Here is a 57,221-nt window from a genome sequence, read left to right as displayed (position 1 = left end):
ATCTGCCCCACCAGCCACAATCCGCCATAGATCTGCAGGAGTGTCATCGCGGCCTGCGCGAGCACCGCCGCCGGCCACCACGCGGGCCGCGGCGGCTTGGTGCCGGGCGGCGCAGCGGCCGGCCCCAGCGTCAGCGCGACCTCGTCCAGCATCTCGGGAAGCTGCTCCCCGCCCCGCACCGCGGTCTCGCGCACCGCCTGCGCCCACGGGTCGGGCAGCCCGGTCGCCGCGGCGTCGGCGACCGCCCGGACCGCCTGCTCCACCCGCTGCCGGGCCGTCACCTCCGCCTCGGCCGGCGACTGCGGCTCCGCGGCCTGGGCGGCGCCCCGCCCGCCGATGGCCGCCAGCGCCGCCAGCCCGGACAGGGTGCGCGGGGAGCGCCGGTTCTCGTACCAGCGCCACAGCCGCAGCCAGGGCGTCCCGCACGCCTTCCCGGCGTTGCGCCGCCAGGCCCGTTCGGCGGCGAGGCCGGCCGCGCTCGCCCCGACCGCCTCCGCGAGCCGGTCCTCGAACTCGGCGCGCGCCTGCTCCGAGATCTCCGCCCCCGGGTGGCCTGCGGCGACGTACAGGGGCCGCATCCGGCCGGCGGCGCGGTCGACGTCGGCCGAGATGCGCCGGGTGGCCGCGCCCCGCTCCTGCGTGAACTGGCCGAGCAGCTCCCGCAGCTCACCGACACCCTCCCCGGTGAGGGCGGACAGTCCGAGGACGGTGGCGCCGGGCTCGTCGTGCTCGCCGAGGGCGATGCCGTCCTCGTCGAGCAGCCGGCGCAGGTCGTCGAGGACGAGGTCGGCAGCCTCGCCGGGCAGCCGGTCGACCTGGTTGAGCACGACGAACGTCACCTCGGCGTGCCCGGCGAGCGGCCGCAGGTACCGCTCGTGGAGGACCGCGTCCGCGTACTTCTCCGGGTCGACGACCCACACGACGGCGTCGACGAGGGCGAGGACGCGGTCGACGTGGTCGCGGTGGACGCCCAGCGCCGAGTCCAGGTCGGGCAGGTCCACCAGCACCAGGCCGCGCAGAGCCTCCGCCTCGGGCGTCTCGCGCGGGCGGCGGCGCAGCCGCCCGGGGATCTCCAGCCGGTCCAGCAGCCCCGCCGCGCCGTCGGACCAACTGCACGCGATGGGCGCGGCGGTGGTCGGCCGGCGCAGCCCGGTCTCGGAGATCTGCACTCCGGCGAGGGCGTTGAAGAGGGTGGACTTTCCGCTTCCGGTGGCTCCGGCGATCGCGACGACGGTGTGCTGCGCGGACAGCCCCCGGCGGGCCGCCGCCTCGTCCAGGACGCGCCCGGCCTCGGCGAGCGTCTGGCCGTCGAGGCGGGTCCGGGAGAGCGCGACGAGCTGGCGCAGCGCCTCCAGGCGGGAGCGCAGGGCCTGCGCCTCGGGGCTGAGCGGGGGCGGCGGGGTGCGGCCGCCGTCGCTGCCGGCGCCGGACAGCGCGCGGACGAGCGCGTCGTCGCCCTCGTCGCCGTCCTCGCCGTCCGGTTCGTCGGGGACGGGGCGCGAGCGGGCGATCAGGCCGTCGTCCCAGCGGTCGTCGGTGCGGTCGGCCAGGGCGCTCACCGCGTCACCTCTCCTTCTGCAGTACGGACAGCGCCGCGATGAGTTCGGCCTGCGGCTCGGGCGTCACGTGGAGGGCCTCCAGGGGGGCGAGCCGCCGGTCGCGTTCGGTGCGCAGCACCTGTTCGAGGTGTTCGGCGACGAGTTCGCCGCCGCGGTCGCGCAGGCGTACGGCGGCCTGGACGCCGATCCGCTCGGCGAGTTTCTCCCCGGCGGGCCGGGCCCGCCTGCCGCCGAGGAGGGCGGCGGCGAGGAGGGCGGTGACGGCGTCGGGGTCCGGCGGCGGCTGCCGGTCGGCGGCGGCTGCCTCTTCCTCGGCGAGCTCTTCGAGGACGCGCCGCCAGCGGCGGACGGCCAGGCCGATACGTTCCGCCGCCTCCCGGTCGGCGGCGGGCGCCGGGAGGGCTCCCGCGGCGGGTTCGCGCCGCCATGCCTCGGCGATCCGCTCCTCGGCGGCGGCGACGGCGCACTGGAGCAGGGCGGCGAGGGATTCGGCCAGCGAGTCGAGGAGTTCGTCGGCGGTGGTGTCGAGGGGGTAGCCGCGCCAGCGGGTGAGTGCGTCCCCGGCGAGTACGGCGCCCTGGTCGAGCCGGGCCCGCACCCGCTTGCCCTCCCTGCGGTACGCGTCCTCGACGGCCGTGGTGAGCCGTACGGCGGCGGCGTACTGGGCGGCGACGGCCGACGCCAGCTCTGGCATGCGGCGCCGCAGGGAGTCCAGCGCGCCGAGCGCGGTGCGGCCGACGGCGTACTGGCGGGCGGCGGGGTCCTGGGCGTGGTGGGCGAGCCAGGCGCCGAGCGGTGCGACGGCGCTGGCGGGCAGCAGTCCTCCGCCGCCGGCGGATTCGGGCAGCTCGGGCACGGTGAAGCGCGGCACGTCGCCCAGTCCGGCGCGGGTGAGGAGGGCCCCGTACTGGCGGGAGACCTCGGCGAGGACCTGGTGGGGGACGCGGTCGAGGACGGTGACGAGGGTGGCCTTGTACTGCTTGGCGGTGCGCAGCATGTGCCAGGGCACGGCGTCGGCGTAGCGGGAGGCGGTGGTGACCATCACCCAGACGTCGGCGGCGCAGATGAGTTCGGCGGCGAGTGTCCGGTTCTCGACGACGAGGGAGTCGATGTCGGGGGCGTCGAGGAGGGCGAGGCCGCGCGGCAGGCCGGTGACGGTCTCGATGCGCAGCTCGCGGGTGGCGGTGGACGCGGAGCGGCCCCGCCCGCCGGGGGTGCCGCGTCCGGCGTGTCCGGCGGTGCCGCGTCCGCGGGCGGGGTACGGGTCGTCCTCGTCGGGCGGCGCCCAGACGCGGAGCAGGTCGGGCAGGATCCGCATGCCGGCGAACCAGTGGTGGTCGTCGGGGTGGCAGACGAGGACGGGGACCCGGGTGGTGGGCCGCAGTACGCCGGCTTCGCTGACCTGGCGGCCGACGAGGGAGTTGACGAGGGTGGACTTGCCGGCCCCCGTGGACCCGCCGACGACGGCGAGGAGCGGCGCCTCGGGGGACTTCAGGCGGGGTACGAGGTAGTCGTCGAGCTGCGCGAGCAGCTCGGCTCTGGTCTGGCGGGCGCGCGGGGCGCCGGGAAGGGGCAGCGGCAGACGCACGGACGCGACCCGGTCGCGCAGGGCGGACAGGGCATCGAGCAGCTGAGGCCGAACATCCAAGGTCACCACATGTGAAGAATGCCCAATTTAGGACCCTTTTTGAAGCTTATACGTCCTCTGCGCGCCGACCGCGACTCCAGAGGGACCTTCCGGTCAGAGCAGGCGAGTGGGGCTCAGGCATAACGAGTGCACAACACCCGGCCCGACGCGGCGCAAAAGCGGTGCGAGAATCGCACCTGCCTGCGATTATCGGGACCGCTTCACCGAACCTCCACATCGTGGCACGCGGGTGAAGCAACCGGGACAAGGCGACCGGAGCCCTATCCTTGACCCGGCACGGACGACAGTCCCACCCCCACCCCGGGGCTCCAGGCCGCCACGGCCGCCTTCCGGCCCCCGTAGCTCAGTGGATAGAGCAGGTGCCTTCTAAGCACTTGGCCGCAGGTTCGAGTCCTGCCGGGGGCACTCTCCTTATCTGACCAGCGGAAACGCTGGTCAGATTCTTTTCCCGGCCTTTACACCGCGGCGTGCGGGGCCACGTGCCTCGCCGGAGTGGATGCGGGCGCTCCGTTCCCGAACTCGTCCGGATCCGGCCCGTGGGCAGGCAGCGCCATTCGCGTCCCGAACGCGAAATGCGGCCGAATTCGTTCCCGTCCCGCCCGACCGCCCGTGCCCGGCGTCGCCGGCCGGTGTCCCCTCCCGGACCTTCAGCGCCGGGCCGACGCCTCTTCGCGGAGGAGGCGCTTGTCCGGTTTGCCGAGGGGAGTGAGCGGAATGTCCTCGCGCCAGAACACCGCCGTCGGGCGGTAGGCCGGGGCGAGGGTGCGTTCCACCAGGTCGCAGGCCTCCGCCGCGGCCGACGCGTCGGGGGTGCGGCCCGCGGCCGGGACGAGGAAGGCGCACACCTCCTCCCCCGCCGCCCCGCCCGGCCGGCCCACCACGGCCGCGCGGGCGACCGCCGGGTGCCGGGCGAGAGCAGCCTCCACGGGCAGGCAGTACACGTTGTCCCCGTCGACCATGACCGCGTCCGCGAGCCGGTCGTCGAGGTGGAGGTAGCCGTCGGCGTCGGTGTGGCCGAGGTCGCCCGTGCGCAGCCAGCCGTCGCGGAGCACGGCCGCGGTCAGGTCGGGGCGGCCCCAGTAGCCGGACATCACCGCCGCCGACCTGGTCCACACCTCGCCGGTCCGCCCGGCGGGCAGCGGCAGGCCCTGCGGGTCGCGGACCTCGACCTCCACGCCGGCCGCGGGCCGCCCGACCGACGTCAACAGGTCCGGCCGGCCGGTGACCGCGGCATCGTGGTCGGCGGGGGTCAGCCGGCAGATCACCGCGGATTCGTTCATTCCGTACCCCTGCTGCCAGCGGCCGCCCCAGCGGGTGACCGCCTCCCGCAGCCGCTCGGGCAGGACGGGCGCCGCGCCGTACGAGATGACGCCGAGCCCGGGGATCCCGTCGGCCGTCGCCGGGTCGTCCAGGAGCCGGTAGAGCATGCCGGGCATCAGGTACGAGGCCGCGGGCGCCAGCCGCCGGCAGGCGGCCGCGAACTCCCGCGGGTCGAAGGCCGCCAGCACCTCCGTACGGCCGCCCGCGCGCAGCTGCTCCAGGCAGCGGCCGCCCGCACGCTGGGCGAGGGAGGTGACGGACACGTAGGCGGGGGGCTCGCCTCGGTCGCGGGTGGCGCGCCCGTCGGTACGGGCCGCGAGCGCCCGGAACGTGGTCGCCACGCCCTTGGGGACGCCGGTCGTGCCGCCGGTGTACGCCACGCGGGCCACGTCGTCCTCCCTGGCGGCCACTGGGACGGGGACCGGATCGCGGGCGTCGGCGGCCCGCAGCAGCGTGTCGAGGGCGAGCAGGCGGGCCCCGGCGGCCGGGGCGGGCACGGGCGTGTCGTGGACGACGAGCGCGGGCCGGCAGTCGCGGAGGACGAAGTCCAGCCCGGAGGTGTACGGGTCGGCGACGACCTGGGTGAGGCGGGCGCCCAGCACATGCGCCGCGAGCCGCAGCTGGACGACCTCGGTCCGGTTGCGGCCGAAGACGCAGGCGAGACCTGTGCCGCGCCCGACGCCGCGGTCCGCGAGCTCGCCGGCCAGCCGGTGGACGCGCACCAGCAGCCCGGTGAAGTCCAGCACCTCGCCGCCGGAGCCGAGGGCGGGCCGGTCCCCGTACCGCTCCATCGCTCCGACCAGGCCGGCCACGTACCGTGCCCGTGCTGCCGCCATGCCTTCTCCTCTCCTCTTCCCGGGTTGAGCGGAGGCGACCGTACGGGCCGGGGCCGGGCGCCCGGCCCGCGTGTCCGCCTCCCCCTGTTGACGCGGCCCAGTGCATGCCGCCGACCATGGCGGCATGACGGACGCATCCCGTGCACGCTCGTTCGGTCCGGCCGCCGCCCGCTACGCCGACCACCGCCCCTCCTACCCGCCCGAGCTCTTCGACGCACTGGAGCAGCTCGCCGGGTTTCCACTGGCCGGGGCGCGCACCGCCGACGTCGGCGCCGGGACCGGCATCGCGACGGCCCTGCTGCGGGAGCGCGGCGCCCGGGTGGTGGCGGTGGAGCCCGCGGAGGGCATGGCCGCCGAACTGCGCCGCCGGAACCCGCGGATTCCGCTCGTTCGGGGGGACGGGGACCGGCTGCCGTTCGCCGGGGGTTCGCTCGATCTGCTGACGTACGCGCAGTCCTGGCACTGGACGGACGCCTCGCGGTCGGTACCGGAGGCGGTGCGGGTGCTGCGGCCCGGCGGGGCGCTGGCCGTGTTCTCCAACGACCCGGACCCGGAGTACGGGTGGATCGCCGAGCAGGGGCGGCGGTTGGAGGCGGCGTTCGGGCCGGGCTGGTACGTGAACGAGCGTCCGGGGCGCTCGGAGGGCGGCCTGGACTTCGCGGTGCGGGCGGTGCGCTGGTCGCGCCGGATCAGCGTCGACGCGCACCTGGCGAAGCTGTCGACGCACTCGCTGTTCCTGATCGGGCGGCCCGGCGCACAGGACTTCCTCGCCGCCGAGCGGGAGCGGCTGCTCGGGCTGTTCCCGGACGGGGTGCTGGAGGAGGCGTACGTGGCGGACCTGAGGGTCGCCGTACGGCCGTAGTAGGCCGCAGGCGGTCGCGCGGGCTGTCGGCGGGGGCGGCCGCTGGAGCGGGAGCAGGAGCGGCGGCGACGACCCTTGAGCGGGGCGGGACGCCGCCGATCCCCACGCCCCCTCCGACGGCGCGGCGCAGCCGAGGTGTCGGAGGGGGCGGGACCCGGCAGCCGTCAGGCGCCCGCCGTCAACTTCAAGCGCCATACCTCAGGCCCGTCACCCGGGGTGTGCAGTCCTCAGGTACCGGTCGCCATCAGACCTCAGACAGACTTCGCGTTCGTCCTGGGGAGGGACGCGGGACGACGGCCCCCCGACCGAGACTGAGGGCATGAACCGCCGTCCCTTCGTCATCGCCGCCGCCGTGGCCGCAGTGGTTGCCACCGCCGCGTTCGCGCTGCCCAACCTCCCGCCCAACCCCCTGACCGACCCGATCACCGACCAGGTGTTCCAGGAGAAGAGCAAGCGGTACCCGACCGCCGCCGACGCGCCGCGGCGCGGACCGGAGGCGTTCACGCTGCCGTCGTGGGTGCCCGGGGACGCCAGGGACATACGGATACACGCGCGCACCACCGGGGGCCAGGCCCGCCTGATCCGCTTCACGCTGGGCCCGACCCCGCTCGACGGGCCGCAGTGCCGTACCGGTGCGCCGAAGCGGCCGCGGGGGCGGGAATTGGACGCCAAGTGGTGGCCCCGAGGCATACGCCTGCAGGAGCGGCCGGAATGCCGGGACGCCCACCAGTACCAGGTGGCGGTGCGCGGCAAGCACGTCTACGCCTGGACGGACGGAACGCCCTCCCCCGGCCGCGCGCCCGGCCGCTCCATACCCGCCGGGGCACGCTGACCGCCACTGCCGCGGGCCGCGCCGCGGGTCCGGGACGGGCGGGGCGGCGACGGCCGGCGCCGCCGGGCCCATCTCCCGGCACTGTGAGGGAACTTCACCCTCTCCGATTGCTCGACCGGCGTGCGGTGTGCCTCATCTACCCTCGTCAGGTGATGACGTACGTGAACCGGCTCGGCGAGGACGTGCCGCGCACCGGCGAGCCGCCGCAGGGTGACGCCGTCGCGGCGTGGCCGCTCGACACCACCCTCGACGTGGTCGGCGGCCACCGCGTCGCGGAGGCGCTCCCGCTGCTCGACGCGGCGGAACGGGACCGGGCGGAGCGGTTCGTGCGGCCTGGCGACCGGCACCGCTACGTCGCCTCCCACCTCGGGCTGCGCCTGCTGCTCGGCGGCTACCTGGGGCTGGCTCCGGAGAAGGTGACGCTGATCCGGGAGCCCTGTCCGTGCTGCTCCGCGCCGCACGGCCGGCCCGCGGTGGCCGGCGGAGGGGTGCAGTTCTCGCTCTCGCACAGCGACGACATGGCGTACCTGGCGTTCGCGGGGGCGGCAGTCGGGGTGGATGTGGAGAAGGTGCCCGGCGACGACGTGGTGGCGGACGTCATCGACCTGCTGCACCCGTCCGAGACGGCGGAGCTGGCCGCGCTGCCGGCGTCCGGGCGGCAGATACCGATGGCCCGGATGTGGGCCCGCAAGGAGGCGTATCTGAAGGCCACCGGCACGGGCCTGGCGGACGGCCTGGCCGAGCCGTACGTCGGCACGGGCCCGGACCCGGCACCGCTCGCCGGCTGGTACCTCGCAGACCTCCCGGCACCGCCCGCCTACGCGGCGGCACTGGCCCTCAGGACCTGACCGCCGCCCACCCCGGGGTACCAGGCCGGAGGCCCCTGCGCAGGGCCGCAGCGGGGCGCCACGCCGGGGTGGCGGGGGCGGGGTGTTCGCGGCGGGGGCCGTTATGGTGGCCGCCATGGACATCCTCCGGGCCACCACCGTTGCCGAACTGCAGGCCGCGGAAGGGCTCTTCGACGGTCCCGCGCCCTTGGACCGGTGCGAGCGGTTCCTGTCGGCGCCCGGGCACGTGATGCTGATCGCGTACGTGGACGGGGTGCCCGCCGGGATGGTCAGCGGCGTCGAGATGAGCCACCCCGACAAGGGCACCGAGATGTGCCTGTACGAGCTCTCCGTCGACGAGGGCTACCGCCGCCGCGGCATCGGCCGGGCGCTGACGGAGGCGCTCGCCGCGGAGGCCCGCGACCGCGGCTGCTACGGCATGTGGGTGGGCGTCGACACAGGCAACGAGGCCGCGCTGGCGACGTACGCCTCGGCGGGCGCCCGCGACGAGGGTGTCTTCGCCATGCGCGGCTGGCCGCTGGCCGGCTGACCCTCCCGCCGGCGTGCCCGTCCGGCGTGCGTGGGCCTCCGCGCCTTTGGTGGCTCCGGTGGCTCCGGCGGGGGCGCAGCGGGCGGAACCTGCGGTGGGGGCCGGTTCGTGGGGCTGGAGCCATGGGGGCTGGAGCCGTGGGGCTGGAGCCGTGGGGTCCGGCGCATGGGGCCAGTTGGCGTAGCCTGCGCGCGGGCCGGGCCGGGGTGTTCGAGCATCGGGCGCATGACCGTGTTCACCGCGTTGCTTCCCGTCGCCGCTCTGGTCGTGGCGTCGGCTGTGCTGCCGGGGCAGCCCGCCGCCGCTCTTTCCGTGCACCGCGCCACCGCCGACTACGTCGTCGTCCTCAAGGACGGGTCGTCCCGGAGTCCGGTGCGTGCCGTGGCCGCCGAGGTGGAGAAGGAGGGCGGGCAGGTGCGGGCGGTTTTCGACACCGCCCTCAGGGGGTTCGCGGTGCGGACCACGCCGGCGCGGGCGGCGGCGCTGGCGGCCGATCCGCGCGTGGCGTCCGTCGAGCCGGACTCGGAGTTCCGGATCAGCGGGACGCAGGACCCGGCGCCTTGGTCGCTGGACCGGCTCGACCAGCGGGCGCTCCCGCTGGACGGGGCCTACACGTACGGGTCGACGGGTCGCGGGGTGACCGCGTACGTGATCGACACCGGGATCAACACGGCGCACCGGGAGTTCGGGGGCCGCGCGCGGGCGGGGTACAACGGTGTGCTGCTGGAGCGGGCCGCCGACTGCAACGGGCACGGCACGCATGTGGCGGGTGTGCTGGGCGGGGCAGTGCACGGGGTGGCCAAGGAGGCGTCGCTGGTCGCGGTGAAGGTGGCGAACTGCCGCGGGTCGGGGAAACTGTCGTCGGTCCTGCGCGGGATCGAGTGGATGGTGCGGGACGCCGCCAGGGCCAAGGGCACGCCCGCCGTCGCCAACATGAGCATGGGCGGCAAGCGCAGCCGCGCCCTGGACACGGCGGTGACGCGGGCCGTCGCGGCGGGGATCACGTTCACCGTCGCCGCCGGCAACGCCGGCCGGAACGCCTGCTCCCACTCCCCCTCGCGGGTGCCCGCGGCGCTGACCGTCGGCGCGAGCGACGCCGCCGACCGGCGCGCCTCCTTCTCCAACCACGGCTCCTGCGTGGACCTGTCCGCGCCGGGCGTGTCGGTCACCTCTGCCTGGAAGGGTTCGGAGACCGCGCTCGCCCGCGCCTCGGGCACGTCCATGGCGGCCCCCCATGTCGCGGGCGCGGCCGCGCTGCTCCTCGCGCAGGGCCGTGCGGCCGGCAGGACGCCGACGCCGGCGCAGGTCGCCGCGGCCCTCGTCGGCTCCGCGGTGCCCGGCGGGGTCACCGGCGTACCGGCCGGCACGAGCGACCTGCTGCTCCACCTTCCGGCCCTCCCCGCGCCCTTGGCCTGAGGGCACATCAAGGGGGGTGCAGGTGGGGGTGCGGCGGCAGGCCGGCGCCCGCCTCTGCTTCCGGGTGCCGGGCCCGGTGGTGCCCGGCGCCGCCGCTCCGACGGTGTCAGTGGTTGCGGGGGAAGCCCAGGTCCACTCCCGTGTGGGCCTCCGACGGGTCCGGCCAGCGGGTCGTGACGACCTTGCCGCGGGTGTAGAAGTGGATGCCGTCGTTGCCGTAGATGTGGTGGTCGCCGAAGAGGGAGTCCTTCCAGCCGCCGAAGGAGTGGTAGCCGACCGGCACCGGGATCGGCACGTTGACGCCGACCATGCCCGCCTGGACCTCCAGCTGGAAGCGGCGGGCCGCGCCGCCGTCGCGGGTGAAGATCGCGGTGCCGTTGCCGAACGGGGAGGCGTTGATCAGCGCCACGGCGTCCTCGTAGGTCTCGGCGCGCAGCACGCACAGGACCGGCCCGAAGATCTCGTCGCGGTAGGCGTCGGAGTCGGTGCGGACGCGGTCGAGGAGGGACAGGCCGATCCAGTGGCCGTTCTCCAGGCCGTCGACGGTGTAGCCGGTGCCGTCGAGGACGACGTCGGCGCCCTGGGCGGCGGCTCCCTTGACGTACGAGGCGACCTTGTCGCGGTGTGCGGCGGTGATCAGCGGGCCCATCTCGGAGGCCGGGTCGCTGCCGGGGCCGATCTTGATCTTCTCGGCGCGTTCGCGGATCTTCTCGACGAGGTCGTCGCCGATGGAGCCGACGGCGACGACGGCGGAGATGGCCATGCAGCGCTCGCCTGCCGAGCCGTAGGCGGCGGAGACGGCGGCGTCGGCGGCGGCGTCGAGGTCGGCGTCGGGGAGGACCAGCATGTGGTTCTTGGCGCCGCCGAGGGCCTGGACGCGCTTGCCGTGGGCGGAGGCGGTGGTGTGGATGTGGCGGGCGATCGGGGTGGAGCCGACGAAGGAGACGGCCGCGATGTCCGGGTGGGAGAGCAGCGCGTCCACGGCCGCCTTGTCGCCGTGGACGACGTTCAGGACGCCGTCGGGCAGGCCGGCCTCCTTGGCGAGTTCGGCGAGCCGGTTCGCGGCCGAGGGGTCCTTCTCGCTCGGCTTGAGGACGAAGGTGTTGCCGCAGGCGATGGCCAGCGGGAACATCCACATCGGGACCATCGCCGGGAAGTTGAACGGGGTGATGCCTGCGACGACGCCGAGGGGCTGGCGGATCGCGGCGACATCGACGCGGTTCGACACCGACGTGGACAGCTCGCCCTTGAGCTGGGTGGTGATGCCGCACGCCAGCTCGACGATCTCCAGGCCGCGTGCGACCTCGCCGAGGGCGTCCGAGTGGACCTTGCCGTGCTCGGCCGTGATCAGCGCGGCGATCTCGTCGCGGTGGGCGTCGAGGAGGGCCCGGTAGGCGAAGAGCACCTTGGTGCGGGCGGCCAGCGAGGACTGCCCCCAGTCGAGGAACGCCTCCTTCGCGACGCGTACGGCGGAGTCGACCTCCGCAGCGGATGCCAGGGCGACCTGCGTGGTGACCTCGCCGGTGGCGGGGTCGGTGACCGGGCCGTAGTTGCCCGACGCGCCCTCGACGGTCTTGCCACCGATCCAGTGGTTGACGGTCTTCATTGCTGTTGCTCCTTCACAGATGGCGACGTCGCTGAGCGGCTTGCCGGTCGTACTCCTCGCGGGCCGCGACCGCGGCAGCGCGGGTCGCGGTCTCGGCCACGGGAACATCCCACCACGCCTGTGCGGGGGGCGGGCCCGACACAGTGTCGGGTGTTCGGGTCCGTGCGTAGACACATGTGGGCCGGTCCGCCTCCCGCGCCTCCGCGAGGGCTTTGCGCAGGTCACCGATGGTGCGGGTGCGGATGACGGCCATGCCGAGGGAGGCCGCGTTCGCGGCGAGGTCCACCGGCAGCGGCGGTCCTGCGTACGTGCCGTCCCCGGCCCGGTAGCGGTAGGCGGTCCCGAAGCCCTCGGCGCCGACGGCCTGCGAGAGGCCGCCGATGGAGGCGTAGCCGTGGTTGTCGAGGATGACCACCTTGATCGGGACGCCCTCCTGCACGGCGGTGACGATCTCGGTGGGGTTCATCAGGTACGTCCCGTCGCCGACGAGCGCCCACACGGGCCGGTCGGGGGCGGCGAGCGCGGCGCCGAGGGCGGCGGGGATCTCGTAGCCCATGCAGGAGTAGCCGTATTCGACGTGGTACTGGTCGGCGGAGCGGGCCCGCCACAGCCGGTGCAGGTCGCCGGGGAGGGAGCCGGCGGCGTTGACGAGGACGTCGCTGTCGTCGACGAGGGCGTCCAGGAGGCCGAGGACCTGGGCCTGGGTGGGGGCGGCGTCCTCGTCGGGCGCGGCGTAGGCGCGGTCGACCTGCCGCTCCCAGCGGGCCTTGGCCTCGCGGGCGGCGGCGGTGTGGGCGGGGTCGGCGCGGTGCCCGGCGACGGCGGCGCGGAGCGCGTCGAGGCCTTCGCGGGCGTCGGCGACGAGCGGGAGGGCGGCGAGCTTGTGGGCGTCGTACGGGTCGAGGTTGAGCCCGACGAACCGGACGGCGGGGTCCTGGAAGAGGGTCGCGGAGGCGGTGGTGAAGTCGGTGAGCCGGGTTCCGGCGGCGATGACGAGGTCGGCGCGGCGGGCGAGGCCGTCGGCGGCGGCGGTCCCGGTGTGCCCGATCCCGCCGACGTCGGCGGGGTGGTCGTGGGGCAGGGCGCCCTTGCCGGCCTGGGTGCAGGCGACGGGGATGCCGGTGGCCTCGGCGAACGCGGCCAGGGCGGCCCCGGCCCCGCTGTGTCGGATGCCGCCGCCGGCGATGACGAGGGGCCGGGCGGAGGCCCGTACGGCGTCGGCGGCGGCTGCGAGTTCGGTCCGGTCGGGGCGCGGCCTGCGCACGCCCCAGACGCGTTCCGCGAAGAACTCCTCGGGCCAGTCGCGGGCTTCGGCCTGCACGTCCTGCGGCAGGGCCAGCGTCACGGCGCCGGTCTGCACGGGGTCGGTGAGCACCCGCATGGCTTCGAGCGCGGCCGGGACGAGGGCTTCGGGCCGGGTGATCCGGTCGAAGTGGCGGGAGACGGGGCGCAGCGTGTCGTTGACGGACACGTCGCCGGCGCCGCGGGCTTCGAGCTGCTGGAGGACGGGGTCGGCGGGCCGGGTGGCGAAGGCGTCGCCGGGCAGCAGGAGTACGGGGATCCGGTTGATGGTGGCGAGGGCGGCGCCGGTGACGAGGTTGGTGGCGCCGGGGCCGATGGAGGTGGTGACGGCGTGGGTGGAGAGGCGGCCGCTCTGGCGGGCGTAGCCGACGGCCGCGTGGACCATGGCCTGCTCGTTGCGGCCCTGGAGGAACGGCATGTCGGCGCGGCCGGTCTCCAGGAGGGCCTGGCCGATCCCGGCGACGTTGCCGTGTCCGAAGATGCCCCAGGTCGCGGCGATGAGCCGGGTCCTGCGGCCGTCGCGCTCCGTGTACTGGCGGCTGAGGAAGCGGACGAGTGCCTGGGCGACGGTGAGCTTCATCGGGTCTCGTCCTCCGCTCGGTGGAAGGGCAGCCGGGGGTCCACGTCCTGGCCGGGCCAGGTGTCCCGGATCCAGGCGTGGTCGGGGTGGTCGCGGATCAGCCACGCGCGTGACCGGTCCGGTCCGGCCATCACGTTGAGGTAGTACATGTCGTGGCCGGGGGCGGCGATGGAGGGGCCGTGCCAGCCGTCCGGGATGAGGACGGCGTCGCCGGTGCGCACCTCGGCGAGGATGTCGGTCTTCCCGGCCGGTGAGGGGCTGACGCGCTGGTAGCCGTAGCCGGCGGTGTCGCCGCGGGGGGCGATCTCGTAGTAGTAGACCTCCTCCAGGCGGGATTCGCGGCCGGGGTCGTGCTCGTCGTGCTTGTGCGGCGGGTACGAGGACCAGTTCCCGCCGGGGGTGAGCACTTCGACGGCGATGAGCCGGTCGCAGTCGAAGGCGTCCGCGGCGGCGAAGTTGTGGACCTGGCGGGAGCAGCCGCCGGCGCCGCGGAGTTCGACGGGCACGCCGCGCGCGGGCCCGTAGCGGGGCGGGAGGGTCCGCTCGCAGACGGCGCCGGCGAGGGCGAACCGGCCGCCGCGGGGGGCGGTGATGCGGCTGCGGCTGTCGCGGGGGAGGTAGGCGAAGTCGGTGACGGCCGCGAAGACGGAGCTGCGGCCGTGCAGGGTGAACGCGGCGGCGGGCGGTGCCCCCGCAGCCGGGCCGGCGCCGTCTGCGGCGGGGGTGCAGTGCACCTGCGCCGCGCCCCGGAGCGGCAGCACGATCCACTCGCAGCCGCCGGCGTCGTGCGGGTACGCCTCCCCGGGCTCCAGTTCCAGGATGCGCAGCCGGGCGTGCGGGAGGTCGTGTGCGGTCACGTCGGCCATGCCAGGGCCTCCTCGACCTCGTCGGGGCGGGGCATTGCGGCGGAGCAGGCGAGCCGGGAGGCGACGAGCGCGCCGGCGGCGTTGGCGTAGCGGAGGATGCGCGGCAGGTCCCAGCCGGCGAGCAGCCCGTGGCAGAGGGCGCCGCCGAAGGCGTCGCCGGCGCCGAGGCCGTTGACGACGTCCACCTTCAGGGGGGCCGCCTCGGCGGTGGTCCCGTCGCGGTGGGCGGCCAGGACGCCGTCGGGTCCGCGTTTGACGACGGCCAGGTCGGCGCCTGCGGCGAGCAGGGCCCGCGCCGCGGCGTGGGGTTCGGCCGTGCCGGTGGCGACCTCGCACTCCTCGGTGTTGCCGACGGCGACGGTGGCGAGGCGCAGCGCCCGCGCGTAGTGCTCGGCCGGGTCCTCCTGCCAGAGCGCGGGCCGCCAGTCCAGGTCGAAGACGGTGGGGCCGGTCCGGGCCCGCGCTTCGAGGGCGGCCAGGGTGGCGGTCCGGCTGGGTTCGGCGCTCAGGCCGGTGCCGGTCGTCCACAGGACGCGCGCCGCGCGGAGCGCGGCCGGGTCGAGGGAGTCGGCGGTGATCTCCAGGTCGGGGGCCTTGGGGTGGCGGTAGAAGTAGAGGGGGAAGTGGTCGGGCGGGAAGACCTCGCAGAAGGTCAGCGGGGTCGGCAGTGCGGGCACCTCCTCCACCCATCGGTCGTCCACGCCGAAGGCGCGCAGTTCGGAGTGCAGGTACGCGCCGAACGGGTCGGCGCCGGTCCGGCTGATCAGCGCGGTGCGCCGGCCGAGCCGCGCGGCGGCGACGGCGACGTTGGCGGCGGAGCCGCCGAGGAACTTCCCGAAGGTGTCCGCCTCGGCGAGCGGTACGCCCGTTCTCAGCGGGTAGAGATCAACCCCGATCCGCCCCATGGCGATGAGGTCGAACACGACGTCGTCCGCTGTGGTCGTCACCGGCTCCCCGTCCTCCCACTCGTTCCGCACCAGTCCTGCCCGCCCGACCGGCCCGCCAGTCCCGCCCCGCACGTCCCGCCCCTCCGATCCGTCCCGTCCGTCCCGTACCGAAGGTGGTGCCATGACCTCCTCCCCACCCGCGTTGACCCGTATCCGCGTCGGCTCGGCTCCGGACTCCTGGGGTGTCTGGTTTCCCGACGACCCGCTCCAGACGCCGTGGGAGCGGTTCCTCGACGAGGTCGCGGAGTGCGGGTACGAGTGGATCGAGCTCGGCCCGTACGGCTACCTGCCCACCGATCCGGGCCGGCTCGCCGAGGAGACCGCCAAGCGGGGCCTGCGCGTGAGCGCCGGCACCGTCTTCACCGGACTCCATCACGGGCCGGCGGTCTGGGCCGACACCTGGGAGCACGTGTCGCGGATCGCCGCGCTGACCCGGGACATGGGCGCGGACCACCTGGTGGTGATCCCCGCTTTCTGGCGGGACGACAAGACGGGCGCGGTGCTGGAGGACCGCGAGCTGACCGCCGGTGGATGGCGCGAACTGGCCGGGCAGACCGAGCGCCTGGGCCGGGAGGTCCGGGACCGGTTCGGGCTGCGGATCGTCGTCCACCCGCATGCGGACACGCACATCGACACCCCGGCGAACGTGGCGCGCTTCCTCGACGCGACGGATCCGGAGCTGGTGTCGCTGTGCCTGGACACGGGGCACTACGCGTACTGCGGCGGCGACAGCGTGGCGGCGATCGAGGAGTTCGGCGAGCGGATCGGCTACCTCCACCTGAAGCAGGTCGATCCGCGGGTGCTTGCGGAGGTGGTGGCGGAGCAGGTGCCGTTCGGGCCGGCCGTGGCCCGGGGGGTGATGTGCGAGCCGCCGTCGGGGGTGCCGGCGCTGGAGCCGGTGCTCGCCGCCGCGCAGCGGCTGGGGGTGGACCTGTTCGCCATCGTGGAGCAGGACATGTACCCGTGCCCGCCAGACCGGCCGCTGCCGATCGCCCGCCGCACCCGCGCGTACCTGCGCTCCTGCGGCGCCCGCTGAAGGAACCGGAAAGCACCGGAACACACCGGAACGCACCCGGGCGAAGAAGACCGAACCGGACCGGCCTGTGGGAGGCACGACGACATGAGCACGCTCGGCATCGCCGTCATCGGGGCGGGCAGGATGGGCGCCGACCACGCCCGGCGCATCGGGCGGACGGTCGGCGGGGCACGCGTGGTGGCCGTCGCCGACCCGGACGTGGAGCGCGCGAAGGAGGTGGCCGCCGGCCTGGACGGCGCGTACGCGCTCACCGACCCGGCGGCTGCGGTGGCCGCGCCCGGCGTGGGGGCCGTGCTGATCGCCTCGCCGGCGGCCGCCCACGAGGAGGCGGTCGGTTACGCGCTGGAGCGGGGGCTCCCCGTCCTGTGCGAGAAGCCGCTGGCGCCGGACGCGGCGGGGGCGCTGCGCGTGCTGGAGGCCGAGCAGCGGCTGGGGCGGCGGCTGGTGCAGGTGGGGTTCATGCGGCGGCACGACGCGGAGTACAGGCAGCTCAAGGAGCTGCTGGACGGGGGCGGGATCGGCCGCCCGCTGTTCCTGCACTGCCGGCACCGCAATGCGGCCTCGCCGCCGTTCTTCACGGCGGACATGCTGCTGGGCGACTCCGCGGTGCACGAGGTCGACGCGGCGCGCTGGCTGCTGGGTCAGGAGGTGACCGCGGTGTCGGTGTTCGCTCCCGCACCGTCCTCGCTGGCCCCGGAGGGGCTGGGCGATCCCCGCTTCGTGCTGATGGAGACCTCCGGCGGCGCGCTGGTGGACGTGGAGGTGTTCGTGAACTGCGGGTTCGGCTACGAGGTGCGCTGCGAGGCGGTCGGCGAGTCGGGCAGCGCGTCCCTCGGGGAGCCGCAGGCGCTGGAGGTGCGCCGGGCCGGGCTGCGGGCGGGCGCGATCCCGCAGGACTTCACGGTGCGCTTCGCCGACGCGTACGACCGGCAGCTGCGCCGGTGGGTGGCCGCGGCGGCGCGCGGCGGGGTGGCGGGGCCGGACGCGTGGGACGGCTACGCGGCGGCGGCCGTCGTCGAGGCGGCGGTGGCCGCGGCGCGCAGCGGGGTGCGGACCGCGGTGGAGCTGGCGGAGCGGCCGCCCCTGTACCGCTGACGGGCCGCCCGCCGCGGCGGGAGAACCGTGTCCCGGCGGCGTCACCGCTGTCGCCGCCGTGTCACGGCCTTCCGCATTACGCGGCTTCCCTGTCACCGAACGTCAACAGACGGGCACCCAGCGTCAGGAGCCGCCCGCCCCCGGGAAGCACCGGATTGATCGTTCGAGGCCATGCGCCGGATCCCCCGCCTGCCTCCCGGCCGGCCCGGCGCGTGGACGAGGAGGTGTCGTCGATGAGCGACGGACCGCTGTGGTCCTACAAGGAGATCGCCGCCCACATCGGGGTGCAGCCGGATTCGGTGCGCTCGTACCGCAAGCACGGGCTGCTGCCCGCTCCGGACCTGGTACAGGGCGGCAGGCCCTACTGGCGTGCGGACGCGATCCGCGCGTGGGCGGCGCGCCGTCCGGGGAACCGCTCCCGCGGCGGCTCCTGACGCGCCGCCCGGAGGCGTACGCACGGCCCGGCGCCCCGCGCGTCCGGGCCGTCCGCATGCCCGCCGCCCGCACCGTCCTGCCCGCGGCGCGCGGAAACGACCCTCCACCGCTCGCCTAATACCCCCTAGGGGTATAGTCTCGAAGCGTCGGAGGGACCGCGGAGCACGACCGCGCGCGACCGCCCCTGCGGCAGCAGCTGGACGCACCCTTGAAGAGGAGAACGACATGACCGCCGAGACGGACACCCGCACCACCACCGTCTACCGCGTGACCGGCATGACCTGCGGCCACTGCGAGGGCGCCGTGACCGCCGAGCTGTCCGCCCTGCCGGGCGTGGCCTCGGTCAAGGCCGTCGCCGCCACCGGGGAGGTCACCGTGGTCTCCGAGGCGCCGCTCGCGGAGGAGGACGTCCGGGCCGCCGTGGACGAGGCCGGCTACGAGTTCGCCGGCCAGGCCTGAGCAGCCGGGGCCCGGCGCCCCTCCCGCAGCACCCGACCCGGGCCGTACCGCCGGCTGATACCGGCCCCGTACGGCCCGGCCGTCCCTTTTGGAGCCGGATCATGAGCATGAGCACGAGCCGCAGCACGGTGCACGACGGGCCCCCGCAGGCCCCGGCCGCCGCATCGCCCCCGCCCGCCGCCGAGGTCGAACTGGCGATCGGCGGGATGACCTGCGCCTCCTGCGCGGCCCGCATCGAGAAGAAGCTGAACCGGATGGACGGCGTCACCGCCACGGTGAACTACGCCACCGAGAAGGCCCGGATCTCCTACGGCGCCGGCACCGAGGTCGCCGACCTGATCGCGACGGTCGTGCGGACCGGCTACACCGCCGAGGAGCCGCCCCCGCCGGCCCCCGCCCCCGCGGCCGCCCCCGCCGACGGCCCGGAAGCGGAGGCTGCGCAGGAGGCGCCCGACCCGGCGACGGCCGCGCTGCGCTCCCGGCTGCTCGTCTCCGCCGCGCTGTCCCTGCCGGTGGTCCTGCTGGCGATGGCGCCCGCCCTGCAGTTCGACAACTGGCAGTGGCTCTCGCTCACGCTCGCCGCCCCCGTCGTCGTCTGGGGCGCCCTGCCCTTCCACAAGGCCGCCTGGGCCAACGCCCGGCACGGCGCGGCGACCATGGACACCCTCGTCTCGGTCGGCACCCTCGCCGCCTTCGCCTGGTCCCTGTGGGCGCTGTTCTTCGGGCACGCCGGCATGCCGGGCATGCGGCACGGCTTCGACTTCACCGTCTCCCGCACCGACGGCTCCTCCGCGATCTACCTGGAGGTCGCCGCCGGCGTCGTCACCTTCATCCTGCTCGGCCGCTACCTGGAGGCCCGCTCCAAGCGGAAGGCCGGCGCCGCGCTCAGGGCGCTGATGGAGCTCGGCGCGAAGGACGTCGCGGTCCTGCGCGACGGCCGCGAGGTGCGGGTCCCCGTCGCCTCGCTGCGGCCCGGCGACCGCTTCGCCGTCCGCCCCGGCGAGAAGATCGCCACGGACGGGACGGTCGTCGAGGGCGAGTCCGCCGTCGACGCCTCGATGCTGACCGGCGAGTCCGTCCCGGTCGAGGTCTCCGTCGGGGACACCGTCACCGGCGCGACCGTGAACACCTCAGGCCGCCTCGTCGTCGAGGCCGTCCGCGTCGGCTCCGACACCCAGCTGGCCCGCATGGCCCGCCTCGTCGAGGAGGCTCAGAACGGCAAGGCCGAGGTGCAGCGGCTCGCAGACCGGATCTCCGCCGTGTTCGTTCCCGTCGTCCTGCTCCTCGCGCTCGGCACCTGGGTCGGCTGGCTGCTCGCCACCGACGACCCCACCGCCGCCTTCACGGCCGCCGTCGCCGTCCTGATCATCGCCTGCCCCTGCGCGCTGGGCCTGGCCACGCCGACCGCGCTGATGGTCGGCACCGGGCGCGGCGCCCAGCTCGGCATCCTGATCAAGGGGCCGGAGGTGCTGGAGTCCACCCGCCGCGTCGACACCGTCGTCCTGGACAAGACCGGAACGGTCACGACCGGCCGCATGGCCCTCTCCGGCGTGCACCCCGCGCCCGGGACGGACGGCGCGGAGCTGCTGCGCCTCGCCGGAGCACTGGAGCACGCCTCGGAGCACCCGATCGCCCGGGCCATCGCCTCGGGCGCCGCCGAGCGGGGCCCGCTGCCGGTGCCGGAGTCCTTCGAGAGCCTCGCCGGGCTCGGCGTCCGCGGCGTGGTGGAGGGCCGCGAGGTGCTGGTCGGGCGCGAGCAGCTCCTCGCCGGGAGGTCGGTCGTCCTCCCCGAGGGGCCCGCGCAGGCCAAGGAGGCCGCGGAGGCCGAGGGGTCCACCGCCGTGCTGGTCGCCTGGGACGGTGCCGTGCGCGGCGTGCTGACCGTCGCGGACGCCGTCAAGGAGACCAGCGCCGAGGCGGTGTCCCGGCTGCGGGCGCTCGGCCTCACGCCGGTGCTGCTGACCGGCGACAACCGGGCCGTCGCCGAGGCGGTGGCCCGCGAGGTGGGCATCGACGAGGTGATCGCCGAGGTGCTGCCGCAGGACAAGGTGGACGTGGTGCGGCGCCTGCAGTCCGAGGGAAGGACGGTGGCCATGGTCGGGGACGGGGTCAACGACGCCGCGGCCCTCGCCCGCGCCGACCTGGGCCTCGCCATGGGGACGGGCACGGACGCCGCGATCGAGGCGGGCGACCTGACGCTGGTCCGCGGCGACCTGCGCGTCGCGGCGGACGCGATCCGGCTCTCCCGGCGCACCCTCGCCACGATCAAGGGAAACCTGTTCTGGGCGTTCGGCTACAACCTGGCGGCCCTGCCGCTCGCGGCGGCCGGACTGCTCAATCCCATGATCGCAGGGGCTGCGATGGCCTTTTCCTCGGTTTTCGTGGTCACGAACAGCCTGCGGCTGCGATCCTTCCGCTAGCGGTTGCTCTCCCCACACTGTGCACACTTCCTTCACAGGAGACGCAGATCACAGCGACAGGAGCGTAACCATCGGCCCGGTCAGTGGGTCTAATGGGTCGGTGCCAGGAGCGTCTTGGGGGACGTTCACGGATGTCTTGGGGGACGTCCGCGGCACCGGCCGGCCGGGACGCGTGCCCGACGGGGTGCTTTGAGCGGCCCCCCCGACCCGTACGGGTCCCGGCAGAACCCGACCGGAGCGCACCCCGTGTGCGCTCCTCGCCGACACCCGGCCCGGATCCCGTGGGGGGAATCCTCGGCCGGGGCAAGGGAAAGCGCCCCGTCCGTCGACCCGTGGGGGGATCGACGGCGGGGCGCTTTTCGCGTACTGCGGCCCTGCGTCAGCGGGCCTCGACCGGGACGAAGTCGCGCTCGACGACGCCGGTGTAGATCTGGCGCGGGCGGCCGATGCGGGAACCCGGCTCCTTGATCATCTCGTGCCACTGGGCGATCCAGCCGGGGAGGCGGCCGAGCGCGAAGAGCACGGTGAACATCTCGGTCGGGAAGCCCATCGCGCGGTAGATGAGGCCCGTGTAGAAGTCCACGTTCGGGTAGAGGTTGCGCGAGACGAAGTACTCGTCGGAGAGCGCGTGCTCCTCCAGCTTGAGGGCGATGTCGAGCAGCTCGTCCGACTTTCCGAGAGCCGACAGGACGTCGTGCGCCGCAGCCTTGATGATCTTCGCGCGGGGGTCGAAGCTCTTGTACACCCGGTGGCCGAAGCCCATCAGGCGGACGCCGTCCTCCTTGTTCTTCACCTTGCGGATGAAGGAGTCGACGTCGCCGCCGTTGGCCTGGATGCCCTCCAGCATCTCCAGCACGGACTGGTTGGCGCCGCCGTGCAGCGGGCCCCACAGGGCCGAGATGCCGGCGGAGATCGAGGCGAACATGTTCGCCTGCGAGGAGCCGACCAGGCGGACGGTGGAGGTGGAGCAGTTCTGCTCGTGGTCCGCGTGCAGGATCAGCAGCTTGTCGAGCGCGGAGACGACGACCGGGTCGAGCTCGTACTCCTGCGCCGGCACGGAGAACGTCATGCGCAGGAAGTTCTCGACGTAGCCGAGGTCGTTGCGCGGGTAGACGACCGGGTGGCCGACCGACTTCTTGTACGCGTACGCCGCGATCGTCGGGAGCTTGGCCAGCAGGCGGATCGTGGAGATGTGCCGCTGCTTGTCGTCGAACGGGTTGTGGCTGTCCTGGTAGAACGTCGACAGCGCGCTGACGACGGACGACAGCATGGCCATCGGGTGCGCGTCGCGCGGGAAGCCGTCGTAGAACCGCTTGACGTCCTCGTGCAGCAGGGTGTGCTGGGTGATCTCGTTGCGGAACGACGCGAGCTGGTCGACGGTCGGCAGCTCGCCGTTGATCAGCAGGTACGCGACCTCGATGAAGGTCGAGCGCTCCGCCAGCTGCTCGATCGGGTAGCCCCGGTAGCGCAGGATGCCCTGCTCGCCGTCCAGGTAGGTGATCGCGGACTTGTAGGCGGCGGTGTTGCCGTAGCCGCTGTCCAAGGTGACGAGCCCCGTCTGGGCCCTCAGCTTCGCGATGTCGAAGCCCTGGTCGCCGACGGTGCTCTCGACCACCGGGTAGGTGTATTCACCGTCCGCATACCGGAGTACTACAGAGTTGTCGCTCACGTCATCCCTCACCGACGTAGTGCCTCTTCTTCGAGGTGCCCTGACTTCCTCTACCTTCCCCCATCTGGCGCAGGAGAGTGCACTCGGGGTCGGCGTAAGGCAGTTTCGACGGCACTGAGTGCCGTCAACCTTCTTATCCTGCCCCTTCCGCGCCGAAAGCGGAAACCCTAGGCGGTGTTTCCCACCGGTATGCGGCCGGACAGCCTAGGGGCGACCGCCGTGAACCTCCTGCCTGCGGAAACCGTACGCACCGCCTGGGCGAGGGCCTTGCGCGACCCCACCAGCACCACCAGCTTCTTGGCCCTGGTCACCGCGGTGTAGAGAAGGTTCCGCTGGAGCATCCTCCAAGCGCCGGTGGTGACGGGGATCACGACCGCCGGGTACTCGCTGCCCTGGGAGCGGTGGATGGTGACGGCGTACGCATGGGCCAGTTCGTCCAGTTCCGCGAAGTCGTAGCCCACCTCCTCGTCCTCCTCGGTCCGGACCGTCAGCCGCTGCTCGACCGCGTCGAGGGCGGTCACCACGCCGACGGTTCCGTTGAAGACGCCGTTCGCACCTTTGTCGTAATTGTTCCTGATCTGGGTGACCTTGTCCCCCACGCGGAAGACCCGGCCGCCGAACCGCTTCTCCGCGAGGTCCGGCCGGGCCGGGGTGATGGCCTGCTGGAGCAGCCCGTTGAGGTGGCCCGCCCCGGCCGGCCCGCCGTGCTTGGGCGCGAGGACCTGGATGTCGCGGCGCGGGTCGAGGCCGAAGCGGGCGGGGATCCGCCGCGCAGCGACGTCGACGGTGAGGCGGCCCGCCTCCTCGGTGTCCTCCTCGGGGAAGAGGAAGAAGTCGGGCAGGCCGTCGGTCAGCGGGGGCAGGCCGGTGTTGATCCGGTGGGCGTTGGTGACGACCCCGGACTGCTGCGCCTGCCGGAAGATCCGGGTGAGGCGCACCGCGGGGACGGGGCCGCCGTCCGCGAGGAGGTCGCGCAGCACCTCCCCCGCGCCGACCGAGGGCAGCTGGTCCACATCGCCCACGAGCAGCAGGTGGGCACCCGGCGCCACGGCCTTGACCAGCTTGTTCGCCAGCAGCAGGTCCAGCATGGAGGCCTCGTCGACGACGACCAGGTCGGCGTCCAGCGGGCGGTCCCGGTCGTACGCCGCGTCCCCGCCGGGCTTGAGCTCCAGCAGCCGGTGCACGGTGGAGGCCTCGGCGCCGGTCAGCTCGGACAGCCGCTTCGCGGCCCGCCCGGTCGGCGCGGCGAGGACGACCCTGGCCTTCCTCGCGCGGGCCAGCTCCACGATGGAGCGGACGGTGAACGACTTGCCACAGCCGGGCCCGCCGGTCAGGACGGCCACCTTCCGGGTGAGGGCGAGCCGCACGGCGTCGCGCTGCTCGGGGGCCAGTTCGGCGCCGGTGCGCCCGGCGAGCCAGCCCAGCGCCCGCTCCCAGTCCACGTCCTGGAAGGACTGCATCCGGTCGTCCTCGGCGTTGAGCAGCCGCCGCACCTGGCCCACGAGCGACAGCTCGGCGCGGTGGAAGGGCACCAGGTACACGGCGGTGACCGGCGGCCCCCCGTCCGGATCGGGCACGGACTCGCGTACGACGCCCTCCGGGTCGGCGGCAAGCTCGGCCAGGCAGTCGATGACGAGGCCGGTGTCCACCTGGAGCATGGTGACGCCGTCGGCGATGAGCCGCTCCTCGGGCAGGAAGCAGTGCCCCTGGTCGGCGGACTGCGACAGCACGTACTGCAGGCCGGCCTTGACCCGCTCGGGGCTGTCGTGCGGGATGCCGACGGCCTGGGCGATCCGGTCGGCGGTCAGGAAGCCGATGCCCCAGACGTCGGCGGCGAGCCGGTAGGGCTGGTTGCGGACCACCGAGATGGAGGCGTCGCCGTACTTCTTGTAGATGCGGACCGCGAGGGAGGTGGAGACGCCGACGCCCTGGAGGAAGACCATGACCTCCTTGATGGCCTTCTGCTCCTCCCAGGCGGCGCCGATCATCCTGGTCCGCTTGGGCCCGAGGCCCGGCACCTCCGCCAGCCGCCCCGGGTCGGCCTCGATCACGTCGAGGGTGTCGGTCCCGAAGTGCTCGACGATGCGGTCGGCGATCCGCGGGCCGATCCCCTTGATGAGGCCGGAGCCGAGGTAGCGGCGGATGCCCTGGACGGTCGCGGGCAGCACGGTCCGGTAGTTCTCGACCGTGAACTGGCGGCCGTACTGGGGGTGCGAGCCCCAGCGGCCCTCCATGCGCAGCGATTCGCCGGGCTGCGCACCGAGCAGGGAGCCGACGACGGTCAGCAGGTCCCCGCTGCCGCGGCCGGTGTCGACACGGGCGACGGTGTAGCCGTTCTCCTCGTTCGCATACGTGATGCGCTCCAGCACCCCCTCGACCACTGCGAGTTGTGCCGCCCCGTTGGTTGCCATGGCACGACGTTACCGTCCGCCCGTGACACTCCGGCGGCCCTGTGGACAGCGGCCCCGGAACCGGGAGAAGTGCACCGAACCGGAAAAGGGCCCGGCCTCGCGGCCGGACCCCCTCGCGGTCACCCCCTCCTCGCCGGTACTCCCCGATCCCCCCGGATCCCTCCCCGGAAGTGCCGACGCACCATACGACCCGCCCGGCCCGCCGGGGGTTGCACACCCGCGGCGGACTTTGCGATTCCCTTGCCCGGGGCGAGCGAGGTCAGCGCGACCCCGCCGATCAGCAGCAGCGCCGCGAGCAGGCGCGGCCCGGTGACCTCCTCGCCGAGTACCAGCGCCGCCGAGGACATCCCGAACACCGGCACGAGCAGCGAGAACGGGGCGACGGAGGAGGCCGGGTAGCGCCGCAGCAGGTACCCCCAGGCCCCGAAGCCGAACACGGTCGACACCCAGGCGACGTACCCGATGACGGCGATCCCGGACCAGTCCAGGGCCCGCAGCGCGGCCAGGTCCCGCTCGGGCCCCTCCAGCAGCAGCGACAGCGCAAGCAGCGGCAGCACCGGCACGGTGCACACCCAGACCATGAAGTTCAGCGCGTCGGGCGGGGCCGCCTTGCGGGTCAGCACGTTCGAGACGCCCCAGCAGGCGGCGGCCGCGACGACCAGCGTGAAGCCGAGCACCGGCCCGGACGCCCCCTGGTCGGCGGCGGCCAGCGCGATCCCGCCGAGCGCGACGGCCATCCCGGCAAGCCGGACCCTCCCGGGCCGCTCGCGCAGCACGGCGCCCGCCAGGGCGGCGGTGAAGACGGCCTGCGCCTGCAGGACGAGGGAGGAGAGCCCGGCCGGCATCCCGGCGGCCATGCCCGTGAAGAGGAGCCCGAACTTCGCGATGCCGAGCGCCGCCCCGACGCCCAGCACCCACTTCCAGGCGACCTTGGGCCGCCCCACGAAGAAGACCGCGGGCAGGGCCGCGGCGAGGAAGCGCAGGGCGGACAGCAGCAGCGGCGGGAACTGCCCGAGCCCGATCTCGATGACGACGAAGTTGAAGCCCCAGACCGCGGCGACGAGGACCGCGAGGGCGGTGTGTGCGGGACGCATGCCTTGAGCATCGGCGCGGCGACCGTGAAGCACCAGCAACGATCTCTTCCGCGATGGATGAAGCATCCGTGACGAATCCGCGGGCGGGGCGGCGGCCCGGGCGCCCTGCCTACGATGGTCGGCATGCTCGACCTCTCCCGGCTGCGCGCCCTGCACGCCGTCTCCGTCCACGGCTCGGTCGCCGGCGCGGCGGCCGCCCTCGGCTACACGCCCTCCGCGGTGTCCCAGCAGATCGCGAAACTCGAACGGGAGACCAGGACCACCCTGTTGGAGCGGCGCGGGCGCGGCGTCGCGCTGACCGAGGAGGCCTGGCACCTGGCCGACACGGCGCGCGAGCTGCTGGCGATCGTGGAGCGCGCGGAGACCACCCTGGAGGAGCGCCGGGGGCAGCCGGGCGGGCTGCTGGCCGTCGCCGCGTTCGCGTCGGCGGCGCGCGGGCTGCTGCCGGGCGTGCTCGCCGAACTGGCCCGCCGCCACCCCGGGCTCGACGTACGCCTCACGGAGGTCGACCCGCACCTGTCGGTGGACCTGGTGGCCCGCGGTGTGACGGACCTGGCCGTGGCCCACGACTGGGACGTCGCGCCGCTGCCCGCCCCGGACGGCGTCGAGCAGGCGCTGATCGGGCACGACCGCTGCGACCTGGTCGTGCCCGAGGGCCACCCCTTCACACGGCGGGCCGCCGTCCGCCGAGCCGACCTCGGCGGTCAGCGGTGGGTGTGCCAGCCGCCCGGCCGCGTCTGCCACGACTGGCTGGTGCGGACGCTGCGCACGGCCGGCTTCGAGCCGGACGTCGCGCACGTGGCGGAGGAGAACCACACGATCGTCGCGCTCGTCGCCGCCGGGCTCGGGGTGGCCGTCGTCCCCCGCCTCGGCACCGGCCCGCTGCCGCCGGGGGCGGTGGCGGTGCCGCTGGAGCCGGGTCCGGTACGCCGCCTGTACGCCCTGTGGCGCACCGGCGCCGCCCGCCGCCCGGCGATCACCGAGGCGGTGCGGACGCTCCGGGACCACTGGGCAGCGCAGGCGGACACCGCGCAAGCGGATGCCGCGCAGGCGGATGCCGCTCGGGAAGGCCCCGTGCCCGGGCCCCGTCCGGGGGACCCCGGCCGTGTCCTCGGCGGCGGGGGCACGGGCCCGCAGTAGGGTCCGGCGCGTGCCGCACCCCACTTCACGCCGGTCCCTGCTCACCGCGGCCGCCGTGGCCGCAGCCGCCACTGCCGCCGGGGCGGCCGCGTACGCCGTACGCGACTCCCCGACGGGCTCCGGCTCCGCGGGCGGGGCTGCCCGCGGAGCCGACGCCCGCCCCGGCGACCGCGCCCCCGGCCCCTCCCCCGACCTGGCCGCGCTGCGGCGGGCCGTCGCCGGGATGAGCCTGACCGAGCAGGTCGGCCAGCTGTTCGTCTCGCGCGCCTACGGGCACTCCGCGACCGGCCCCGATGCGGCGGACGCGGCGAAGAACCAGGAGCTGTTCGGGGTCCGCACCGCGGCCGAGCTGGTCTCCCGCTACCACCTCGGCGGCGTCGTCCTGTTCTCCTGGGCGCACAACACCCGCAGCCCGCAGCAGGTCGCCGAGCTGGCCGCGGGCCTCCAGCAGGCCGCCGCCGGCACGGGGGCGGGCATCCCGCTGCTGCTCTCGGTGGACCAGGAGCACGGGGCGGTGGCCCGTATCGGCAAGCCGGCGACGCTGTTCCCGGGGGCGATGGCCCTGGGGGCCCGCACCGGCCGGACCCCTGCCGCGGCGGAGGCGCGCCGGGCGGCGCGCATCGCCGGCACCGAGCTCGCCGCGATGGGGATCGGGCAGGACTACGCGCCGGTGGCGGACGTGAACACCAACCCGGCGAACCCGGTGATCGGGGTGCGGTCCTTCGGCTCCGACCCGCAGGCGGTGGCCGCGCTCGTCGCGGCGCAGGTCCGCGGCTACCAGGGCGCGGGGATCGCGGCGACGGCCAAGCACTTCCCCGGGCACGGCGACACGGAGACCGACAGCCACGTCGGCCTGCCGGTGATGCGGCACACCCGGGCGCAGTGGGAGGAGTGGGACGAGCCGCCGTTCCGGGCGGCGGTGGAGGCGGGCGTGGACGCGGTGATGACGGCGCACATCGTCTTCCCGGCGCTCGACCCGTCGGGGGATCCGGCGACGCTGTCGCGGCCGATCGTGACGGGCATGCTGCGCGAGCGGCTCGGCTTCCGGGGCGTGGTGGTCACCGACGCCCTGGACATGGCGGGAGTCCGGCAGAAGTACGGGGACGACCGGGTGCCGGTGCTGGCGCTGAAGGCGGGCTGCGACCAGCTGCTGAACCCGCCGGACCTGGGGCTGGCGTTCCGCAGCGTGGTACAGGCGGTGGAGTCGGGCGAGCTGACGCAGACGCGGATCGCCGAGTCGGTGCTGCGGATCCTCGAACTGAAGGCGCGCCGGGGCCTGTTCGACCGGCCGCAGACCTCGGCCGGGCAGACGGCCGCGGTGGTGGGGAAGGCGGCGCACCTGGCGGCCGCCGACGAGATCGCGGCGGGGACGACGACGCTGCTGGCCAATCCGGTGGGGCTGCTGCCGCTGGACGCCTCGGCGGCGCCCGCGGTGCTGGTGACGGGCACCGACCCCGCCTCGCCCAGTGCCACGACGGGCCCTCCGACGGCGGTGCTGGCGCGGGAGCTGGCGGCGCTGGGGTGCCGGGCGACGGCGGTGCCGCCGGCCCGGGCGGTGGCGGCGGCACCGGGGAACGCCGCGGTACTGGTGTGCACGTACAACGTGCCGGAGGGGGACAGTCCGCAGCGGAAGCTGGTGGCGGACCTGCTGGCCACCGGGGTGCCGGTGGCCGTCGTGGCGCTCCGCAACCCCTACGACCCGGCCCGGCTGCCGCCCTGTGCGGCGGAGCTGGCCACGTACACCTGGTCGGATGTGGAGATGCGGGCGGCGGCCCGGGTGGTCACCGGTGCGGCGCGGCCGGCGGGCCGGCTGCCCGTGCCGGTGCCGGGCCGCTACCCGCTGGGGCACGGGCTGGCGTACGGCTGACCGCCCGCCGGCCCGCGCCCCGCGGGGTGCTCTACGGCCGCAGCTGGTGCTCGCGCGGCAGTTCCTGCTTGTCGAGCGCGGCGTCCGGCTTGGCCAGCGGGGCGGTGCGGCCCGCGTCGAGGGCCGCGGCGGCCGGGACGACACCGGCCCACTCCTGGATCCGCTGGGTGGCCAGCGCCCGGTCGCCGTCGCGGAGCTGGGCGACGTTGGCGCCGTGGTTGGCGCCGGGCGCGGTCATGACGTAGCTGTCGCGGGTGCCGTAGCCGAGGCGGAACGGTTCTGCGCCCCAGGGGTCGTTCTGCCCGTAGACGAAGAGCATCCGGTTGGCGTTGTTCTTCACCCAGTTGTCGATGTCCGCCATGGCCGCCGGCTGGAAGGCCATCGGGATGTCGCGGGGCACGAAGTTGCGCGGCGGCTGGTAGCCGTACCGGCTCAGGCCCTTCAGGTGCGGCTGCTTGATGTCGGGCGAGCCGAGCTGGGTGCCCGCCTGGTAGTAGTACGGCGTGTAGGTCGCAAGGCCCTGGTCGGCGTAGGCGGAGAAGCCGGAGATCGCGTCGATGGAGTCCCAGATCTCCTGGTCGGAGGCGGTCTTGGCGTCCGGGACGGAGCCGCAGTCGGCGAGCAGGCTGTACTGCCAGAACGCCCACGCGTAGTCGAGGACGACGGCCTCGTAGGCCTTGTCGAGGTTGCCGACGGTGTTGAAGGTCCAGCCGTTCTCGGCGGCGGCGGCCGCGTACTTGGCCTCCAGGGGGCCGCGGCGGACGAGGGCCTCGCGCTGGAGGGCGTTCAGCCGGTCGCGGCACTCCTTGGTGCCCACCTTCGCGAAGAACCGGTCGTAGGCCGAGTCCTCCTTGTTGACGACGTCGTTGGGCGCGACGTACGCGACGACTCCGTCCATGTCCCTGGGGTAGAAGCGCTCGTAGTAGGTGGCCGTCATGCCGCCCTTGCTCGCGCCCGTGGAGATCCACTTCTTGGTGTAGATCTTCTTCAGGGCGCTGAAGATGCGGTGCTGGTCGCTGGCCGCCTGCCAGATGTCGAGCTTGGACCAGTCGGCCGGGTCGGGCCGGGAGGGGTTGAAGAACCGGTACTCCATCGACACCTGGTTGCCGTCGATGATGGCCGTCGGCTCGCTGCGGCGCGGGGTGGTGTTGACGTTGTAGCCCGAGGTGAAGAAGACCGTGGGGCGCGACTCGTCCTTGTGCAGCAGGGTGAGGCGCTGCTTGAAGGTGCCCTTCCACGGCTGCCGGTGGTCGATCGGCTGCTCGTAGTTCAGTACGAAGAAACGGTAGCCGGCGTACGGCTTCTCCTCGATGAGGCTCATGCCCGGGACGGCGAGGATCCGGTCCTTGATGTCCGCGGCCGCGGCCTGCCCTGCGGTGGCAGGCGCCGCGGCGGCCGGCTCTGCGGCGGTGGCCGCCTGAGCCGTGAAGCCGGCCGTGCCCATGGTGCCGATCAGCACAGCGAGCGGCAGCAGCCGGCCAAGCGTCTTGCGCATTCACCCTCCCCTTTGTTCACTGCGGTCGCCCGTGAACCTAGCGGGGTCAACGCGGCTCTGAACAGACCCAGTTGGGACGCAGCCTCAGCAGAGGATCCAGCCGGACTCGGCCGATCCGGCCCCGATGCTCCCCTTTACATACACGCAGCGGTTGATCGCCCCGACCGTGACAGGTCCGGCATAGCGGGTGAATTGCCCCGTATCGCGGAGGGGGACGCCGCCGCGCGGCTGGACGGACACCGCCATCGGCCGGCGCGCGCCCGGCGCGTCGGCCACGGCGGCCGCGCAGGCCTGCGTACGGCTCTTGTAGACGCGCACCTCACCCCCGGCGAACGGCAGGGACTTCACCAGCCGGCCCGCGCAGCCGCCGGTCGCCGCCGCCGACGCGGGCGGGGCCGCCAGCAGCCCCGCCGCACACAGCAGCAGCACCACGGGCGCCGCCCCCGCCCTGAGGACCCCCGGCCCCCGCCCCTCACGCTCCCGTGCCATGACAGTCCCCCCGATCCCCGGAACGCCGGCGCGCCCCACCCGTACCCCCGTACGCGACGCGCACAGACGTACGACGCACGAGCCCCCCGGAAGGTTGCTCAGTGCACGTTCCGGGGGGCGCGGGCGGGTCCGGCAGGGCCGGCTCAGGCGGCGGCCGGCTCGTCCTCCCCGACGAAGGTGCGCCACAGCTCGGCGTACCGGCCGCCGCGGGCGAGGAGTTCGTCGTGCGTGCCGTCCTCCGCGACGCGGCCGCGGTCCATGACGACGACCCGGTCGGCGCGGGCGGCCGTGGTCAGCCGGTGCGCCACGACGAGCGTGGTGCGCTTGCCCGCCAGCCGGTCCGTGGCCCGGTTGACCTGCGCCTCGGTGGCCAGGTCGAGCGCGGCGGTGGCCTCGTCGAGCAGGAGCACGTCGGGGTCGACCAGCTCGGCTCGGGCCAGCGCGATCAGCTGGCGCTGCCCGGCCGACAGGTTGCGGCCGCGGTCCGCGACGGTGTGCAGGTAGCCGCCGTCCAGGGTGGCGATCATGTCGTGCGCGCCGACCGCGCGGGCCGCCGCCTCGACCTCGGCGTCGCTCGCGTCGGGACGCCCGTAGGCGATCGCGTCGCGGACCGTGCCCGGGAAGAGGTACGGCTCCTGCGGGACCACGCCGAGGCGGCGCCGGTACGCCGTCAGGTCCAGCTCCCGCAGGTCGGCGCCGTCGGCGGTGACCCGGCCCCCCGTCGGGTCGTAGAACCGCGCCACGAGTTTGACCAGCGTCGACTTGCCGGCGCCGGTCTCGCCGACGAAGGCGACGGTCTGCCCGGCGGGTATCCGCAGGCTGATTCCGGCCAGCGCCTCGCCCTTCTCGCCGCGCTCCTGCGCGGTGCCGTACGCGAACCGGACGTCCTCGAAGGCGATCTCGCCGCGCAGCTCCCGCACGCCCCGCGGGTCGGCGGGGGCCGGTGTCGCGGTCGGTTCGCGCAGCAGTTCCTGGATCCGGCCGAGGGACACCGTGGCCTGCTGGTAGCCGTCGAAGACCTGGGACAGCTGCTGGACGGGCGCGAAGAACAGGTCGATGTACAGCAGGTACGCCACCAGCGCGCCCAGCGTCAGCGTGCCGGCCTCGACACGGCCGGCCCCGGCGATCAGGACGGCCGCGGCCGCCCCCGACGACAGCAGCTGCACGAACGGGAAGTAGACCGAAATCAGCCACTGGCCGCGCACCCGCGCCTGCCGGTAGGCGTCGCTGCGCTCCGCGAAGCGGACCGCCCCGGCGCCCTGCCGGCGGAAGGCCTGCACGATGCGCAGCCCGGAGACGGACTCCTGGAGGTCGGCGTTGACGAGGCTGACCCGGTCGCGGGCCAGCTCGTACGCGGCGACCGACTTGCGGCGGAAGAAGACGGTGCCGACGACGAGGACGGGCAGGGTCGCGAAGACGATCAGGGCGAGGCCGGCGTCGATGACGACGAGGGCGACGAGGATCCCGAGGAAGGTGAAGACGGAGACGACGGCGGTGACGAGCCCGGTCTGCAGGAACGTCGCCAGCGCGTCCACGTCCGTGGTCATCCGGGTCATGATCTTGCCGGTGAGCTCGCGCTCGTAGTAGTCCAGGCCGAGCCGCTGGAGCTGGGCGAAGATCTTCACGCGCAGGGCGTACAGCACCCGCTCGCCGGTCCGGCCCGTCATCCGCGTCTCGGCGAACTGGGCCGCCCACTGGCCGACGACGACGACCAGGGCCAGCAGCGACGCCGCCCAGACCGCGCCGATCGCGGCCTGCTCGACGCCCTGGTCGATGCCGTGCCGGATCAGGACGGGCAGCAGCAGTCCGGCGGCCGCGTCCGCGGCGACGAGCCCGAGGCTGATGGCGAGCGGCGCCCAGAAGCCGTGCAGCAGGCGGCGCAGGTTGTAGCTGGACTCGGCGCCCGCGGCGCGGGACTCGTCGACGTCCGGCACGTCGTCGGCGGGCGGCAGGGCGGCCACCTTCGCGAGCAGCTCGGGCGTGGCCGGCATCCCGCCGACGGCTCCCGCCATGGTGAACACCGCCCCGGGCCCGCCGGCCGCGGCCGCGGCGGCGGGTGCGCCGGCCTTCTGCGAGCCGTCCTGCTGCCGGCGCCACAGCTCGGGCGTGATTCCGCCGGCGACGCGCCGCTTGGCGTTGACCGGCTCGGCGTCGATCTCGGCTTCGAGCTCGATGTCCTTCTCGAAGTCCCGCTCGTACCCGGCGGCCGCGCCGGGGGCGTCGGCGGTGGGGGGCGAGCCGGCGGCGAGGGCGTCCGGGTCGGTCAGCAGCCGCCGGTACAGGGCGGAGCGGCGCTCCAGCTCCTCGTGGGTGCCGATGTCGGCGAGGCGCCCGCGGTCGAGGACGGCGATCCGGTCGGCGAGCGCGAGCGTGGAGCGGCGGTGCGCGATCAGCAGGGTGGTGCGGCCCGCCATGACGGCGCGCAGCGCCTCGTGGATCTCGTGCTCGACGCGGGCGTCGACGGCCGAGGTCGCGTCGTCGAGGAGGAGCAGGCGGGGGTCGGTGAGGATCGCGCGGGCCAGGGCGATGCGCTGGCGCTGGCCGCCGGAGAGGGTCAGGCCCTGCTCGCCGACCTTGGTGTCGTACCCGGCCGGCAGGGCTTCGACGAAGCCTTCCGCCTGGGCGGCGCGGGCGGCGGCCCGGATCTCCTCGTCGGTGGCCTCGGGCCGGCCGAAGGCGATGTTCGCGCGGATGGTGTCGGAGAAGAGGAAGGAGTCCTCCGGGACGAGGCCGATGGCGGCGCGCAGCGAGTCGTACGTGAGGTCCCGTACGTCGTGCCCGCCGACGCGGACGGCTCCGCGGTCGGCGTCGTAGAAGCGGGGCAGGAGGAGGGAGAGCGTCGACTTGCCGGAGCCGGAGGATCCGACGACGGCGACGGTCTCGCCGGCGCGGACGGTGAGGGAGAACCCGTCGAGGACGGGCCGGGCGGGGTCGTAGCCGAAGACGACCCGGTCGAACTCGACGGTGGCGGGCGCGTCGGCGGGCAGCTCCCGGGAGCCCTCCCGGATGGCGGGTTCGGTGTCGACGAGCTCGAACACGCGCTCGGCGCCGGCGCGGGCCTGCTGCCCGACGGTGAGCACCATGGCCAGCATGCGGACGGGGCCGACGAGCTGGGCGAGGTAGGTGGAGAAGGCGACGAACGTGCCGAGGGTGACCTGCCCGCGGGTGGCCATCCAGCCGCCGAGGGCCAGCATGGCGACCTGGGCGAGGGCGGGGACGGCCTGGAGGGCGGGGGTGTAGCGGGAGTTCAGGCGTATGGTCCGCAGCCGGCCGGCGAAGAGCCGGCGGCCTGCGTCGCGCAGCTTGCCGGTCTCCTGCTCCTCCTGGCCGAAGCCCTTGACGACGCGGACGCCGGTCACGGCCCCGTCGACGACGGACGCGACGGCGGCGGCCTGGCCCTGCGCCCACCAGGTGGCGGGGAAGAGCCGCTTGCGACTGCGCTGGGCTATGAACCACAGGGCGGGCGCCATCAGCAGCGCGACGAGCGTCAGCAGCGGCGACAGCCACAGCATGACGCCGAGGGATATGCCGAAGAGGAGGAAGTTGCCGACGGTCATCGGCAGCATGAAGAGCAGGCCCTGGATGAGCTGGAGGTCGCTGGTGGCGCGGCCGACGACCTGGCCGGTGGACAGCTCGTCCTGGCGCCGGCCGTCGAGGCGGGCGATGGTCGCGTACATGTCGGTGCGCAGGTCGTGCTGCACGTCGAGGGCGAGGCGCCCGCCGTAGTAGCGGCGTATGTAGGTGAACGCGTAGACGAGCAGCGCCGCGCCGACGAGCAGGCCCGCCCAGGGGGCCATGGGCTTGCTGTGGTCGCCGATGACGTCGTCGATGATGACCTTGGTGACGAGCGGGACGAGGGCCGTGACGGCCATGCCGGCGAGGGAGGAGCCGAGCGCGAGGAGCACGTTCGCCTTGTACCGCCAGGTGTAGGCCGCGAGCCGCCTGGCCCAGCCCCGGCCCTTCTCCTGCGGCCCGCCGTCCCGCCGCCCGCCGTCCTGCGGACTCTTCCCGGCTGTCTGCTCTGTCTGCGCCGCCGCCACGTTCTGTCTCCCCGTCGTCCCCGTCGCTGCCGCCTCACCCAACGCCCCCACCGGCGGATTTCATCCCGCCGCACCATTTCGACGGTGCGGATGTGTCACGTCGGGCGCACGCGGGGCGCGGCCGTCCGCGTGAGCGCGCCCGCGGCGCCGGGGCGGCCGGCTCAGCCGTGCGGCGCCGCCCCGCGTGCGGCGTCCGGCGGGCGCGCCCATGCTGGGCGCATGCCCGAGCCGCAGGAGGAGCCGCCGCCGGACGGGGGGCGCGACCGGGGGTCGGCCCTGGAGAAGGTGGCGTACGTCACGGCTCCGGCGACCGTCGTCCTCGGCCTCCTCTACTACTTCGGCCGGACGTACACCGACGCGTACTACGCCTACTTCGGCATCCCGGCGAACGACCTCCAGCTCTCCCTCCAGGCCTACGTCGCCAGGAGCCCGACCGCCGTCTTCTTCCCGTTCTGGATGCTGCTGGTCTGCGGTCTGGTCGTGCTGCTGGTGCTGGGCGCGGTGGGCCGGGCCCTGGCGGTGCCGGGCCGCGAGGCGGTGCGCCGCAGGGTGGTGCTGTCGTTGCTGGCCGTCGGCATGCTGCTGGTCCTGGCGGGCTTCCCGGCCTTCTTCCTGGAGGGCCGGATCTCCTGGCTGCCGCAGGGGTGGGTGAGCGAGTTCCTGCCCTGCCTGATCGTGGCGCTGGGGGCGACGCTGGCGTTCTTCGCCGTCCAAATGCACCTGGGGCGGCCCCGGCGCGACGACCGCGACCCGGGCGCCCTCACGGGCGACCGCCTGTGGCTGGCGGGCGGCGCCCTGCTGATCGGGCTGCTCACGCTCAGCCTGTTCTTCGCCATGGCGCGGTACGCGGACCAGGCGGGCAGGACCGCGGCCGTCGGCCTCGCGGCCACGGGGTGCGTCGACGACGAGTGCCCCCGGGTCATCGTCCACTCGAGGGTGCCCGTCCCCCACCACCTGGAGGACATCCATTTCACCGACAGGGGCCCGGGCATGGCGCCGTACCGGTACCAGTACCGCGGGTTCCGGCTCCTCGCGAAGTCACCGGCCCGCTTCTACCTGATCTCCCACGCCCTCTCCCGCCAGGAGCCCCGCCTGGCGGTGATCCCCGACGACGACTCCGTCCGCCTGGAGATCAGCCCATGACCCCGTTGGGCGGGTCCTCGGTGGGAGTGGCCTCTGTGGGCGCGGCGTCCTCCGTCGGCGACGGGTCCTCGGTGGGAGTGACGTCCGTGGGGGCGCCGTCTCCCGTCGGCGACGGGTCGGACGGTTCCTCGGTGCCGCCCGTGGACTCACCGGCGGTCGCCTCGCCGATGACGTCGACCGTGTAGATCTCGCCGTCGGAGGTTTCGACGGTGAGCTGTCCGCTGTAGCCGCCGGGTTCGAAGGCCACGTGCTGGATCACGACCGTGCAGCTTCCGTGGGGCGGCAGTTCGACGCCGGTGCAGTTGTCCTCCGCGAGGTACATCTCCCCCTGGCGGAATCCCACCGACGCCCTCCTCACGGTCTCGGCCGCCGACACCCTCTGCACGGTCTGCGCCTCGCTCTTGGGGTTGGTGACGTCAAGGTGCCGGTTGACCGGCTTGCCCACGGGCGCGGTGGGCACGTGGACGGTCGGCCGGGACCGGTGGGCGCTCTCCCCCAGGAACAGCGTGTCCGAGGAGGTGCCGCTGTCGGACGGCTCCGCCGCCGTGGACGGCCCTGTGTCGGGCTCCGGGGTCGGAGCGGGTTCCTGGCAGGCGGCAAGGACGGCGGCCAACACGGTCGCGGCCGCCGCTGCGGCGAGGCTTCGGGGGATTGCGGGCATGACGGGGTCTGCGCCTCCGCTCCCGGATCGACGAGGATCGGCTCACGGGTACGCTCCCACAGCCGCCGCCCACCGCCCCGGGATCCCGACCGTGACACTGCGTCATCACCCGAAGGGCGTCAGACGGCGTCGAACTCGTACTCCAGGACGTACGCGGAGGAGTCGAGCGCCATCTCGTTGACCTCCACGACCCGCCGGTCGGCGTCGAACGCGGTGCGGCACACCAGCACGACGGGCGTCCCGGGCCCGAGGGCGAGCGCCTTGGCCTCCTCCGGTGCAGGCATCCGCGACCGGACCTCCTCCCGGAACCGGACGGGCCTGCGCCCGAGCTCGGCAAGCCGGGCGTAGACCCCACCGGGCCCGGTGTCCGGCTCGGCGATGCGGGTGCCGACGGTGAGGGCGGCGTCCAGGTAGGAGGTGGACACGAGGACGGGCTTGCCGTCGAGGACGTACCGTCGGCGGCGGGCACAGACACGACCACCCTCCCCTACCCCGAGCAAGGCCCCGAACCCGGGCGGTGCGGCCTCCTCCCCCACGGACAGCAGCTCGACCGACAGATCCCGGTCCTGGGAGTCGGCTTCCCAGAGGGACAGGCCCGCACCCCAGACGTCGCCCGCAAGGCGCTGGATACTGCGGCGGCGGATCAGCTTGAAGTCCCGGACGAACACCCCGGCGCCCTTGCGGGCCTCCACGAGGCCCTCTGTCTGGAGGACGCCGAGAGCCTGGCGGGCCGTCATGCGGGCCACGCCGTACTTGGCCATCAGGTCGTTCTCGCCGGGAAGACGGTCGCCCGGACCGTACGTGCCGTCCTGGATGGCTGCCTTCAGCTCGCCGGCAATCCGCTGGTACTTGGGCTGCCGCCCGGAGCCGTTACTCGGCATGCGTCCTCCCGATCATCTCTCGACATCGTAGGCGCGGAATGCAGCCGTGCTTGCTCAGCCCTACACACGATACGTGCATCTCTAGAGATAGCTTGACCGAAGGCCGCCCAGGGGGTTCACTCAAGGCATCGGAATCTCTAGAGAGGCGATTCGGATGACGATGGCGCCATGTCTGCCGAGCGAAGAATCCTGGCTCCTCCCCCGCAGCCCCCGCACCCCCGGCTGGGCCCGGGCGTTCTTCCGCGCGCAGGCGCGCGCGTGGGGTGTCGCCCGGCCGACTGCGGAGGCGGCGGAGCTGGCGCTGTCGGAGCTCGTCACCAACGCCGTACGGCACGCACGGGCACCGCGCGGCCGGAAGATCGGCGTACGGGCGGTGTGGGACGGGGCCTGCCTGCGGATCGAGGTGGCCGACGCCGGCGACCGCGTCGACCTCGAACCGGCCCCGCCCGGGCCGGACGGCGAACGCGGCCGCGGCCTGGCGGTCGTGGCGGCCGTGGCGGACCGCTGGGGCCACGGCCCCCGGCCGCACGGCATCGGCAAGACGGTGTGGGCGGAGTTTCCCGTCAGGGGGTAGGGGCTGGGAGCGGCTTCGCCCGGCCGCTGAGCCCTGTCCGGGCGATCAAGTTCGCAGCAGTCCGTCACTGACGCGGGATATCAATGCCCGCCGCGCGCAGGTGCTCCTCGACCAGCCCGTTCAGCCGCGCGATGGACGGTGCCTCGTCCTCCCGGTGGTGGTTGACCACGCCGTACCGGGAGGCCGCGTCGGGCCCGTGCGGTCGCTTGGCCGGCAGCGTCAGCAGCGCGCGGACGCCCAGCAGGTTGGCGGCCACCGCTGAGGCCAGCTCCTCGATCCGCGGGTCGTCGGGATCCCAGGACCTCGCCTCCCAGCCGCGCTTGGTCAACTCGACGAACTCGGGGTCGTCGAGCCGGTGTTCGAGGTTGGCCAGGAAGAGGTCGAAGACGTCGGGAGCAAGCGCCCGCGACAGCACCAGGGCCTCCCGCTGGGTGGTGACGTAGTCGGGGCTGAAGTCGAGCTCGGCGAGTCGCTCCAGGACCGCGCAGGCCCGGTCGGGCAGCAGGGCGCGGTCACCGTGGGCGAGCCGGTGCAGGGTGTCGCGGCGGGCGGTCAGCTCCTCGATCTGTTCGGTGAGCCGGCGGCGGACGTCGTCCAGGGCGGTGGCGAACCGCTCGGGCTCGGCGTCGAGCAGCTCGCCGATCTCGGCCAGCGGCACGCCCGCCCCGGCCAGGGCCCGGACCTGGACAAGGCGCAGCAGGTCGGCCGATCCGTAGCGCCGGTAGCCGGAATGGTCCCGTTCCGGTTCGGCGACCAGGCCGAGCCGGTGGTAGTGCCGCACCGTCTTGACGGTGATGCCGACGAAAGCCGCCGCCTGACCGATCGTGAGCCCGTCTGCCATGGGGCGAGCCTAACGCTCACCTGTCGCCTTGACCTTGACCTTGGGTCAGGGCCCACGCTCGGCTCACACCCGCCGACACGAGATGAGGAATCACCGTGAGTGAGCAGAACACCACCGCGCAGGACCGCCCCGAGCTGCGGAAGGCCATGCAGGAGATCGTCGACGCCGGTTTCTCCGGCGTGCAGCTGCGCGTGAACGACGAGCTCGGCGAGTGGGTCGGCAGCGCCGGGGTGAGCGAGCTGGGCCGGACCGAGAAGCCGCCGACCGACGGGCACTTCCGGGTCGGCAGCGTCACCAAGACCTTCGTCGCGACCGTCGTCCTGCAGCTGGTGGCCGAGGGCAGGCTCGGCCTCGAGGACCTGGTGGCCGACCACGTGCCCGAGTTCGGGCTCGACCGGCGGATCACGGTACGGATGCTCCTGCAGCACACCAGCGGGCTGTTCAACTTCACCGGCGAGTTCTCCGAGGACGGATCGGTCGAGCCCGGTGTGGTCGCAGGATGGGGCAAGGAGTGGGTGGACCTGCAGCACGCGACCTACCGGCCGGAGGAGCTGGTGCGGGGGGCGTTGGCGAAGCCGGCGCGGTTCGAGCCGGGGACGGCCTGGAGCTACTCCAACACCAACTATGTCCTGGCCAGGCTGCTGATCGAGCAGGTCACCGGCCGCTCGCTGCCCGAGGAGATGCACCGGCTGATCCTGGGCCCGCTCGGGCTGACGGGCACCCTGCTGCCGGAGACCCGGGAGGACATCCCCGAGCCGCACGCTCACGGCTACTTCGGCTACGACGACGCCGGACAGTGGAAGGTGGTCGACACCACCCGCTTCAACCCCTCCTGGGTATCCGCCGCAGGCGACATGATCTCGACCAGCCGGGACCTCCACACGTTCTTCTCCGCGCTGAACAGCGGCAAGCTCATCTCGACCGGGCTTCTGGCCGAGATGCGCGTCGCGGACCCCACGATGGGTTACGGCCTGGGAGTGTTCGTGGAGGAGCTGGACGGCGGCAGCACCGTCCTCCACCACAACGGAGGGTTCTGGGGCTGGGGCGCAGTGATGTACAGCACGCCCGACGGCACCAAGACCCTGACCGGCTCGCTGACCTCCGGGGACGCCGAAGTGGACCTGCCCACCATGGCCGGGACGTTCGAGAAGGTGAAGCAGACGCTGGTCAAGGCGGTGTTCGCCTGAAACTAGAGGTGCGTCGGGGCGAACATGCGGAGTGTGGCCGGAAGGACGACCACCGACGGGCCGGATGTGGCCAGGGCCTTCTCCAGGTCCGCGCGGAGGGCGTCCGGGGTGGTGGTGACGGCGGGGACGCCGAAGGACTCGGCCAGGGCCGCGAAGTCCGGGCGGGTCAGTTCGGTGCCGGCGGTGCGGCCGTCGAAGGCGTCGGCCATGTACTCGCGGAGGATGCCGTAGCCGCCGTCGTCGACGATCAGCCAGGTGACGTCCAGGTCGTGCTGGCGGGCCGTGGCCAGCTCGGCGAGGGAGTACATGGCGCCGCCGTCGCCGGAGACGGCGAGGACGGGGGTGCCCGGCTCGGCCAGGCAGGCGCCGAGGGCGGCGGGGAAGGCGTAGCCGAGGCCGCCCGCGCCCTGCGCCGAGTGCATGGTGTTCGGGTGCCGCGGGTCGAAGGCCGACCACGCCCAGTACGCCAGGATCGTCATGTCCCAGAACGACGGGGAGCGGGCGGGCAGGGCCGAGCGGATCGAGGCCAGCAGGCCCTGCTCCAGGTCCAGGTTCTGGGCTGCGAGGCGGGCCGCGACGGCCGACAGGACGGTGCGGACACGCCCTGCGGCGGCCGGGTCGCGGCGTTCGGCGACGGTCTCCAGGAGGGCCTGGAGGGCGAGGCGGGCGTCGGCGTGGATGCCGAGTGCGGTGTGGTTGGACTCCAGCTTGCCGGGGTCGGCCTCGATCTGGACGACGCGGCCGCGGGGCCGGAACGTGTGGTAGTTCGACGACAGCTCGCCGAGCCCGGAGCCGACCACCAGCAGAACGTCCGCGTCTTCGAGGAAGTCGGTCGTGTGGCGGTCCTCCAGCCAGGACTGGAGGGACAGCGGGTGCTTCCAGGGGAAGGCGCCCTTGCCGCCGAAGGTGGTGGCGACGGGCGCGTCGAGGCGCTCCGCGAGCTGTTTCAGCTTTCCGGCCGCGTCCGAGCGGATGACGCCGCCGCCCGCGAGGATCGCCGGGCGTTCGGCGTGCTCCAGCCAGTGCGCGGCGAGCGCGGTCAGCTCGGGGCGCGGGGCGAGCTCGTGCGGGGTGGCGTCCATGCCGGTGACCTGTGGGATGAACGTTTCCGCCCGCAGGACGTCCTCGGGGATCTCCACCCAGACCGGCCCGTGCGGCGCCGTCAGCGCCGACTCCCACGCCGCGGCGAGGGCGGACGGGATCTGGGAGGGGGTGCGGGCGGAGTGGACGGACTTGACGACGTCCCGGAAGGAGGCGGCCTGGTCGCGCAGTTCGTGCAGGTGGCCGCGGCGCCCGCCGCCGAGGCCCGCGGTCGGCACCTGCGAGGAGACGGCGAGGACCGGCGAGGAGGCGGCGGCCGCCTCCGCCAGGGCGGGCAGCGCGGTGAGCGCGCCCGGGCCCGTCGACAGCAGCAGCGGCACGGCCTCGCCGGTCAGCCGGCCGTACGCGTCCGCCGCGAAGCCGGCGTTGTTCTCCACCCGCAGTGTGACGAGCCGCAGGTCGGAGCGGCCGACCGCGTCGAACAGGCCGAGGGCGTGCTGCCCCGGCAGCCCGAAGACGGTCGTCGCGCCGAGCCCGCGCAGCGTCTCCACGACCAGGTCCCCGCCCGTGCGGCCGGGCGGTGCGGCGAGTGCCGCCGCCCGCTGGGCGTCGGTGGGGCGGAGTACCAGGTCGTGGTCGTGCGTCACGCTGTGCGGGCCTTCCGTGCCGTCGCGCCGAAAGGGCTCGGCGCCTGCTCGCCTGCCGGCCTACTTGCCCTTCGCGGCCGCGATCTGGCGGCTCATGATGGTGGTCAGCTCGTACGCGGTGTGCGAGGCCGCGACCGAGGTGATCTCGGCGTGATCGTACGCCGGGGCGACCTCGACGACGTCCGCGGACACCAGGTTGCAGGAGGACAGGCCGCGGATGATCTCCAGCAGCTCGCGGGAGGTCATGCCGCCCGCCTCGGGGGTGCCGGTGCCGGGGGCGTGGGCCGGGTCGAGGACGTCGATGTCGATGGAGATGTACAGCGGGCGGTCGCCGATGCGCTGGCGCAGCTGGTCGGCGACCTCGTCGGCGCCGCGGCGGTAGACGTCGGCCGAGGTGACGATGCCGAAGCCCATCTTGGCGTCGTCGTCGAGGTCCTGCTTGCCGTACAGCGGGCCGCGGGTGCCGACGTGGGAGAGGGCCTCGGTGTCGAGGATGCCCTCCTCGACGGCGCGGCGGAACGGGGTCCCGTGGGTGTACTCGGCGCCGAAGTAGGTGTCCCAGGTGTCCAGGTGGGCGTCGAAGTGCAGCAGGGCGACCGGGCCGTGCTTCTTCGCGACCGAGCGCAGTAGCGGCAGGGCGATGGTGTGGTCGCCGCCGAGGGTCATCAGGCGGGAGCCGGCGTTCAGCAGGTCGTCGGCCGCGGCCTCGACCGTCTCGACGGCCTCGTTGATGTTGAAGGGGTTCACCGCGATGTCGCCGGCGTCGGCGACCTGCGCCAGCGCGAACGGGGAGGCGTCCTGCGCCGGGTTGTACGGGCGCAGCAGGCGGGAGGCCTCGCGGATGGCGTTGCCGCCGAAGCGGGCGCCGGGGCGGTAGGAGACGCCGGAGTCGAAGGGCACGCCGACGACGGCGACGTCGGCGGAGCCGACCTCGTCCAGGCGGGGCAGTCGCGCGAACGTCGCGGGGCCCGCGTAGCGCGGGATGCGGGAGGAGTCGACCGGTCCGCGCGGCGTCTGCTCGGTGCTCATGGGGTGCCCTTCGTGAGGTCCTACTGTGCGGTCCTTCGAGCGTACGGCGCGGCCGGGAGGGCGCGAAGTGTACGTTTCCTCCATACGGCCCTGCTGACATGTCCGGAGTATCCATGGACGAATCCCGCACACCGGATGTTCCGGGCCCCGGCGGGGGTCCTGCCTCGCCGGTGCCGCCCGTGCCGCTGGGGGCGCTGCTCGGCGACCGGGAGCTCGGCCTGCGGCACGTGGCGGGGCCCGGGGAGGCGGCGGTGCACGGGGTGCACGCCTCGGAGATGGCCGATCCGGCGCCGTACCTGCTCGGCGGGGAGCTGCTCCTCACGGCGGGGGCCGCGGACGCGGCGGGGGCGGACTTCGAGGCCGCCGGGGGCCTCGCCGCGGCCGGCGGGTACGACCGGTACGCGGCCCGGCTCGTCGCGGCGGGCGCCGCCGCGCTCGGCTTCGGCGTGGCGCCGCTGCACGCGGAGGTGCCGCCCGCGCTGGCCGCGGCGTGCGCGCGCCACGGGCTGCCGCTGGTGGAGGTGCCGCCGCGGACCCCGTTCACCGCGGTCGCCCGCGCGGTGTGGCGGCTGATGGCCGAGGCGCGGACGCGGGAGCTGCGCCGGGTGACCGAGGCCCAGCAGGCCCTCGCGGCCGCGGCGGCCCGCCCCGACCCGGTCCCGGCGGTGCTGTCGCGGCTCGCGGCCGGCCTCGGCGGGTACGTCGTGCTGTGGCCGGACGGCCGGGCGGCGGGCAGCCCGCCGCCGGCCGCGGCCGGGGCTCGGGAGGCACTGGATGCGCTGCTGGCCCGGGTGGGGCGGCCCGGCGGCCCGGCCACCGCCACGGACCAGGCGGGCGGCTGGCACCTGGCGGCCCACGCCCTGGGCCGGCACGCGGACCGGCAGGCCGCCCTGGGCACCGCCGCCCCGGTCCGGACCCCGGGGGACCACACGGTCGCCTCGGTCGCGGCGGTGCTGCTGACGCTGCTCACCGCCGAGCGGCCGGCCGGGGAGCAGGCCGCGGCGCTGACCCGGCTGCTGCTGGGCGGCTCCCCCGCCGCGGCACTGGGCGGCCCGGGCCCCTGGTACGCCGTCCACGCCCGCGGCGGCCCGGACCCGCGGGGGCTGGCGGCCGCGCTGGGCACCGTACTGGCCGACCCGGACGGGCCGGCCGTACGGCTCCTCACGGACCGGGATCCGGGCCCGCAGCCCGGGTGGCGGCTGGGGGTCAGCGCCCCGTCAGCGCCGGACGCCCTGCCCGTGGCCGACGCGCAGGCGCACCGCGCCCTGGCCCGCGCCGAGGCGGCCCGTACGGCCGTGGCCCGGCACACCGAGCCGGGCCTGGCGGGCCTGGTCGGCGAGGCCGAGGCCCGCGCCCACGCAGAGGCCCTGCTCGGGCCGCTCCCGCCGGTGCTGAGGGACACGCTGCGCACCTGGCTGGCCCGGCACGGCAGCTGGGACCGCACGGCGGCCGACCTGGGGGTGCACCGCAACACCGTCCGCCAGCGGATCGCCCGCGCCGCGGCCCTGCTGGACCGGGACCTGGAGGACGCGGACGTCCGCATGGAGCTGTGGTTCGCCCTGCGGACGGCGGCTCGGGCGGCGGCGGACGGGCCGGTCAGCGGTTGAAGGCCGGCAGGCCGAACCGCTGGACGACGGCCAGCCCGTCGCCCTTGGCGTCGGTGCTGTTGACGGAGTACACGAGGGTGCGGGACAGGTCGCGGGTGGCGGCGATGACCGTGTGGTAGCCGGGGCGGGCGCCGGTCTTGCCCCACACCTCCCTGCCGTTCACCGTGAACCGCTCCAGGCTCGCGCTGCGCGTGGCGCCGGGGATGTCCGGGACGGTGAACATCTCCTCCAGCTGCGGCGCGGGGACGACGCGGCCGCGGAACAGGGCGGTGAGGAAGCGCTCCAGGTCGCGGGTGGTGGAGATCATGTCGCCCGCGGCGAAGCGGTCGGACATGTTCCACTCGGTGACATCGACGGGCCTGCCGTCGATCAGCTGGTATCCGCGGTGGTGCGGGCCGTGGATGCGGGGGTCGGTGCCGCGCGGGAAGGACGTGCCGGCCATGCCGAGCGGGCGGAAGATCCGGACCTCGGCCTGGTGGGCGTAGCTGTCGCCGGTGGTCTTCTCCACCAGCATGCCGAGGACCGTGTAGTTGATGTTGTTGTACTGCTGTCGCGTGCCCGGGTCGAAGGCCGGGCCCTTGGCGGTGCCGGAGGCCACGGACTGCTGCGGGGTGATCGTCTCGAAGCGGTGCGGGTACTCCTCGGCGACGGTGTCGCCGAAGCCGTCGCCGCCCTGGATGCCGCTGGTGAAGTTGAGCAGGTGGCGGACGGTGACGGGCTTGGCGAACGTCGCGGGCAGCAGCCCCGGCATCAGCTGCTGCACGGAGGCGTCCAGGTCGATCCGGCCCTCGGCGGCGAGCTGGAGGACCAGCGCCGCGGTGACGACCTTGGTGGTGGAGCCGGCCCGGAAGCGGGCGTTCTCGTGGGCCGGGGCGCCGGTGCGCAGGTCGCGGACGCCGGCCGTGCCGGTCCAGCGGCCGTTCCCGCCGACGCGGACGAGGGCGGCCGTCGCGTCCCGGTCGGGCAGCCCGGCCAGGGCGGCGCGCAGCGCCGCGGTGTCGGGGCCCTGCGCGGCGTCCCGGGAGGCGGCGGCCGGGGCGGGTGCGGCGGCGTGGGCGGCGGTGGCGAGGGGTCCGGCGGTGAGCCCGAGGAGGAGGGCGGCGGCGAGGGCGGTGCGGGTGCGGCGGTTCCGGCGGTTCATACGGGCTCCCGGGCGGTCGGTGTGGGGCGGCGTCGGACGGATCCCATCCTGGTGATCACCGGCCGCCTGCCGGATCCTCCGCGGGCAGGAGCCGCCCCCCGCGGGTAACACCCTTTTCCGTCAGGGGCGTTGGCAGGGGCTCCCCCGAGGCCGTCCCCGGTGCCGCCACCAGCGGGGGTGGCGCTTGTCATACCGTCTGCCGAGCTCTGGACAGAGTCGCCAACTCGCCGGTAACTTTGCTATGAGCAAGCGCTTAGACACAGGCGGCGGACTGCCGCGACGAAGGGAGCCGGCCGTGCGCCGTACGGTGTTCAACGAGGACCACGAGGCCTTCCGGGAGACCCTCCGCGCCTTCATCGAGGCCGAGGTCGTACCGGTCTACGACGAGTGGTTCGCCGCCGGCCAGGCGCCCCGCGACTTCTACTACAAGCTCGGCGAGCTGGGCGTCTTCGGCATCAACGTCCCCGAGGAGTTCGGCGGCGCCGGCCTGGACACCCACAAGTTCGAGGCCGTCCTGTACGAGGAGACCTCCCGCGCGGGCGTCAACTTCGGCGGCTCCGGCGTGCACGTCCTGCTCGCCCTGCCCTACATCAAGATGCTCGCCACCGACGAGCAGAAGAAGCGCTACCTCCCGAAGTTCGTCTCCGGCGAGGAGATGTGGGCGCTGGCGATGACCGAGCCGGGCACCGGCTCCGACGTCGCGGGCATGAAGACCACCGCGAAGCTCTCCGAGGACGGCACGCACTACGTCCTCAACGGCGCCAAGACCTTCATCACCGGCGGTGTGCACGCCGACCGCGTCATCGTCTGCGCCCGCACCTCCGCCCCGACCGAGCAGGACCGCCGCTTCGGCATCTCCCTGTTCGCCGTGGACACCAAGTCCGAGGGCTACTCCATCGGCCGCAAGCTCGACAAGCTGGGCTTGAAGACCTCCGACACCGCCGAGCTGGCGTTCGTCGACGTCAAGGTCCCCGTCGAGGACCTGCTCGGCGAGGAGGGCAAGGGCTTCTACTACCTCGGCCACAACCTGGCCTCCGAGCGCTGGGGCATCGCCTTCGGCGCGTACGCCCAGGCCGCCGCGGCGATCCGGTTCGCCCAGCAGTACGTGACCGAGCGCACCGTCTTCGGCAAGCCGGTCGCCCACTTCCAGAACACCAAGTTCGAGCTGGCCGCCTGCCAGGCCGAGGTGGACGCCGCCCAGGCCGTCGCCGACCGCGCCCTGGAGGCCCTGGACGCCGGCGAGCTGACCCCGGCCGAGGCCGCCTCCGCGAAGCTGTTCTGCACCGAGGTCGCCCACCGCGTCATCGACCGCTGCCTCCAGCTGCACGGCGGCTACGGCTACATGAACGAGTACCCGATCGCCCGCCTGTACGCCGACAACCGCGTCAACCGCATCTACGGCGGCACCAGCGAGATCATGAAGTCGATCATCGCGAAGTCGATGGGGCTGTAAGACTCCTTGAGCAAGGCGCTGACCGACCTCCTCGATCTGCTCGACCTGGAGCAGATCGAGGAGGACATCTTCCGCGGCCGGAGCCGCACCTCCCTGGTGCCGCGGGTGTTCGGCGGGCAGGTCGCGGCGCAGGCGCTGGTCGCGGCCGGCCGGACCGTGCCCCGGGACCGCACCGCGCACTCCCTGCACTCGTACTTCCTGCGCACGGGGGACGCCGGCGCGCCCATCGTCTACTCCGTGGACCGCATCCGCGACGGGCGCTCCTTCACCACCCGGCGCGTCGTCGCCGTCCAGCACGGCCAGCCGATCTTCCACCTCTCGGCGTCCTTCCAGACGTACGAGGAGGGCCTCGACCACCAGGTCGCCATGCCCGCCGCCCCGGACCCCGAGACGCTGCCCACGGCCGCAGAGGACCTGCCCGCCTACCGGCACCTGTTCCAGGACGCGGGCACCGTCGAGCGGCTGCTGGAGTCGCGGGCCGCGGTGGACCTGCGCTACGCGACGACCCCGCCGTGGGGCACCATCGGCGAGCCCGTCGAGCCGCGCTCGCAGGTGTGGTTCCGCACCGCCGGCAAGCTCGACGGGGACGACCCGCTGCTGCACACCTGCCTGGCCACGTACGTCTCGGACATGACCCTGCTGGACTCGGTGCTGCTCGCGCACGGCCGGGGCGGCTGGGCCGTCGGCGACGTGGTCGGCGCCTCCCTGGACCACGCGATGTGGTTCCACCGGCCGTTCCGCGCCGACGAGTGGCTGCTGTACGACCAGGACTCGCCGACCTCGCAACGAGGCCGCGGGCTCGGCCAGGCCCGCATCTGGACCCGGGACGGCCGCCTGGCCGTCACCGTCATCCAGGAGGGCGTGGTCCGCGTCCCGCGCGCCTGACGCACGGACCGGCGCGGCGCGCTGACGCCCGGGCGCGGTGCGACAGCGCCCGGTCCGTCCGCGCCGCGCCGCGCCCGGGCGGCCCTCAGCCGGCGAGGCCGGCCGCGTCCAGCAGGTAGGCGACCAGGGGGTCGTAGTAGCGCGGGTCGCGGACGTGGTCGTCCAGCGGGACCACCACCTGCACGGTTCCCTCGGCCTCGCCGAGGAAGAGGGCCGGGTCGTTGCAGTCCGCGTACCCCACCGCGTCCAGGCCGCGCTGGGCTGCGCAGCCCGCCCAGCCGTGGTCGGCGACGACGAGGTCCGGCAGGGGCCGGCCCGCGGCCGCGAGCCCGTCGAGGATCGCGGCCATCGGCTCGGGGGAGTGGGTGTGCCACAGGGTGGCGCCCCGCTCCAGGACCGCGACGTCGGCGAACTGCCACACCGAGGCCTCGTCGGCGACGAGCCCGGAGGGGATGGCGACGATCTCGCAGCCCGCCGCCCGCAGCGCCGCGGCGGTGGCCCGGTGCACGTCCAGCAGGCCGCCCGGGTGCCCGGTGGCGAAGAGGACGCTCTGCCGGTCCAGGGCCGCCTTGCGCAGCCGGGCCGCCATCCGGTCGAGCGCGGCGGCGGTCAGCTCGGGGTCGATGGTGTCCTGGCCCTGCCGGTGCTCGGCGTCGTCGACGACGCCGCAGCGCTCCGCCATCACCGCGAGGACGTCCTGCTCGTCGCTCCAGCGGTCGCCGAGGTCGAGGCCGAGCCAGTAGTGCCGGTCTCCGTTGGCGAGGGCCCGGTAGTGGGCCAGGTTGTTCTCGCGGGGGGTGGCGACCTGTCCGGCGATCCGCGTGCGGACCAGGTGTTCCACCAGTTCGGCGCGGGTCGGTACGGACGTCGGTATCGGCACGGTCGGCTCAGTCGGCTTCGGCATGCGGCCCATTGTGCCGCCGCCCCGCCGGAGGCGGGGCTTCCATCCCATGCGGCGGACCGGGCGCGTCACGCGCTCAGCGCCCCGAACGCGCCGTGCGCGAGCCGCCGCAGCAGCGACTCCGTGGCATTGCGGCCGGGCGTCCCCAGGTGCGGGGTGGAGTTCAGCAGGCCGAAGACGGCGTGGACGGCGACGCGGACCTCGGCCTCGCCGACGCCGGGGTGCAGTTCCCGCACGACGGCCACCCACAGTTCGACGTACTGGCGCTGGAGCTGCCGTACGAGCTTGCGGTCGGCGTCGCGCAGCCGGTCCAGCTCGCGGTCGTGGAGGGTGATGAGGGCGCGGTCGTCGAGGGCGAAGTCTATGTGGCCGTCGATCAGCGAGGCCAGGACGGCGGCCGGGTCGCCGGCGGCCTCCTCGACGCGGCGCCGGCCGCCGGTGAGCAGCCGCTCGCTGATCCCGACGAGCAGCTCGGCGAGCATGGCGTCCTTCCCGGCGAAGTGCCGGTAGAGCCCGGGGCCGCTGATGCCCACCGCCGCGCCTATCTCGTCGACGCCGACGCCGTGGAAGCCGCGTTCGGCGAAGAGGCGTGCGGCCTCACTGAGGATCTGCTCGCGACGGGTGGGTGCGGCCGCTGAAGTGCTCATGGGCATCCATTCTAGACAGGGCCGTTAGCGGTCGTTAACCTAGGCGCCACAGACGTTAACGCTCATTAACCCTGGATCCGAGCAAGGGAGCTCGACCGATGCAGCAGGCACCCGTGCTGACCAGCGCCGCGGACCCGGCGTCCGAGGCCTGGCGCACCAACGAGGCGGCCCACCGCGAACTGTCCGAGGGGCTGCGCGCCCGCCTGGAAGCGGTCCGCCTCGGCGGCGGCGAGAAGGCCCGGGCCCGCCACACGGCGCGCGGCAAGCTGCTGCCCCGCGACCGGGTGGACGCGCTGCTCGACCCGGGTTCGCCGTTCCTGGAGCTGGCCCCGCTGGCCGCCGAGGGCATGTACGGGGGCGCGGCCCCGGCCGCCGGGGTCATCGCGGGCATCGGGCGGGTCAGCGGCCGCGAGTGCGTCATCGTCGCGAACGACGCCACCGTCAAGGGCGGCACGTACTACCCGATGACGGTCAAGAAGCACCTGCGGGCCCAGGAGGTGGCGCTGGAGAACCGCCTCCCCTGCCTGTACCTGGTCGACTCGGGCGGCGCGTTCCTGCCGATGCAGGACGAGGTCTTCCCCGACCGGGAGCACTTCGGCCGCATCTTCTACAACCAGGCCCGCATGTCGGGCGCCGGCATCCCGCAGATCGCCGCCGTCCTCGGCTCCTGCACCGCGGGCGGCGCGTACGTCCCGGCGATGAGCGACGAGGCCGTCATCGTCCGCAACCAGGGCACGATCTTCCTCGGCGGCCCGCCGCTGGTGAAGGCCGCCACCGGCGAGGTCGTCACCGCGGAGGAGCTCGGCGGCGGCGAGGTCCACAGCCGCGTCTCCGGCGTCACCGACCACCTCGCCGAGGACGACGCCCACGCCCTGCGGATCGTCCGCAACATCGTGGCGACCCTGCCCGAGCGGGGCCCCCTGCCGTGGGCGGTGGAGCCCGCCGAGGAGCCGAAGGCGGACCCGTACGGCCTGTACGGCGCGGTCCCCGTCGACTCGCGCACCCCCTACGACGCCCGCGAGATCATCGCCCGCATCGCCGACGGCTCCCGCTTCCAGGAGTTCAAGGCCGAGTTCGGCACGACGCTCGTCACCGGCTTCGCCCGGATCCACGGCCACCCCGTCGGCATCGTCGCCAACAACGGCATCCTCTTCGCCGAATCCGCCCAGAAGGGCGCCCACTTCATCGAGCTGTGCGACCAGCGCGGCATCCCCCTGCTGTTCCTGCAGAACATCTCCGGCTTCATGGTGGGCCGCGACTACGAGGCCGGCGGCATCGCCAAGCACGGCGCCAAGATGGTCACCGCCGTCGCCTGCACCCGCGTCCCGAAGCTGACGGTGGTCGTGGGCGGCTCGTACGGCGCGGGCAACTACTCGATGTGCGGGCGGGCGTACTCTCCCCGCTTCCTGTGGATGTGGCCCAACGCCAAGATCTCCGTGATGGGCGGCGAGCAGGCGGCGTCCGTCCTCGCCACGGTCAAGCGCGACCAGATCGAGGGCTCCGGCCAGGAGTGGTCCGCCGAGGACGAGGAGGCCTTCAAGGCCCCGGTCCGCGCCCAGTACGAGGAGCAGGGCAGCGCCTACTACGCCACCGCGCGGCTGTGGGACGACGGGGTCATCGACCCCCTGGAGACCCGCCAGGTGCTGGGACTCGCCCTGACCGCCTGCGCGAACGCGCCGCTGGGCGAGCCCGGCTTCGGCATCTTCCGTATGTGACCTGCGACCTGTGACGTGAGGACCCCCAAGATGTTCAGCACTGTCCTTGTGGCCAACCGGGGCGAGATCGCGGTCCGGGTCATCCGCACCCTGCGCGAGCTCGGGATCCGCTCGGTGGCCGTCTTCAGCGACGCCGACGCGGACGCCCGCCACGTGCGGGAGGCGGACACCGCCGTCCGGATCGGGCCCGCCGCCGCCTCCGAGAGCTACCTGTCCGCGGAGCGGCTGCTGGACGCGGCCCGGCGGACCGGCGCCGACGCCGTCCACCCCGGCTACGGCTTCCTCGCGGAGAACGCCGCGTTCGCGCAGGCCTGCACCGAGGCCGGGCTGGTCTTCATCGGCCCGCCCGCCTCGGCGATCTCCCTGATGGGCGACAAGATCCGGGCCAAGGAGACCGTCCGGGCGGCGGGTGTGCCCGTGGTCCCCGGCTCCTCGGGGAGCGGCCTGTCGGACGGCGAGCTCGCCGAGGCCGCCGAGAAGATCGGCATGCCGGTCCTGCTCAAGCCGTCCGCGGGCGGCGGCGGCAAGGGCATGCGGCTGGTGCGCGACGGGGCACTGCTGGCGGAGGAGATCGCGGCGGCCCGCCGCGAGGCCCGCTCCTCCTTCGGCGACGACACCCTGCTCGTGGAGCGCTGGGTGGACCGGCCCCGCCACATCGAGATCCAGGTGATGGCCGACGCCCACGGCAACGTCGTCCACCTCGGCGAGCGCGAGTGCTCGCTCCAGCGGCGCCACCAGAAGGTCATCGAGGAGGCCCCGTCCGTCCTGCTGACCCCGCAGGTCCGGGCCGCGATGGGCGCCGCGGCCGTCGAGGCGGCCCGCGCGTGCGGGTACGTCGGCGCGGGCACCGTCGAGTTCATCGTCCCCGGCGGCGACCCCTCCTCGTACTACTTCATGGAGATGAACACCCGCCTCCAGGTCGAGCACCCGGTGACCGAGCTGGTCACCGGCCTGGACCTGGTCGAGCTCCAGCTGCGGGTCGCCGCGGGCGGCGAACTCGGCCTCACCCAGGACGACGTGGAGCTGACCGGGCACGCGATCGAGGCCCGCGTCTGCGCGGAGGACCCGGCCCGCGGCTTCCTGCCGTCCGGCGGCACGGTCCTGGCGCTGTCGGAGCCGTCGGGGCGGACCGTGCGGACCGACTCGGGGCTGGCGGCCGGGGTGGACGTGGGCTCCACGTACGACCCGATGCTGTCGAAGGTGATCGCGTACGGGCCCGACCGGGCGGCCGCGCTGCGCGTGCTGCGCGGGGCGCTCGCCGACACGGTGATCCTGGGCGTGCAGACGAACGCCGGCTTCCTGCGCCGGCTGCTGGCCCACCCTGACGTGGTGTCCGGGAACATGGACACCGGCCTCGTCGAGCGCGACCTGCCGGGCCTCCTGCCGGACGGGGTCCCGCCCGAGGTGTACGCGGCCGCCGCCCTGCTGGCCCGCGAGCCCGCCCCGGACACGGCGGCCGGGCAGCGGTGGGCGGATCCGTTCTCCGCGGCCGACGGCTGGCGCCTGGGCGGCACCCCGGCCTGGACGGTGCACCACTTCCGCCTGCCCGGCCAGGACCCGGTCGCCGTCCGCACCCGCCGCCTCGGCGCCGAGCTGGAGATCGGGCACCCCGGCGGCGGGCCCGGCCCGGCCCGCGGCCGGATCGTCTCCCGCACCGCGGACCGGCTCACCGTCGAACTCGACGGCGCCACGCACACGTTCGGCCATGCCGCCTCCCCGGAGGGCGTCTGGCTCGGCCGCGACGGCGACAGCTGGCACGTCCAGCACCACGACCCCGTCGCGGCCGCACTCGGCGGCCGGGGCCGCGCCGGGGCCGACACCCTGGCCGCGCCGATGCCGGGCACCGTCACCGTCGTCAAGGTCGCGGTCGGCGACAAGGTCGCCGCCGGGCAGAGCCTGCTCGTCGTCGAGGCGATGAAGATGGAGCACGTCATCTCCGCCCCGCACGCCGGCACGGTCGCCGAGCTGGACGTCTCCCCCGGGACGACCGTCGCCATGGACCAGGTCCTGGCCGTCGTCACCCCCGACGAGGACGAGGAGGCGGGCGCGTGAAGGGGCTCCCCATGGCCGTCCCGGCCCCCGGCCTGCCCGCCCGGGTCCGCATCCACGAGGTCGGCGCCCGCGACGGGCTGCAGAACGAGCAGACGGCCGTCCCCACGGAGGTGAAGGCCGAGTTCATCCGCCGGCTGGCCGCCGCCGGGCTGCGCACCGTCGAGGCGACGAGCTTCGTCCACCCCAAGTGGGTGCCGCAGCTCGCCGACGCCGAGCAGCTCTACCCCCAGCTCGCGGACCTCGCCGCGGCGGGCGTGCACCTGCCCGTGCTCGTGCCCAACGAGCGCGGCCTGGACCGGGCGCTCGCCCTGGGCGCCGACCGGATCGCCGTCTTCGGCTCGGCGACCGAGACGTTCGCCGCCCGGAACCTCAACCGGACCGTCGCCGAGTCCCTCGCCATGTTCGAGCCCGTCGTGGCCCGTGCCAGGGAGGGCGGCGCGCACGTCCGCGGCTACCTCTCCATGTGCTTCGGCGACCCGTGGGAGGGGCCCGTGCCGGTCGCGCAGGTCGTCGGGGTGGCCAGGGCGCTGCTGGACCTCGGCTGCGACGAGCTGAGCCTCGGCGACACCATCGGCACCGCCACCCCCGGCCACGTGCGGTCGCTGCTCTCCGCCCTGAACGGGGCGGGCGTGTCGACCGACCGGATCGGCGTGCACTTCCACGACACCTACGGCCAGGCCCTCGCCAACACCCTGGCCGCGCTGGAGCACGGGGTGGCCACCGTGGACGCCTCCGCGGGCGGCCTCGGCGGCTGCCCGTACGCGAAGAGCGCCACCGGCAACCTGGCCACCGAGGACCTCGTGTGGATGCTCGACGGCCTCGGCATCGAGACCGGGGTCGACCTGGCCGCCCTCACCGCCACGAGCGTGTGGATGGCCGAGCGGCTGGGGCGCCCGAGCCCCTCCCGCACCGTCCGCGCCCTCTCCCACAAGGAGTGAAAGACACCATGTCCCTCGACCACCGCCTGACCCCCGAGCACGAGGAGCTCCGCCGCACGGTGGAGGCGTTCGCGCACGACGTCGTCGCGCCGAAGATCGGCGACTTCTACGAGCGGCACGAGTTCCCGTACGAGATCGTGCGCGAGATGGGCCGCATGGGCCTGTTCGGACTGCCCTTCCCCGAGGAGTACGGCGGCATGGGCGGCGACTACCTCGCCCTCGGCATCGCCCTGGAGGAGCTGGCCCGCGTCGACTCCTCGGTTGCGATCACCCTGGAGGCGGGCGTCTCCCTGGGCGCGATGCCGCTGTACCTGTTCGGCTCCGAGGAGCAGAAGCGGCAGTGGCTGCCCAAGCTGTGCTCGGGCGAGGTGCTGGGCGCGTTCGGCCTGACCGAGCCGGGGGCCGGCTCGGACGCCGGCGGCACCCGCACCACGGCCGTGAAGGACGGCGGCGAGTGGGTGATCAACGGTTCGAAGTGCTTCATCACCAACTCGGGGACGGACATCACGGGCCTGGTCACGGTCACGGCCGTCACCGGCCGCAAGGACGACGGCCGTCCGGAGATCTCCTCGATCATCGTGCCGTCCGGCACCCCCGGCTTCACGGTGGCCGCGCCGTACTCCAAGGTCGGCTGGAACGCCTCCGACACCCGCGAGCTGTCCTTCGACGGGGTGCGGGTCCCGCTGGAGAACCTGGTCGGCGAGGAGGGCCGCGGCTACGCCCAGTTCCTGCGCATCCTCGACGAGGGCCGCATCGCGATCTCGGCGCTGGCGACGGGCCTGGCGCAGGGCTGTGTGGACGAGTCGGTGAAGTACGCGAAGGAGCGGCAGGCGTTCGGCCGGCCCATCGGCGACAACCAGGCCATCCAGTTCAAGCTGGCGGACATGGAGATGCGCGCGCACATGGCCCGGGTGGGCTGGCGCGACGCCGCGTCCCGGCTGGTGAACGGCGAGCCGTTCAAGAAGGAGGCGGCCATCGCGAAGCTGTACTCCTCGACGGTCGCCGTCGACAACGCGCGGGACGCCACGCAGATCCACGGCGGCTACGGGTTCATGAACGAGTACCCGGTGGCCCGCATGTGGCGCGACTCCAAGATCCTGGAGATCGGGGAGGGCACGAGCGAGGTCCAGCGGATGCTCATCGCGCGCGAGCTGGGCTTCGCGGGCTGACGCGCGGGCACACCGGCCGGGGCCGGCGCAGGGGAGCGATCCTGCGCCGGCCCCCGGCCTTTTTGGTCCGCGGAAATTCGGTTTCTGCCGAATTGCCGGATGCGGACCCGGCGGCATTTCCCACGCATCCGACGAACCGGCAATTCACTTTTCCCCGAGGGCACTTCATGCGGAAGGGAAGACCGCGAAAGGTCTCCCGGAGATCACGATCGGCGCCCGGGCGGGCACCGGCCTTGCATCCCCGCCGGAGATCCCTTTAGGTTAGGCTTACCTTCCCCACCGAACGGCCCGTTTCGGCCGCCCGGCACGTATGAAAGCGGACACCGACATGCCCAAGTCCCGTACCTCCTACCTCACCCGTCGCGGCCTGGTCGCCGCCGGCGGCGCCCTCGGCCTCGTCGCGGCTCTGACCGCGTGCGGCGGCGGCGACAAGGCGAAGAGCGGCGGCGACGCGGACAAGGGCGCCGCGGCGTCGGGCGCCTGGACCTTCAAGGACGACCTCGGCAAGGACATCAGCCTGAAGGCCGCCCCGAAGAACGTCGTGGCCTACACGGGCACCGCGGCCGCGCTGTACGACTACGGCGTGTCGGTCAAGGGCGTCTTCGGCCCGACCAAGACCGCCGACGGCAAGCCCGACGTGACGGCCGGCTCGATGGACATCTCCAAGGTCGAGATCCTCGGCAACGTCTACGACGAGTTCAACGTCGAGAAGTACGCCTCCCTGGCCCCCGAGCTGCTCGTCACCAACACCTGGGACGGCACCTACTGGTACGTGCCCGAGGCCTCCAAGGACAAGATCCTGGCTCTGGCCCCGGCCGCCGCGATCGGCGTGGGCGGCGACGCCTCCATGGACAAGTCCCTGGCCCGCACCGCCGACCTGGCGAAGTCCCTGGGCGCCGACCTGAACAGCAAGAAGGTCACCGACGCCAAGGCGCGCTTCGAGGCCGCCGCCGGGAAGGTCCGCGAGGCCACCAAGGCCAACCCGGGCATCAAGGTGCTCGTCGGCTCCGGCTCGGACGCGCTGTTCTACGTCTCCACCCCGAAGACCTCCGCCGACCTGAAGTACTTCGAGACCCTCGGCGTCGAGTTCGTCACCCCCGAGCAGGACAATCTCGACCAGGGCGGCTTCTTCGAGAGCCTCAGCTGGGAGAACGCCGGCAAGTACAAGGCCGACCTCGTCCTCCTCGACAACCGCACGGGCACCCTCCAGCCCGACGCCCTGAAGGCCAAGCCCACCTGGAACGAGCTGCCCGCCGTCAAGGCCGGCCAGGTCGCCCCGCGCGTGACCGAGCCGATCTACTCGTACGAGAAGTGCGCGCAGGTCCTCGAGGACCTCGCCAAGGCCATCCAGAACGCCAAGAAGGTCGGCTAGGACCCCGGCCGGCCCCGCGGCCGGCAGGAAGAGCAGATCCGGGACCCGGGCCCGCGGCCGACGCCGCGGGCCCTCGGTCCTGCCGCGGCCCGGCCGCACCCGTCCGGCGCCGGACCCCGCTGACCCGCGGTCCGGCGCCCGCCCGACACCCAGGGGGATCCACCCGCATGTCCGACTCTGCGTCCGGCACCGCGCCCGCATCCGAGGCCGCAGCCGCCCACTTCCGCTTCTTCACCCCGGAAGTGCTGCGCACCCGCCGCCTCGGCCACTCCTTCCTGCGGGTCACCTTCGGCGGCGACGGCCTGGCCGGCTTCCGCTCGGGCGGCTTCGACCAGAGCCTCTCGCTCTTCCTGCCGCCCGCCCACCGGCAGCACACCGAACTGCCCTCCACCGCCGAGGACACCTGGTTCGCCGCCTGGCGCGGGATGCCCGACGGCGAGCGGCCGGTCATGCGCTCGTACACGGTCCGCGAGCAGCGCGACGCGGACGGCGGCGCGGTCGAGGTCGACATCGACTTCGTGCTCCACGGCGACTCC

45 protein-coding genes and 1 tRNA gene (2 of these 46 cut by a window edge) are annotated in these 57,221 nt (G+C 74.2%); 25 read left to right on the top strand and 21 right to left on the bottom strand.

Going from position 1 to position 57,221, the window contains the following annotated elements; all coding sequences use genetic code 11:
* Positions 1-1,559, bottom strand: partial view of a GTPase gene (locus MUK52_RS20645; RefSeq protein ID WP_114057617.1) — the 5' portion only. It extends 271 nt beyond the left edge of the window; 1,559 of the gene's 1,830 nt are visible here — the first part of the coding sequence; its start codon is at positions 1,557-1,559; its stop codon lies off the left edge, out of view.
* A 4-nt stretch (positions 1,560-1,563) separates the two neighbouring features.
* Complete coding sequence (locus MUK52_RS20640; protein WP_284578963.1) at positions 1,564-3,207, bottom strand: dynamin family protein; 1,644 nt, start codon at positions 3,205-3,207, stop codon at positions 1,564-1,566.
* A 332-nt stretch (positions 3,208-3,539) separates the two neighbouring features.
* On the opposite strand from MUK52_RS20640, the gene MUK52_RS20635 reads away from it, so the two are divergent.
* Positions 3,540-3,612 (top strand) — tRNA-Arg (locus tag MUK52_RS20635).
* Between the two features lie 242 nt (positions 3,613-3,854).
* Here MUK52_RS20635 and MUK52_RS20630 read toward each other — a convergent pair.
* Positions 3,855-5,363, bottom strand: a complete 1,509-nt coding sequence (locus MUK52_RS20630) for a class I adenylate-forming enzyme family protein (protein ID WP_284578961.1) — start codon at positions 5,361-5,363, stop codon at positions 3,855-3,857.
* 124 nt (positions 5,364-5,487) lie between these two features.
* Between MUK52_RS20630 and MUK52_RS20625 the strand changes: the two genes are divergently transcribed.
* The 5 genes from MUK52_RS20625 (at position 5,488) to MUK52_RS20605 (ending at position 9,850) form a co-directional block, all read left to right on the top strand.
* Complete coding sequence (locus tag MUK52_RS20625) at positions 5,488-6,225, top strand: class I SAM-dependent methyltransferase (RefSeq protein WP_114057620.1); 738 nt, start codon at positions 5,488-5,490, stop codon at positions 6,223-6,225.
* Positions 6,226-6,544: 319 nt separating this feature from the next.
* On the top strand, positions 6,545-7,057 hold the full coding sequence (locus MUK52_RS20620; RefSeq protein ID WP_284578958.1) for a hypothetical protein: 513 nt from the start codon (positions 6,545-6,547) through the stop codon (positions 7,055-7,057).
* A gap of 152 nt (positions 7,058-7,209) precedes the next feature.
* Positions 7,210-7,905, top strand: a complete 696-nt coding sequence (locus tag MUK52_RS20615; RefSeq protein WP_114057622.1) for a 4'-phosphopantetheinyl transferase family protein — start codon at positions 7,210-7,212, stop codon at positions 7,903-7,905.
* A 115-nt stretch (positions 7,906-8,020) separates the two neighbouring features.
* Positions 8,021-8,434, top strand: coding sequence for a GNAT family N-acetyltransferase (locus MUK52_RS20610; protein WP_114058917.1), 414 nt, complete (start codon positions 8,021-8,023; stop codon positions 8,432-8,434).
* Between the two features lie 225 nt (positions 8,435-8,659).
* The gene (locus MUK52_RS20605) at positions 8,660-9,850 is read left to right on the top strand and encodes a S8 family peptidase (RefSeq protein ID WP_284578955.1); all 1,191 of its coding nucleotides are present in this window, start codon (positions 8,660-8,662) and stop codon (positions 9,848-9,850) included.
* A gap of 106 nt (positions 9,851-9,956) precedes the next feature.
* Here the strand turns inward: MUK52_RS20605 and MUK52_RS20600 are convergent, their stop codons facing one another.
* The 4 genes from MUK52_RS20600 to iolC are packed head-to-tail and all read right to left on the bottom strand — an operon-like array spanning position 9,957 to position 15,109.
* Positions 9,957-11,456 (bottom strand): CoA-acylating methylmalonate-semialdehyde dehydrogenase, encoded by a 1,500-nt coding sequence (locus tag MUK52_RS20600; RefSeq protein ID WP_114057624.1) that lies wholly within the window; start codon positions 11,454-11,456, stop codon positions 9,957-9,959.
* Positions 11,457-11,469: 13 nt separating this feature from the next.
* Positions 11,470-13,338 (bottom strand): 3D-(3,5/4)-trihydroxycyclohexane-1,2-dione acylhydrolase (decyclizing), encoded by a 1,869-nt coding sequence (iolD, locus tag MUK52_RS20595; protein WP_284578952.1) that lies wholly within the window; start codon positions 13,336-13,338, stop codon positions 11,470-11,472.
* Complete coding sequence (iolB, locus tag MUK52_RS20590; protein WP_284578950.1) at positions 13,335-14,204, bottom strand: 5-deoxy-glucuronate isomerase; 870 nt, start codon at positions 14,202-14,204, stop codon at positions 13,335-13,337. Before iolB ends, iolD begins: the two co-directional genes overlap by 4 nt.
* The gene (iolC, locus tag MUK52_RS20585) at positions 14,192-15,109 is read right to left on the bottom strand and encodes a 5-dehydro-2-deoxygluconokinase (RefSeq protein WP_114058918.1); all 918 of its coding nucleotides are present in this window, start codon (positions 15,107-15,109) and stop codon (positions 14,192-14,194) included. The genes iolB and iolC overlap by 13 nt, the downstream gene beginning before the upstream one ends.
* A gap of 163 nt (positions 15,110-15,272) precedes the next feature.
* Here iolC and MUK52_RS20580 point away from each other — a divergent pair, with 163 nt between their 5' ends.
* The 5 genes from MUK52_RS20580 to MUK52_RS20560 all read left to right on the top strand — a co-directional run bounded on the left by MUK52_RS20580 (position 15,273) and on the right by MUK52_RS20560 (position 20,596).
* Positions 15,273-16,187, top strand: a complete 915-nt coding sequence (locus MUK52_RS20580; RefSeq protein ID WP_114057627.1) for a sugar phosphate isomerase/epimerase family protein — start codon at positions 15,273-15,275, stop codon at positions 16,185-16,187.
* 84 nt (positions 16,188-16,271) lie between these two features.
* Entirely contained in the window at positions 16,272-17,282 is a 1,011-nt protein-coding gene (locus MUK52_RS20575; protein ID WP_114057628.1) for a Gfo/Idh/MocA family protein, read from the top strand.
* A 233-nt stretch (positions 17,283-17,515) separates the two neighbouring features.
* Complete coding sequence (locus MUK52_RS20570; protein ID WP_114057629.1) at positions 17,516-17,716, top strand: helix-turn-helix transcriptional regulator; 201 nt, start codon at positions 17,516-17,518, stop codon at positions 17,714-17,716.
* Between the two features lie 226 nt (positions 17,717-17,942).
* Complete coding sequence (locus MUK52_RS20565; protein WP_114057630.1) at positions 17,943-18,176, top strand: heavy-metal-associated domain-containing protein; 234 nt, start codon at positions 17,943-17,945, stop codon at positions 18,174-18,176.
* Positions 18,177-18,277: 101 nt separating this feature from the next.
* The gene (locus tag MUK52_RS20560; RefSeq protein WP_284578945.1) at positions 18,278-20,596 is read left to right on the top strand and encodes a heavy metal translocating P-type ATPase; all 2,319 of its coding nucleotides are present in this window, start codon (positions 18,278-18,280) and stop codon (positions 20,594-20,596) included.
* Between the two features lie 379 nt (positions 20,597-20,975).
* Here the strand turns inward: MUK52_RS20560 and MUK52_RS20555 are convergent, their stop codons facing one another.
* From MUK52_RS20555 to MUK52_RS20545, 3 genes are all read right to left on the bottom strand, one after another.
* Positions 20,976-22,265 carry a citrate synthase gene (locus MUK52_RS20555; RefSeq protein WP_114057631.1) on the bottom strand — a complete coding sequence of 430 codons (1,290 nt, stop codon included), beginning with the start codon at positions 22,263-22,265 and terminating at the stop codon, positions 20,976-20,978.
* Between the two features lie 167 nt (positions 22,266-22,432).
* The gene (recD2, locus tag MUK52_RS20550; protein WP_114057632.1) at positions 22,433-24,676 is read right to left on the bottom strand and encodes an SF1B family DNA helicase RecD2; all 2,244 of its coding nucleotides are present in this window, start codon (positions 24,674-24,676) and stop codon (positions 22,433-22,435) included.
* Between the two features lie 119 nt (positions 24,677-24,795).
* On the bottom strand, positions 24,796-25,770 hold the full coding sequence (locus MUK52_RS20545; protein WP_114057633.1) for an EamA family transporter: 975 nt from the start codon (positions 25,768-25,770) through the stop codon (positions 24,796-24,798).
* A gap of 123 nt (positions 25,771-25,893) precedes the next feature.
* Here MUK52_RS20545 and MUK52_RS20540 point away from each other — a divergent pair, with 123 nt between their 5' ends.
* Positions 25,894-26,910, top strand: coding sequence for a LysR family transcriptional regulator (locus MUK52_RS20540; RefSeq protein ID WP_246042690.1), 1,017 nt, complete (start codon positions 25,894-25,896; stop codon positions 26,908-26,910).
* A 10-nt stretch (positions 26,911-26,920) separates the two neighbouring features.
* Entirely contained in the window at positions 26,921-28,777 is a 1,857-nt protein-coding gene (locus MUK52_RS20535; protein ID WP_284578936.1) for a glycoside hydrolase family 3 protein, read from the top strand.
* A gap of 31 nt (positions 28,778-28,808) precedes the next feature.
* Here the strand turns inward: MUK52_RS20535 and MUK52_RS20530 are convergent, their stop codons facing one another.
* The 3 genes from MUK52_RS20530 to MUK52_RS20520 all read right to left on the bottom strand — a co-directional run bounded on the left by MUK52_RS20530 (position 28,809) and on the right by MUK52_RS20520 (position 34,801).
* On the bottom strand, positions 28,809-30,272 hold the full coding sequence (locus MUK52_RS20530; RefSeq protein ID WP_284578934.1) for a serine protease: 1,464 nt from the start codon (positions 30,270-30,272) through the stop codon (positions 28,809-28,811).
* 84 nt (positions 30,273-30,356) lie between these two features.
* Complete coding sequence (locus MUK52_RS20525) at positions 30,357-30,761, bottom strand: hypothetical protein (RefSeq protein ID WP_246042691.1); 405 nt, start codon at positions 30,759-30,761, stop codon at positions 30,357-30,359.
* A 143-nt stretch (positions 30,762-30,904) separates the two neighbouring features.
* The gene (locus MUK52_RS20520; protein WP_114057636.1) at positions 30,905-34,801 is read right to left on the bottom strand and encodes an ABC transporter ATP-binding protein; all 3,897 of its coding nucleotides are present in this window, start codon (positions 34,799-34,801) and stop codon (positions 30,905-30,907) included.
* Between the two features lie 219 nt (positions 34,802-35,020).
* On the opposite strand from MUK52_RS20520, the gene MUK52_RS20515 reads away from it, so the two are divergent.
* The gene (locus MUK52_RS20515) at positions 35,021-35,944 is read left to right on the top strand and encodes a hypothetical protein (protein ID WP_114057637.1); all 924 of its coding nucleotides are present in this window, start codon (positions 35,021-35,023) and stop codon (positions 35,942-35,944) included.
* On the opposite strand, the gene MUK52_RS20510 is transcribed toward MUK52_RS20515, so the two are convergent.
* Both MUK52_RS20510 and MUK52_RS20505 read right to left on the bottom strand, forming a co-directional pair.
* A complete protein-coding gene (locus MUK52_RS20510) occupies positions 35,934-36,605 on the bottom strand; it encodes a hypothetical protein (RefSeq protein WP_284578930.1) in 672 nt (223 codons plus the stop codon). The genes MUK52_RS20515 and MUK52_RS20510 overlap by 11 nt on opposite strands.
* A 119-nt stretch (positions 36,606-36,724) precedes the next feature.
* A complete protein-coding gene (locus MUK52_RS20505) occupies positions 36,725-37,486 on the bottom strand; it encodes a GntR family transcriptional regulator (RefSeq protein ID WP_114057639.1) in 762 nt (253 codons plus the stop codon).
* Between the two features lie 154 nt (positions 37,487-37,640).
* Between MUK52_RS20505 and MUK52_RS20500 the strand changes: the two genes are divergently transcribed.
* Entirely contained in the window at positions 37,641-38,060 is a 420-nt protein-coding gene (locus tag MUK52_RS20500; RefSeq protein WP_246042692.1) for an ATP-binding protein, read from the top strand.
* 64 nt (positions 38,061-38,124) lie between these two features.
* Here the strand turns inward: MUK52_RS20500 and MUK52_RS20495 are convergent, their stop codons facing one another.
* Positions 38,125-38,901: a MerR family transcriptional regulator gene (locus MUK52_RS20495; RefSeq protein ID WP_114057640.1), complete on the bottom strand. Its 777-nt coding sequence runs from the start codon at positions 38,899-38,901 to the stop codon at positions 38,125-38,127.
* Between the two features lie 95 nt (positions 38,902-38,996).
* On the opposite strand from MUK52_RS20495, the gene MUK52_RS20490 reads away from it, so the two are divergent.
* Positions 38,997-40,088 carry a serine hydrolase domain-containing protein gene (locus tag MUK52_RS20490; protein WP_428985458.1) on the top strand — a complete coding sequence of 364 codons (1,092 nt, stop codon included), beginning with the start codon at positions 38,997-38,999 and terminating at the stop codon, positions 40,086-40,088.
* A 2-nt stretch (positions 40,089-40,090) separates the two neighbouring features.
* Here the strand turns inward: MUK52_RS20490 and MUK52_RS20485 are convergent, their stop codons facing one another.
* On the bottom strand, positions 40,091-41,776 hold the full coding sequence (locus MUK52_RS20485) for a thiamine pyrophosphate-binding protein (RefSeq protein ID WP_114057641.1): 1,686 nt from the start codon (positions 41,774-41,776) through the stop codon (positions 40,091-40,093).
* A gap of 60 nt (positions 41,777-41,836) precedes the next feature.
* Positions 41,837-42,805, bottom strand: coding sequence for an agmatinase (speB, locus tag MUK52_RS20480; RefSeq protein ID WP_114057642.1), 969 nt, complete (start codon positions 42,803-42,805; stop codon positions 41,837-41,839).
* Between the two features lie 113 nt (positions 42,806-42,918).
* Between speB and MUK52_RS20475 the strand changes: the two genes are divergently transcribed.
* A complete protein-coding gene (locus tag MUK52_RS20475; RefSeq protein WP_246042693.1) occupies positions 42,919-44,412 on the top strand; it encodes a PucR family transcriptional regulator in 1,494 nt (497 codons plus the stop codon).
* Here the strand turns inward: MUK52_RS20475 and MUK52_RS20470 are convergent.
* Positions 44,402-45,553: a serine hydrolase domain-containing protein gene (locus MUK52_RS20470; protein ID WP_114057644.1), complete on the bottom strand. Its 1,152-nt coding sequence runs from the start codon at positions 45,551-45,553 to the stop codon at positions 44,402-44,404. The two genes, MUK52_RS20475 and MUK52_RS20470, sit on opposite strands and share 11 nt — an antisense overlap.
* Positions 45,554-45,848: 295 nt before the next feature.
* On the opposite strand from MUK52_RS20470, the gene MUK52_RS20465 reads away from it, so the two are divergent.
* Together MUK52_RS20465 and MUK52_RS20460 are read left to right on the top strand one after the other, a co-directional pair.
* The gene (locus MUK52_RS20465; protein WP_114057645.1) at positions 45,849-47,006 is read left to right on the top strand and encodes an acyl-CoA dehydrogenase family protein; all 1,158 of its coding nucleotides are present in this window, start codon (positions 45,849-45,851) and stop codon (positions 47,004-47,006) included.
* 6 nt (positions 47,007-47,012) lie between these two features.
* Positions 47,013-47,891, top strand: a complete 879-nt coding sequence (locus MUK52_RS20460) for an acyl-CoA thioesterase (protein WP_114057646.1) — start codon at positions 47,013-47,015, stop codon at positions 47,889-47,891.
* Positions 47,892-47,976: 85 nt separating this feature from the next.
* Here MUK52_RS20460 and MUK52_RS20455 read toward each other — a convergent pair whose 3' ends face one another.
* Together MUK52_RS20455 and MUK52_RS20450 are read right to left on the bottom strand one after the other, a co-directional pair.
* Entirely contained in the window at positions 47,977-48,804 is an 828-nt protein-coding gene (locus MUK52_RS20455; protein ID WP_114057647.1) for a phosphatase, read from the bottom strand.
* Between the two features lie 56 nt (positions 48,805-48,860).
* The gene (locus MUK52_RS20450) at positions 48,861-49,439 is read right to left on the bottom strand and encodes an SACE_7040 family transcriptional regulator (protein WP_114057648.1); all 579 of its coding nucleotides are present in this window, start codon (positions 49,437-49,439) and stop codon (positions 48,861-48,863) included.
* 98 nt (positions 49,440-49,537) lie between these two features.
* On the opposite strand from MUK52_RS20450, the gene MUK52_RS20445 reads away from it, so the two are divergent.
* The 6 genes from MUK52_RS20445 to MUK52_RS20420 all read left to right on the top strand — a co-directional run.
* Complete coding sequence (locus MUK52_RS20445; RefSeq protein WP_284578919.1) at positions 49,538-51,154, top strand: carboxyl transferase domain-containing protein; 1,617 nt, start codon at positions 49,538-49,540, stop codon at positions 51,152-51,154.
* A gap of 30 nt (positions 51,155-51,184) precedes the next feature.
* The gene (locus MUK52_RS20440; RefSeq protein WP_284578917.1) at positions 51,185-53,206 is read left to right on the top strand and encodes an acetyl/propionyl/methylcrotonyl-CoA carboxylase subunit alpha; all 2,022 of its coding nucleotides are present in this window, start codon (positions 51,185-51,187) and stop codon (positions 53,204-53,206) included.
* Between the two features lie 11 nt (positions 53,207-53,217).
* Positions 53,218-54,144 carry a hydroxymethylglutaryl-CoA lyase gene (locus MUK52_RS20435; protein WP_114058923.1) on the top strand — a complete coding sequence of 309 codons (927 nt, stop codon included), beginning with the start codon at positions 53,218-53,220 and terminating at the stop codon, positions 54,142-54,144.
* Positions 54,145-54,152: 8 nt separating this feature from the next.
* Positions 54,153-55,313, top strand: coding sequence for an acyl-CoA dehydrogenase family protein (locus tag MUK52_RS20430; RefSeq protein ID WP_114057651.1), 1,161 nt, complete (start codon positions 54,153-54,155; stop codon positions 55,311-55,313).
* Between the two features lie 328 nt (positions 55,314-55,641).
* Positions 55,642-56,685: an ABC transporter substrate-binding protein gene (locus MUK52_RS20425; RefSeq protein WP_284578913.1), complete on the top strand. Its 1,044-nt coding sequence runs from the start codon at positions 55,642-55,644 to the stop codon at positions 56,683-56,685.
* 167 nt (positions 56,686-56,852) lie between these two features.
* Positions 56,853-57,221 carry the start of a siderophore-interacting protein gene (locus MUK52_RS20420; protein WP_284578911.1) on the top strand. Its footprint extends 543 nt past the window's final position, so only the first 369 of its 912 coding nucleotides appear in the window; the start codon lies at positions 56,853-56,855; its stop codon lies beyond the right edge, outside the window.

This window comes from Streptomyces sp. 2P-4 (assembly GCF_030167965.1).
GTDB lineage: Bacteria > Actinomycetota > Actinomycetes > Streptomycetales > Streptomycetaceae > Streptomyces > Streptomyces globosus_A.
This window is presented reverse-complemented; position numbering and strand designations above follow the sequence as displayed.

Coding starts and splice junctions, on each gene's coding strand:
- iolD (WP_284578952.1), bottom strand. CDS start 13,338: ATGAAGCTCACCGTCGCCCAGGCACTCGTCCGCTTCCTCAGCCGCCAG.
- MUK52_RS20625 (WP_114057620.1), top strand. CDS start 5,488: ATGACGGACGCATCCCGTGCACGCTCGTTCGGTCCGGCCGCCGCCCGC.
- MUK52_RS20530 (WP_284578934.1), bottom strand. CDS start 30,272: ATGCGCAAGACGCTTGGCCGGCTGCTGCCGCTCGCTGTGCTGATCGGC.
- MUK52_RS20575 (WP_114057628.1), top strand. CDS start 16,272: ATGAGCACGCTCGGCATCGCCGTCATCGGGGCGGGCAGGATGGGCGCC.
- MUK52_RS20565 (WP_114057630.1), top strand. CDS start 17,943: ATGACCGCCGAGACGGACACCCGCACCACCACCGTCTACCGCGTGACC.
- MUK52_RS20505 (WP_114057639.1), bottom strand. CDS start 37,486: ATGCCGAGTAACGGCTCCGGGCGGCAGCCCAAGTACCAGCGGATTGCC.
- MUK52_RS20445 (WP_284578919.1), top strand. CDS start 49,538: ATGCAGCAGGCACCCGTGCTGACCAGCGCCGCGGACCCGGCGTCCGAG.
- MUK52_RS20470 (WP_114057644.1), bottom strand. CDS start 45,553: ATGAACCGCCGGAACCGCCGCACCCGCACCGCCCTCGCCGCCGCCCTC.
- MUK52_RS20425 (WP_284578913.1), top strand. CDS start 55,642: ATGCCCAAGTCCCGTACCTCCTACCTCACCCGTCGCGGCCTGGTCGCC.
- MUK52_RS20430 (WP_114057651.1), top strand. CDS start 54,153: ATGTCCCTCGACCACCGCCTGACCCCCGAGCACGAGGAGCTCCGCCGC.
- recD2 (WP_114057632.1), bottom strand. CDS start 24,676: ATGGCAACCAACGGGGCGGCACAACTCGCAGTGGTCGAGGGGGTGCTG.
- iolC (WP_114058918.1), bottom strand. CDS start 15,109: ATGGGGCGGATCGGGGTTGATCTCTACCCGCTGAGAACGGGCGTACCG.
- speB (WP_114057642.1), bottom strand. CDS start 42,805: ATGAGCACCGAGCAGACGCCGCGCGGACCGGTCGACTCCTCCCGCATC.
- MUK52_RS20580 (WP_114057627.1), top strand. CDS start 15,273: ATGACCTCCTCCCCACCCGCGTTGACCCGTATCCGCGTCGGCTCGGCT.
- MUK52_RS20570 (WP_114057629.1), top strand. CDS start 17,516: ATGAGCGACGGACCGCTGTGGTCCTACAAGGAGATCGCCGCCCACATC.
- MUK52_RS20510 (WP_284578930.1), bottom strand. CDS start 36,605: ATGCCCGCAATCCCCCGAAGCCTCGCCGCAGCGGCGGCCGCGACCGTG.
- MUK52_RS20630 (WP_284578961.1), bottom strand. CDS start 5,363: ATGGCGGCAGCACGGGCACGGTACGTGGCCGGCCTGGTCGGAGCGATG.
- MUK52_RS20525 (WP_246042691.1), bottom strand. CDS start 30,761: ATGGCACGGGAGCGTGAGGGGCGGGGGCCGGGGGTCCTCAGGGCGGGG.
- MUK52_RS20495 (WP_114057640.1), bottom strand. CDS start 38,901: ATGGCAGACGGGCTCACGATCGGTCAGGCGGCGGCTTTCGTCGGCATC.
- MUK52_RS20440 (WP_284578917.1), top strand. CDS start 51,185: ATGTTCAGCACTGTCCTTGTGGCCAACCGGGGCGAGATCGCGGTCCGG.
- MUK52_RS20515 (WP_114057637.1), top strand. CDS start 35,021: ATGCCCGAGCCGCAGGAGGAGCCGCCGCCGGACGGGGGGCGCGACCGG.
- MUK52_RS20545 (WP_114057633.1), bottom strand. CDS start 25,770: ATGCGTCCCGCACACACCGCCCTCGCGGTCCTCGTCGCCGCGGTCTGG.
- MUK52_RS20540 (WP_246042690.1), top strand. CDS start 25,894: ATGCTCGACCTCTCCCGGCTGCGCGCCCTGCACGCCGTCTCCGTCCAC.
- MUK52_RS20610 (WP_114058917.1), top strand. CDS start 8,021: ATGGACATCCTCCGGGCCACCACCGTTGCCGAACTGCAGGCCGCGGAA.
- MUK52_RS20615 (WP_114057622.1), top strand. CDS start 7,210: ATGACGTACGTGAACCGGCTCGGCGAGGACGTGCCGCGCACCGGCGAG.
- iolB (WP_284578950.1), bottom strand. CDS start 14,204: ATGGCCGACGTGACCGCACACGACCTCCCGCACGCCCGGCTGCGCATC.
- MUK52_RS20475 (WP_246042693.1), top strand. CDS start 42,919: ATGGACGAATCCCGCACACCGGATGTTCCGGGCCCCGGCGGGGGTCCT.
- MUK52_RS20450 (WP_114057648.1), bottom strand. CDS start 49,439: ATGAGCACTTCAGCGGCCGCACCCACCCGTCGCGAGCAGATCCTCAGT.
- MUK52_RS20500 (WP_246042692.1), top strand. CDS start 37,641: ATGACGATGGCGCCATGTCTGCCGAGCGAAGAATCCTGGCTCCTCCCC.
- MUK52_RS20620 (WP_284578958.1), top strand. CDS start 6,545: ATGAACCGCCGTCCCTTCGTCATCGCCGCCGCCGTGGCCGCAGTGGTT.
- MUK52_RS20605 (WP_284578955.1), top strand. CDS start 8,660: ATGACCGTGTTCACCGCGTTGCTTCCCGTCGCCGCTCTGGTCGTGGCG.
- MUK52_RS20560 (WP_284578945.1), top strand. CDS start 18,278: ATGAGCATGAGCACGAGCCGCAGCACGGTGCACGACGGGCCCCCGCAG.
- MUK52_RS20455 (WP_114057647.1), bottom strand. CDS start 48,804: ATGGGCCGCATGCCGAAGCCGACTGAGCCGACCGTGCCGATACCGACG.
- MUK52_RS20600 (WP_114057624.1), bottom strand. CDS start 11,456: ATGAAGACCGTCAACCACTGGATCGGTGGCAAGACCGTCGAGGGCGCG.
- MUK52_RS20435 (WP_114058923.1), top strand. CDS start 53,218: ATGGCCGTCCCGGCCCCCGGCCTGCCCGCCCGGGTCCGCATCCACGAG.